Below are 56523 nucleotides of genomic sequence, written 5' to 3'. Positions count from 1 at the left end.
GGGCGGTGAAGCAGGAGGCGACGGCGACCCGGTGCCGGCCGCGGGCGGTGAGCGCGGCGACGGCCTCGGGGACGGTGGGGGCGGCGGCGGAGGCGTACGCGGCGAGGACGGGGACGGGCGCGCCGTCGCCGCCGAGGCGTTCGCCGAGGGCCGTGGCGATCCGGCGGAGGGTGGCGGCGGAGCGGGGGTCTCGGGAGCCGGCGGAGGCGAGGACGACGCCGGTGGCGGGGGAGGCCGCGTCGGCGGGGGTCCAGCCGGCCTCGGCCAGCCGGTCGGCGAGCGCCTCGACGAGGAGGGGGTGCGGGCCGAGGGGCTCCGCGAGGCGGGCGGACAGCTCCGGTACGGCGGCGAGGGCGGCGGGCAGGTCGTGGGTGACGTGGTGGCCGGGGGCCAGGAGGAGCGGTACGAGAACGGCGCCGCCGGCCTGGCGGCCCTCGGCGGCGACGGCGGCCAGCGTCTCGGCGAGGAGCGGCGCGTTCAGCTCGATGTGGGCGAGGCGGACGTCGAGGCCGGGGCGCAGCTCGCGGACCCGGTCGAGGAGGCGGGCGAGGGCGGCACGCGCGCGGGGGTCGCGGCTGCCGTGGCCGACGGCGACGAGGACGGGGGCGGGGGCGGCTGCGGGGGTGCGGGGGTGCTGCACGGTCGGGGTACCTCCTGCTCGGGTTTCCCCGCCGGGCCGTCGTAGGGGCGCACCCGGCGGAGCTGGAGGCCGAGCTGTTCCACGATCCGCCCCAGCAGGGCGGTGGCGTCCGCGAACGCGCTGTCCGGCTCCGTCATGGACCGATCCTGCCGGGGGCACGTTGCCTGCCCGTTGCGCGGCGGTCACGGCTCTTTTCCGTGACCGCACGCGGGTGTTTCCACGGGCTCACGCGCGCGTGGGGGCGGCTGTCAGGCCGTTCCCCGCACGCGCGCGTGGGGGCGGGGCCCGTCGGACCTGGCCGCGCACGCGCGCGTGGGGGTCGGGTCCGTCAGGCGGCGAGCCAGACGCGGAGCGGGCCGAGCTCGTGGAATCCGGCGGCGAGCGCGGGGGCGAGGTCGTCGCCGGACTCGTAGCCGACGACGGGGAGGGCGGGGTCGGCGGCGGCGAGGGCGGCGGTCCAGACGGCGGCGGGGTCGGTGCCGTCGGCGGCGAAGAGGTTGGAGACGCCGGTGACGCCGGCGGCGGTGGAGAGGACGGCGCCGCCGAGGAGCCCGCCGTCGGAGCCCGGGACGGCGAGGACGGTGACGGCCGGGTCGTCGAGGAGGGCCGGGCGGAAGAGGGCCGACTCCTCGGCGTCGCCGCCGCTCCAGGCCAGCGCCCAGGCGGCGAGGGCCTCGGCGGTCTCGACCCGCGTCCCGGTGGCGGGCCCCGCGGGGGCGCCCGCCGGGCGGCCGATCCAGGTGGCGTCGAAGAGCGGCCGGAAGCCCTCGGGGGCGAGGTCGAGGCGGGCGTACGAGTCCTTGACGGAGGCGCCGGGCCCCGTCCGGTCGATGCCGGTGACGACGTCGGCGGCGGTGGCGTCCCCGGTGAGGGAGACGGCGTCCGGGTAGTAGAGGGGGGTGCGGCGGGGGCTGGTCCAGGCCCGGGGGCCGGTGGCGGTGGCGAGGCCGTGGGCCCGGCACATGCCCGCGCACCACTCGGCGTTGTTCCGCACGGCGGCGGTCAGGAGCTCGTTGTCGATCACCGACGGATCGTACGGACTTCCGGCCCCTCCCCTCCCCTCTTTTTTCGTTCCGAATTACGGAATATCTTTTCCGTTATGAGAATGTTCCCCGCGCCGCTCCCCCGGCGCGTCCTCGCCGAGTTCACCGGCACCGCCGCCCTCGTCGCCGTGATCGTCGGCTCCGGCATCCGCGCCGACTCCCTCAGCCAGGACATCGGGGTCCGGCTGCTCGCCAACGCCGCCGCCTCCGCGCTCGGCCTCGGTCTGCTCATCGCCCTCCTCGGGCCGCTCTCCGGCGCCCACTTCAACCCGGTCGTCACCTTCTCCGAGTGGTGGACCCACCGCGAGCAGGACGGCCGCGAGGTCCTCGCCTACGTCACCGCCCAGGTGGCCGGCGCCGTCGCCGGCGCGCTGCTCGCCGAGGCGATGTTCGGCCGCGCCCCCGGCTCCTGGTCCACCGAACCGCGCGCCGCGCTCCACCTGCTGCTCGGCGAGACGGTCGCCACCGCCGGGCTCGTCCTCGTCGTCCGGGGCCTGCGGCACACCGGCCGCCCCCGGCTGGCCCCGGTCGCGGTCGCCGGCTACATCGGCGCGGCGATCTGGTTCACCTCCTCCGGCTCCTTCGCCAACCCGGCGGCCACCGTCGGCCGTTCCCTGACCGACTCGTTCACCGGCATCGCCCCCGCCTCGGTGCCCACCTACGCCGCCGCCCAGCTCCTCGGGATGCTGGGCGGCATGGCCCTGGCGGGTGTGCTCTACGGCACGGATCGGGCCGGCACCGAACCACGGAGCTCCCGAGAGCGTCGGACGGGGTGACAGCCCGTCCCCGAACCCTCCCGGAGGCTCCCCGATGCAGGTCCGGCTCCCCCGCACCGTCCGGGCCCGCCGCCGCGCCGTCCAGGCCGTGATGGCGGCCGCCGTCCTCGCCCTCGCCCCCGCGACCTGGACGCACACCGCGGCCGCCGGGAGGCTGCGGACGACCGCCGACGTGCCCGCCCGGGACGTCGCCGTGGTCTTCGGCGCCGGCCTGCGGAAGGGGCGCCCGACCCCGTACCTGGCGCACCGGCTCGACACCGCCGCCGAGCTGTACCGCACCGGCAAGGTGAAGGTCCTCCTCGTCACCGGCGACAACAGCAGGACCGAGTACGACGAGCCGAGCGCCATGCGCGCCTACCTCGCCGACCGGGGCGTCCCCGACGAGAAGGTCGTCAGCGACTACGCGGGCTTCGACACCTGGGACAGCTGCGTGCGGGCCCGGAAGATCTTCGGCGTCGACCGGGCGGTCCTCGTCACCCAGGACTTCCACGTCAAGCGGGCCGTGGCCCTGTGCGAGCGGGCCGGGGTCTCCTCGTACGGCGTCGGGGTCGCCGAACCGCGGGACGTCACCTGGTACTACGGCACCGTCCGGGAGCTCTTCGCCTCCGGCAAGGCCGCCCTCGACGCGGCCGTCCGCCCCGACCCGCACTTCCTCGGCCCGGAGGAGCCCGGCGTCACCGAGGCGCTGGCGGGCGGAGCACGTACGGCCACCGCCTCACCCGACCCGGCGCCCTGACCTGAGCGGAGAGCACCCCACTCGTAATACGGCGCGCCCCTGCCCGTAACACGTCCGACGCACGCTTGACGGCATGTCCGACGCCACCGCGGTCCCCACCCACTGCCCCTACTGCTCGCTGCAGTGCGGCATGAGGCTCCGCCCGACCGGCACGGCGGAGCTGCCCGCCGAGGTGGTCGAGCGGACCGACTTCCCCGTCAACCGGGGCGCCCTGTGCGGCAAGGGCCGCACCGCCCCCTCCGTGCTCTCCTCCCGGGTCAGGCTCACCGAGCCCCTGGTCCGCAGCCCTGACTCCGGGGCGCTCGAACCGGCCTCCTGGGAGGAGGCGCTCTCCGCCGTCGCCGAGGGGCTGAGCCGGACCCGCGCCGCCCACGGTCCCGATGCCGTGGGGGTCTTCGGCGGCGGCGGACTCACCAACGAGAAGGCGTACACGCTCGGCAAGTTCGCCCGGCTCGTCCTCGCCACCTCGCAGATCGACTACAACGGCCGCTTCTGCATGTCCTCGGCGGCCGCCGCCCACCAGCGGGCCTTCGGCCTCGACCGGGGGCTTCCCTTCCCGCTGGAGGACATCCCGCGGACGGGCTGCGTGATCCTCGTCGGCTCCAACCTGGCCGAGACCATGCCGCCCGCGCTGCGCTACCTCACCGAGCTGAAGGAGAACGGCGGGAAGCTGATCGTCGTCGATCCGCGCCGCACCCGCACCGCCGAGCAGGCCGACCTCCACCTCGCCCCCCGCCCCGGCACCGACCTCGCGCTCGCCCTCGGCCTGCTCCACCTGGTCGTCGCCGAGGGCCGCGTCGACGAGGAGTTCGTCGCGGAGCGCACCACCGGCTGGGAGGCCGCCCGCGCCGGGGCGATGGCCCACTGGCCCGAGCACGTCGAGCGGATCACCGGCGTCCCGGTGCCGCGGCTGCGCGAGGCGGTCGCGATGTTCTGCGACGCCGGGAACTCCATGGTGCTCACCGCCCGCGGCCCGGAGCAGCAGTCCAAGGGCACCGACACCGTCGGCGCCTGGATCAACCTGTGCCTCGCCACCGGCCGGGCGGGCCGGCCGCTCTCCGGCTACGGCTGCCTCACCGGCCAGGGCAACGGCCAGGGCGGCCGCGAGCACGGCCAGAAGGCCGACCAGCTGCCCGGCTACCGCAAGCTCGACGACCCCGCCGCCCGCGCCCACGTCGCCGGCGTGTGGGGGGTCGCTCCCGAGACCCTGCCGGGGCCGGGGCGGAGCGCGTACGAACTCCTCGACGCGCTCGGCGGCGAGGTGCGGTCGCTGCTCCTCATGGGCTCCAACCCGGTGGTCTCCGCCCCGCACGCCGCCCACGTCGAGGAGCGGCTGCGCTCGCTCGACTTCCTCGCCGTCGCCGACGTCGTCCTCTCCGAGACCGCGGCGCTCGCCGACGTCGTCCTGCCGGTGACCCAGTGGGCCGAGGAGACCGGCACGATGACCAACCTGGAGGGGCGGGTGCTGCTGCGCCGCCGCGCCCTCACCCCGCCGCCCGGCGTCCGCACCGACCTGGAGGTGCTGCACGCGCTCGCCGGACTGCTCGGCTGGGAGAAGGGCTTCCCCACCGACCCGGAGGAGGTCTTCGAGGAGCTGCGGCGGGCCTCCGCGGGCGGCCCCGCCGACTACTCCGGCATCAGCTACCGGCGGATCGAGGAGGAGCAGGGCGTCTTCTGGCCGTGCCCCGGGGAGGGCCACGCGGGCACGCCCCGGCTCTTCCTCGACCGGTTCGCGACGGCCGACGGGCGGGCCCGGTTCGTGCCGGTGACGCACCGGCAGGCGGCCGAGGAGACCGACGCCGAGTACCCGGTGGTGCTCACCACCGGGCGGGTCGTCTCGCAGTACCAGTCCGGGGCGCAGACCCGGCGGGTGGCGGAGCTGAACGCCGCCGCGCCCGGCCCGTTCGTGGAGCTGCACCCGCGGCTCGCGGAGCGGCTCGGGGTCGCGGAGGGCGAGCCGGTCGCGGTGGTGTCGCGGCGCGGGCGGGCGGTGGCGCCGGCCCGGATCACCGGCGCGATCCGGCCGGACACGGTCTTCATGCCCTTCCACTGGTACGGGGAGGGCAGAGCGAACACGCTGGTGAACCCGGCGCTCGACCCGGTCTCCCGGATGCCCGAGTTCAAGGTGTGCGCGGTCCGTCTGGAGCCGGTCGCCGACGGGCGGGCTACGGCCGGCTGAACCAGTCGCCGCCCTCGATGACCGGGCCGAGCGGCGCGTCCGGCGCCGCCACGAACACCCAGGCGGACACCTGCGCCCCGTCCGCGACCCGTACGACGTCCATGGCCACCCGCTCGTACCCGACGGGCAGCTCCAGCCGGTCGAGCAGGCCGAACAGTTCGCCGTAGTCGCCGGACGAGGGCGTGAGGAGCGAGCCGATCACCTCGCCCCCGGCCGCGGGGACGGCGTACGGATAGCCGCCGGGTCCGTCGTGCAGGACCGCCCCGGGCAGTACGGCGGCCGTCTCGGTGCCGATCCTCCCGGCGAGGAACCGGTCGTGGTTGTACCCGCCGGGGCGCAGCGTCCCGTACACGAAGAAGGGCCGCTCGTCCGGGGCCGGGGCTTCCGCCCCCGCGCCCTCCGCGGTCTCCTCCTCGACCCAGCGGGCGTAGCCCTCGGCCACCCGGATCGCCCGGACGGCGAGGATCTCGGGCGTCTCGTAGTCGTGGGCGGCGCGAAGGTGCGCCTCAAGGGCCGGGTAGCGGGCCTCGGTGGTCTTGAACTCCACCGTCCACTCCTCGGTGGTCTCGATCGCGCCCCGCCAGTGGTAGACGGAGGTGACGGGCCCCGAGATCTGCGCGCACGCGGCGAGCCGGGCCTCGACGGCGCCGCGCGCCAGGGCGCCGGCCTTGCCGCGCGCGTCGGTGGTGGTGCGGACGGTGACGATCACCCCTTCACCGTACGGGCGAACCGTGCCGCGCGCAGCCGGGCGTACGCCGGGTGGGCGACGACGGAGCCGGTACGGCGCCGGGGGGCGCGAGCCGGGCGGGGTGCGGGGGGCGGCCGCCCGGCGAGGAGCCCGCAGCGGGTTCCTGACGGCGCCTCAGGCGGCGTACGGCCGGACGGCCTTGGCGTCCTTGAGGGCGCGGCCCCACCAGGCGAGCTGGTCGAGCATGAGCTTGGCTCCGTTGTCGGGCCCGGTCGGGTCCTTGAACCGGCCGTCCTCGTCGAACTGTCCGTGGGCGTTGGGCAGGACGACACCGTCGCGGACGGTGACCGCGTGCATCTCGGCGTAGACCTGGCGGAGTTGCTCGACGGCGCGGATGCCGCCGGAGATGCCGCCGTAGGAGACGAAGCCGACGGGCTTGGCGCGCCACTCGGTGTAGTGGCGGTCGATGAGGTTCTTCAGGGAGGCCGGGAAGGAGTGGTTGTACTCGGGAGTGAGGACGACGTAGACGTCGGCGTCCTCCAGGACGGGGGTGACGCGGGCGAGTTCGGCGCGGACGGCGGGGTCGGGGTCGTAGGAGAGGGAGGTGGGGAGCCGGACCTCGGCGAGGTCGAGGACGGTGAGCTCGAAGTCGGTGCGCTCGGCGACCCGGCCGCGGAACCAGTCGGCGATGACGGGGGCGAAGCGGCCGGCGCGGTCGCTGGCGATGACGAGGGCGAGCTTGAGGGGGGCGGCCTGGGCGGCGGCGTTGGTGATGTCCATGCGGATGATCGTGGTACCTCAAGCTTGGTTGAGGTCAAGCGCGGTTCTCCGGGCGATTCGGAGGCCGTCACTCCGACTACCGTGGGCCCATGACGACTTCGCCCGCCCCCGCCGCCGTGCACATCGAGGTCGACGGCGTCCCGGCCGCCGATCCCGGGGCCCTCGCCGCCGCGATGAGCGGCTACGGCCACTTCACCGCGATGCAGGTGCGCGACGGCCGGGTGAAGGGCCTCGGCCTCCACCTCGACCGCCTCGACCGGGCCACCCGCGAGCTGTTCGGCGAGCCGCTGCCCGGGGAGCGGGTCCGGGGCCTCCTCGCGCGGGCCGTCGGGGCGTCGGGGCGGCGGGACTCCTCGGCGCGGGTGTACGTGTACGAGGGCGGGCCCCGGGTCCGGGTGGCGGTCACCGTCCGCGAGGCGGCGCCCGAAGGGCCCGGCGCCCCGCAGCGGCTGACGGCCGTCGGCTATCTGCGCCCGGCGGCCCACCTCAAGCACCTGGGCGGCTTCGGGCAGCGCTACCACGGGGACGCGGCCCGCCGGGCGGGCTTCGACGAGGCGCTGCTCGTCTCCCCTGCGGACGAGGTCGCGGAAGCGGCGGTCTCCAACATCGCCTTCTGGGACGGCGCTTCGCTGGTGTGGCCGGCGGCCCCGCAGCTCGCCGGGGTCACCATGGCGCTCCTGGAGGCCCGGCTGCCGTCGGTCCGCCGACCGGTCCCCCTGGCCGAACTGCCCGGCTTCCGGGCCGCGTTCGTCGCCAACGCGCGCACGATCGCGCCCGTGACGGGCGTCGACGGGGTCGCGTACCCGGTGGACGGGGAGCTGATGGGGCGGGTGCTCGACGCTTACGCGGCCGTGCCGGGCGAGGAGATCACGGCCGTCGGGTAGCCCGGCCGCGGCCCGCCCCTCCGCGCGACGGGGCCCTGCCGGTCCGGGCCCGTACCGGCGCCCGGGGCACCCCCTTCACGGAGCCGGCTCACCCGTTCGGCACGACACGCCGCCTGACACCCCATAACCCGCCCTGACCTGCGTAAACACCCTGATTCCAGTCGACGCGCCGTCTCGAACGGCGCAATCCTGATGGCCCATCAGCAGGCGCGGGGCGCGCCGGGGCCGTTACCTCGGTCGTACGGAAGCACCGAACGACCGCGCAGCCCACGCGCCCCGGAGGAACCCCACCATGCGTCCCACTGCCCGCCTGCTCACCGGAACCGCGCTGACGGTCGTCGCGCTCGGCGCGTTCGCCGCGCCCGCCGCGTACGCGAACAACGACGGCAACCACGGCCCCGAGACGCTGGAGATCTACCCCTCCACCGCCTCCCACGGCACCACCGTCACCGTGAACACCACGGCCTGTGGCAAGGACGGCCACGGCATCGGGGACGCGAACTCGCTCGGCGCCGGGGAGTTCCGGCTGAACCCGAGCACCCACAAGGAGGTCGTGGTCGGGCAGTTCACCGTGCCCCAGCACGCCAAGGCCGGCGTCCACTGGATCAGCGTGGCCTGTGACAACGGCCGGACCGCCCGGGGCGAGCTGACCGTGAAGCACCGGGAGCCCAGCGGTCATGTGAAGACCGGTGTCGGCGGCAGCATCGGCCCCGACACCGCCCAGGTCACGGCGGGCGCGGCGGTGCTGGCCGCGGCCGCCGTCGGCGGTGTGTGGCTCATGCGGCGCCGGGCGAGCGGCGCCCAGGGCCACTGAGCACACCGCCACTCCCCGCCCCCGCCCGGACCCCGCACGGCCGGCCGGGGGCGGGCCCGTCCCCGTCCCCGTGTGGAACCCCCGTCCCCGTGTGGAACCCTCGTCCCCACTCCCCGTGAGGAACCGACGTGAGCAACAGGAGCAAGGGCTGGGGCATCGCGGTGGCCGCCTGCGTCGGCCTCTGGCTCGTCCAGAACGGCTCGCAGGACGTCACCCCGCCCGTCCCGTCCGCCGCCCAGGCCTTCGCCGCCGGTCCCAGCGTGCACACCGACGCCGCCGCCGACCCGCTGCCGTCGTCCCCGCCGGTGCGGCTGCGCATCCCGGAGACGGACGTGGACGCCCCCATGACCCGGCTCGGTCTGGCGCCGAACGGCTCCCTGGAGGTGCCGCCGGCCGAGGACCGCAATCTGGCCGGCTGGTACGCGGACGGCGTCACGCCCGGCGCCAAGGGCACCGCGATCGTCGCCGGGCACGTCGACAACGCGGGCGGCCCGGCCGTCTTCTACACGCTGGGCGCCCTGAAGAAGGGCCATCGGATCGAGATCGACCGCGAGGACGGGAAGACGGCCGTCTTCACCGTCGACGCCGTCGAGGTCTACGACAACGACGCCTTCCCCGACGAGAAGGTGTACGGCGCCACCGACCGCGCCGAGCTCCGGGTGATCACCTGCGGCGGCGGCTTCTCGGCGAAGCGCGGCGGCTACCAGGGGAACGTGGTGGCCTTCGGGCACCTCATCGGGGTGCGCTGAGTCCGCGCCTCAGCTCCACTGGTCCCAGCCCAGCTTCGCCACCATCGAGAACACCACGACCAGCAGCACCCCGCGGACGAACCCCGAGCCCTTGCTCAGCGCCATCCGGGCGCCGACCATCCCGCCGGTCAGGTTGAAGGCGGCCATGAGGGCGGCCAGCTGCCAGTAGACGGTGCCGCTGAGGGCGAAGGTGACGAGCGCGCCCGCGTTGGTGCAGACGTTGACGATCTTCGCGGTGGCGGAGGCCGTCACCAGGTCGAGGTGGAGCACGGCGGTCAGGGCGAGCACCAGGAAGGTGCCGGTGCCGGGCCCGAACAGGCCGTCGTAGAAGCCGATCCCGCCGCCGACGAGGACGATCGCGGTGACGATCCGGGCCCGGGTGAGCGGCGCCCGGTCCTCCTCCGCCCGCGCCCCGAACGAGGGCTTCAGGATCACGAAGGCCGCCACCGCGACGAGCACCACGATGATCAGCGGCCTCAGGACCTCCTCGTCGACGGCGGTCGTGAACAGCGCGCCGGCCGTCGAACCCGCGAGGGCCGCGAGCCCGACCCGTACCGCCGTCCACACCGGCACCCTCGTCCTGCGGACGTAGGTGATCGCCGCACCCGTCGTGCCGACGATCGCGACCGCTTTGTTGGTGCCGGCGACGTAGGGGTAGGCGGCGTTCGGCAGCCCGATGAGCAGCGCCGGCAGGAGCAGCAGCCCGCCTCCCCCGACCACGGCGTCGATCCAGCCCGCGACGAGCGCGGCCAGGCACAGCAGGACGAGGGTGGAGAGGGTGATGTCGGGCATGCCCGCGAGCCTAGGGACGGACTCGTTGGTACAGCCATCGATCATCCGATCGTTGAGCAAGATCTGAGCTTGCGCGGCCCGGCTTCCCGCCGGGTGCGGGCGGCGCGGCCCCGGCGGCCCTCACAGCCGGGCGGGGCGCCGTCGGAGATCAGCGTTCCGTACGGGAAACAGTCGGGATGCCACCGGGAAACACCGGGCCCGCACCCTTCCGGGTATGAGTACACGGATCGTGGTGGTCGGAGGCGGAACGGCGGGCCTCCGCCTCGCCCAGCGCCTGCCGGTCACCCTCCTCGGGGAGGAGCCGCACGCCCCGTACAACCGGGTGCTGCTCGCCGACGTCCTCGCCGGACGGTACGCCCCCGAGGTCATCGCCCTGCCCGAACCCCGCGAGCCGGTGCGCCGCGGAGTGCGGGCGGTGCGGATCGACCGGGCGGCCCGCACGGTGGAGTGCGCCGACGGCTCGCTGGTCGGCTACGACCGGCTGGTCCTCGCCACCGGCTCCAACCCGGTGCTGCCGCCGCTGCGCGGACTGCGCGGGGCCCAGCTCCCGGAGGGCGTGCACCCCTTCCGCACCCTCGACGACTGCCTCGCCCTGCGGGCCGTCGTCCGGCCGGGGGTGCGGGCGGTCGTCATCGGCGGCGGGCTCCTCGGGGTGTCGGCGGCGCGGGCGCTCGCCGCGCTCGGCGCGGAGGTGGTCCTCACCCAGCAGGGCGAGGGCCTGATGGAACGGCACCTGGACCCGCACGCCTCCGCGCTGCTTCGGGAGCACCTGGACGGGCTCGGCGTCGAGACGCACACCGAGTGCCGGGTCAGCGGTCTGCGGCAGCGGGACGGGGCGGTGACGGCGGTGGAACTCGCCGACGGCTTCGTCCTGGACGCCCAGGTCGTGGTCCTGGCCTGCGGGGTACGGCCCCGGGTCGCGCTGGCCCGCGAGGCGGGGCTCGACGTCCGCACCGGGGTCGTCGTCGACGACGAGCTGCGGACCTCGGACCCGTACATCCACGCGATCGGCGACTGCGCCGAGCACGACGGCCGGGTCTACGGCCTGGCGGGCCCGGCCCTGGAACAGGCGGACGTCCTCGCGGACGTGCTGTCCGGTGCCGCCGGGCCCCGCTACACCGGCACCCGGGCGCTGACCCGGCTCACCCTCGGCGGGGCGCGGCCGATGGACCTCGCCGCCTTCGGCGAGGCCACCCCGCGGCCGGGCGACGACGTCGTCCAGCTCACCGACGCGACCCGGGGCGCCTACCGCAAGGTCGTCGTCCGCGGCGACCGGCTCGTCGGGGGCGTCCTCCTCGGCGATCTGGCCGCGGTCGGCACGCTCGCCCGGGCCTGGGAGGGCGACGAGGCCCTGCCGGAGGCCCCCCTGCTGCACCTGCTCACCCACGACGGAGGCTCCTCATGACCACTTCCACCATTCCCACCATCGTCCTGGTCGGCCACGGAATGGTCGGTCAGCGGTTCCTGGAGGCGCTCGCCGACCGGGGCGTCACCGAGCGGGCCCGGATCGTGGTCCTCTGCGAGGAGCCGCGCCCCGCGTACGACCGCGTCCAGCTGACCTCGTACTTCTCCGGGAAGACGCCGGACGACCTGTCGATGGTCGAGGCCGGGTTCATGGAGCGGCACGGCATCGAGCTGTACACGGACGAGCCGGTGGTGGCCGTCGACCGCGCGGCGCGGACGGTCACCGCCCGGTCGGGGCGGGTCGTCGCCTACGACCACCTGGTGCTCGCCACCGGCTCGTACCCCTTCGTGCCGCCGGTGCCCGGCAAGGACGCCCGCGGCTGCTTCGTGTACCGCACGATCGAGGACCTGCTCGCGATCGAGGAGTACGCGAAGACGGCGACGACGGGCGCGGTGGTCGGCGGCGGTCTGCTCGGCCTGGAGGCGGCCGGCGCGCTGAAGGGCCTCGGCCTGGACACCCACATCGTGGAGTTCGCGCCGCGCCTGATGCCGGTGCAGGTGGACGAGGGCGGCGGCGCGGCGCTGCTGCGGACGATCGAGCAGATGGGGCTGACCGTGCACACCGGCACGGGCACCCAGGAGGTCGTGACGGCCGACGGGGCCGTGACGGGCATGCGGCTGTCGGACGGCACCGAACTCGCCACCGACATGGTGGTGTTCTCGGCGGGCGTACGGCCCCGGGACCAGCTGGCGCGCGAGTGCGGACTCGACGTGGGCGAGCGCGGCGGCATCGCCGTCGACGAGCTGTGCCGCACCTCGGACCCCGCGGTCCTCGCGATCGGCGAGTGCGCGCTCGCCTCCGACGGGCGGGTCTACGGCCTGGTGGCGCCGGGGTACGAGATGGCGCAGACGGCGGCCGCGGTGCTCGCCGAGGAGGTGGACGAGGAGACCGGTTTCACCGGCGCCGACCTGTCGACCAAGCTGAAGCTGCTCGGGGTCGACGTGGCCTCCTTCGGCGACGCGCACGGCACCGCCGAGGGCAGCCTCGACGTCGTCTACTCCGACTCCCGGGCGGGCGTCTACAAGAAGCTGGTGGTGGACGCCGAGGGCCGGCTGCTCGGCGGTGTCCTGGTCGGCGACGCCGAGTCGTACGGGCTGCTGCGCCCGCTGACGGGGACGAAGCCGCCTGTCTCCCCCGAGCAGTTGGTGCTTCCGGCGGGGGCGGGCGCGCCGGTGGCGCTGGGTCCGTCCGCGCTGCCGGACGACGCCGTCATCTGCTCCTGCCACAACGTGACCAAGCACGCGATCGGCCAGTGCTCCTCGCTGCCCGAGGTGAAGAAGTGCACCAAGGCCGGTACGGGATGCGGCAGTTGCGTGAAGGTGATCGAGAAGCTGCTGCCGGCGGCGACCGACAAAGGGCTCTGCGGCTGCTTCTCCTACTCCCGCAGCGAGCTCTACGAGATCGCCCGCACCCTGCGGGTGACGTCCTTCGCCGCCCTGCTCGACTCGCACGGGCGGGAGGCGGCGAAGGGCGGCGAGGGCTGCGAGGTGTGCAAGCCGACCGTCGGCTCCATCCTCGCCTCCCTCAACAACGGGTACATCCTGGACGGCGAGCAGGCCGCGCTCCAGGACACCAACGACCACCACCTGGCCAACCTCCAGCGCAACGGCTCCTATTCGGTGGTGCCGCGCATCCCCGGCGGCGAGATCACCCCGGAGAAGCTGATCGTGATCGGCGAGGTGGCCCGGGACTTCGGGCTCTACACGAAGATCACCGGCGGTCAGCGGATCGACCTCTTCGGCGCCCGCGTCGACCAGCTCCCGGCGATCTGGACCCGCCTGGTGGACGCCGGCTTCGAGTCCGGACACGCCTACGGCAAGGCGCTGCGCACGGTGAAGTCCTGCGTGGGACAGACCTGGTGCCGCTACGGCGTGCAGGACTCGGTGAGGATGGCGATCCAGCTGGAGCTGCGCTACCGGGGCCTGCGCGCCCCGCACAAGCTGAAGTCGGCGGTCTCCGGCTGCGCCCGCGAGTGCGCCGAGGCCCAGTCGAAGGACTTCGGCGTGATCGCCACGGCGAACGGCTGGAACCTGTACGTGGGCGGCAACGGCGGCGCGACCCCGCGCCACGCGGACCTGCTGGCCCAGGACCTGTCCGACGCCGAACTGGTGCGGCTCATCGACCGGTTCCTGATGTTCTACATCCGGACGGCGGACCGCCTGGAGCGGACGTCGGTGTGGCTGGAGCGCCTGGAGGGCGGCCTCGACCACCTCCGCGACGTGATCGTGAAGGACTCGCTGGGCCTCTGCGACGAGCTGGAGGCGCTGATGGCGGCGCACGTCGCCGGCTACCAGGACGAATGGGCGCAGACCCTGGACGACCCGGAGCGGCTGCGCCGCTTCGTCTCCTTCGTGAACGCGCCGGAGACGCCGGACCCGACGGTCCGGTTCGTCCCTGAGCGCGACCAGATCAAGCCGGACCTCACGTTCCTCACTCTGGAAGGAGTCACATCCCGATGACGACGCTGCCGACGCTGCCGACGCTGCCGACACCGACGACTCTTGAACTCTCCCCGACCCCCGACTCCTGGATGCCGGTCTGCGAGGAGACCCGCCTGACCCCGGGCCGCGGCCTGGCGGCCCTGCTGCCGGACGGACGGCAGGCGGCGGTCTTCCGGGACCGGGCGGGCCGGGCGTACGCGATCGACAACCGCGACCCGTTCACCGGCGCCCAGGTGCTCTCCCGGGGCCTGATCGGCACGGCGGACGGCCGTCCGTTCGTCGCCTCGCCGCTCCTGAAGCAGCGCTTCGACCTGGTGACGGGGCGGTGCCTGGACGACGACGAGGTGTCGGTGACGGTCTATCCGGTCCGCCTCACGTGAGGTGACTCGCCCGGTCCTGGCGGGCGGCGGGGCTCAGCCCTGGGCGGCGGCCGGGTCCATCCAGAAGACCTCCCAGTGGTGGCCGTCGGGGTCGGCGAAGGAGCGGCCGTACATGAAGCCCAGGTCCATCGGCTCCTTCGCCGGGCTGCCGCCCGCCTCCAGGGCCCGGTCGGCGAGTTCGTCGGCCTTCTCGCGGCTCTCGGCGTTCAGCGAGAGGAGCACCCCGGTGGAGCGCGTGGCGTCGGCGACCGTCTTGCCGGGGGCGGTGAAGTCCCGGAACTTCTCCTCGGTGAGCAGCATGACGAAGATGGCGTCGCTGATCACGACACAGGCGGCCGTCTCGTCGGTGAACTGCGGGTTGATCGTGTAGCCGAGCTTCTCGTAGAAGGCCTTGCTGGTGTCGAGGTCCTTCACGGGCAGGTTCACGAAGATCATCTGCGGGGCCATGGTGTGCTCTCTCTTCTCCGTCGTGGCGGTGCTGTCGAGAGGTAGGACGGGGCTTGCGGCCCGGACTCATCGCTCTCCGGAGAAGTTTTCTCGTTCAGGTCGGCATGCGCAGGGTGAGCGCCGCCGACGGGACGAAGCCGCCGGTCCCGCCGGTGGCCGCCGCCGCCTCCGCGCCGGGGCCGCCGAGCCGCTTCAGCATGGCGACGGCGATCCGCTCCCCCATCGCCTTGGCCCGGTCCGCGACCGGACCCCGGTGGAGGCCGTCGACGGTGGCCTGCCAGAGCTGGACCCAGCGGCCGAAGTGGGCGGCGGCGAGGGGGCGGGCGGCGTGCAGCACCGCGTGCGGGGCGAAGGGGTCCCGCGCGTACTCGACGGTACGGAAGAGGGCGCGCTCCCAGAAGTCGGTGATGCGCGGCAGGTGGACCTCCAGGTCCGTGCCGGCGACCTCGGTGAAGAAGGGGCCGATGAGGGGGTCGGCGAAGGCGGCCGTGTAGAAGCGGCGCAGCACCACGTCGAGGTCGTCGCGGCCGCCGATGTCGGCGGGCTCCCGGGTTTCGCGCATGGCCCCAGTCTCTCCGTACCCTCCCCTGTCTCCCAGTGCCGAAGGTCCCGACCGGGCCCGGTCAGGGGCGCCGCCCGGCCCCGGAACCGGCTCTCCGCCCCACGCCCGCCCCTTCCCCGTCACCGATTGTTGATGCACAGTCAACTCCGGGCTCCTAGGTTCACCAGCGCACGGCCCCGCCGCTGACCGTGCGGCGGGGGGGTCACCACACCCCTGGAGAGAAGACGTGGAGCGACGCAGTTTCCTGCGCGGAGCGGTCATCGGCACGTCGGCGGCCGCCTTCGGCGGCACCCTGATGCGGGGCGCCGCCTACGCGGCCCCCGCCCAGCCCGGCGCCGGCCCCTACGGGGCGCTCGGCGCGGCGGACGCGAACGGCATCATGCTGCCGGCCGGGTTCACCAGCCGGATCATCGCCCGGTCCGGCCAGGCCGTGCCCGGCACCTCGTACACCTGGCACAACGCCCCCGACGGCGGCGCCTGCTTCGCCGACGGCACGGGCTGGATCTACGTGTCCAACTCGGAGATCTCCTCGACCGGCGGCGCGAGCGCCATCAGGTTCAACTCCTCGGGCACGGTCACCTCCGCCTACCGCATCCTGTCCAACACCAACCGCAACTGCGCGGGCGGCGCCACCCCGTGGAACACCTGGCTGTCCTGCGAGGAGGTGGACACCGGCTACGTCTACGAGACCGACCCGCGGGGCGTGAACGCCGCCGTCCGCCGCCCCGCCATGGGCCGCTTCAACCACGAGGCCGCCGCGGCCGACCCGGTCCGCCAGGTCATCTACCTGACCGAGGACAAGTCGGACGGCTGCTTCTACCGCTTCGCCCCCGCCACCTGGGGCGACCTCTCCTCCGGCACCCTCCAGGTCCTCAAGGCCGGCACCGCCACCTCCGGCTCCTTCACCTGGGCGAACGTCCCCGACCCGGACGGCTCCCCGAAGGCCACCCGCGGTCAGGTCTCCGGCGCGAAGAAGTTCAACGGCGGCGAGGGCTGCCACTACGCCGACGGCAAGGTCTGGTTCACCACCAAGGGCGACAACCGCGTCTGGCAGATCAACCTCACCAGCAACACCTACGAGCTCGCCTACGACGACTCCCTGGTGCCCGGCGGCGCCGCCCCGCTCACCGGCGTGGACAACATCACCGGCTCCTCCTCCGGCGACCTCTACATCGCCGAGGACGGCGGCAACATGGAGATCTGCCTGATCACGCCCGACGACACCGTCGCGCCCTTCCTGCGGATCACCGGCCAGTCCGGCTCCGAGATCACCGGACCGGCCTTCTCGCCCGACGGCACGCGGCTGTACTTCTCCAGCCAGCGCGGCACCACGGGCAGCTCCTCGGGCGGCATCACCTACGAGGTGACCGGCCCGTTCCGCGCGTAGCAGCGCTCCTCGCGCCGCTGGGCCCGCCCTCCGCCGAGGAGGGCGGCGCCCAGCGGCGTCAGCGTGTGCAGCACCGCGTTGCCGTGCCGCAGGGTCGCTATCAGGCCGGCCTCCCGCAGCACGCCCGCGTGCTGGCTGGCCGAGGCGAGCGACACCCCGGCCCGGCGGGCCAGCTCGCTGGTCGTCCCGCCGTCCCCGATGGCCCGGAGGACCTCCGCCCGGGTCTGGCCCACCAGCTTCGCCAGCGAGGAGACGCCCGGCGGGCGGACCGTCGGCGCCTCCCCGTGGGTCACCGGGTAGACGAGCACCGGCGGCAGCGCCGGGTCCCGCAGCATCACCGGCGTCCCCCGGCAGAAGTACGAGGGCTGGAGCAGCAGCCCCCGCCCGTCCAGGTGCACGTCGCGGTCGACCGGGTAGGCGGCCTCCAGGACCGGCGCCCGCCAGGTCAGCATCGGCGGCAGCGAGCCGAGCAGCTCCTCCGCGCCGCCGTCCAGGACCGCCCGGCCCCGGCGGGCCCGGTCGGCCTCCACCCGGGCCTGGATGTGCGGCCAGTACGGCTCCACCGCCGCCCGGTGGTAGCTGCGCAGCGCCCCGAGCAGCCGGTCGAAGGGCTCCGGGCCGCCGTCGGCGAGGGCCCGCAGCGAGTGCGGCACGGTACGGCCGCCGCTCCGGTCGGCGGCCAGCAGGGACAGCTCCGAGCGGAGCCGGCCCGGCGCGGTCGCGCGGACCGCCTGGAGCCCGTCGTCGAGGCCCTGGAGGCCCTCCGCCGGGGTCAGGAAGTCGGGGAAATAACCACGACTGGGGACAAGAGCGGCGAGCAGCCGGGTCTCCCCGCCGAGCCGCGCCCTCGTTTCCGTACGCCATCCGCCGAACACCACCGGGCCGCGCCGGTCCCTTAAACGGTGAAAGCTGAGAATCGTTTCCCACAGGACGTCAGGACGGGCGGCGATCCGCACCCCCGCCAGATCGTCCGCGGTGAAATGAATACGAAGCATGAAGTCCCCACCTGTGCACTCGCAACCACCCCGTCGACGAGTATGCACGCCATCACAGCACGTTACCAGGGTGTTTCAGCCACAGTTGAAAAGCATCGCGGCGAACACCACCCAACGGAAATGCTGTGCTGGTCGGGCAGGAAACCTTCAGGACCGAGGTGACGTGGTGGAGACCGTGGGGGGCTTTGCCCGTCCGGCGGCGGTCGGCGAGGGTTGCGGCTCACCTGCCCGACACTGTGAAAAGGTCGCGACCCCCGGGTGGGGATCCGGGGGTCGCGTCCGAAACGCCCGCAAACCGGGGCCGTGACCGAACGCCCGCAAACACAGACGTTCAATTTCCAATAATTCAATGCGGGCGTAATTGCGCATGAATCTGACGTGAAAACGACGGGACGGACACCTCCGCACAAGGTGTCCGTCCCGCCTCTTTCGATCCGGGACCGCCGCCCGCCGGTGAGGGTTCGGAAGGGATGGCGACGGCGGCCCCGGGGGCTGTGCGGGGCCGGAGCCCCTCGGGTCAGCGGCTGTCGCTGCCCTTCGACTCGGCGGCCGCACGACCGGCCTCCAGACGCGCCACCGGGATCCGGAACGGCGAGCAGGAGACGTAGTCGAGGCCGACCTCGTGGAAGAAGTGCACCGACTCCGGGTCGCCGCCGTGCTCGCCGCAGACGCCGAGCTTGATGTCGGGGCGGGTGGCCCGGCCGGCCTGGACCGCGGAGCGGACCAGGGAGCCGACGCCGTCCTTGTCGATGGTCTCGAAGGGGCTGACGCCGAAGATGCCCTTCTCCAGGTACGCGGTGAAGAAGCTGGCCTCCACGTCGTCGCGGGAGAAGCCCCAGACCGTCTGCGTGAGGTCGTTGGTGCCGAAGGAGAAGAACTCGGCGGCCTCGGCGATCTGGCCGGCGGTGACGGCCGCGCGGGGCAGCTCGATCATGGTGCCGAGCGCCAGCTTCAGCTCCACGCCGGTCTCCGCCTGGACCTCGGCGATGACCTTCTCGGCGTCCTCGCGGACGATCTCCAGCTCCTGGACGGTGCCCACGAGCGGGATCATGATCTCGACGCGCGGGTCGCCCTTGGCGTCGATCCGCTGGGCCGCGGCCTCCGCGATCGCCCGGACCTGCATGGTGAACAGGCCGGGGATGACCAGGCCGAGCCTCACGCCGCGCAGACCCAGCATCGGGTTCTGCTCGTGCAGCCGGTGCACGGCCTGGAGCAGGCGCAGGTCGTTCTCGTGCGGTTCCTTGCGGGACTCCGCGAGGGCCACGCGCACCGACAGCTCGGTGATGTCGGGCAGGAACTCGTGGAGCGGCGGGTCGAGCAGGCGGACCGTGACCGGCAGGCCGTCCATCGCCTCGAAGAGCTCGACGAAGTCGTTCTTCTGCAGCGGCAGCAGGGCCTTGAGGGCCTCGTCGCGCTCGGCGTCGGTGTCCGCGAGGATCAGGCGCTCGACGTACTGGCGGCGCTCGCCGAGGAACATGTGCTCGGTGCGGCACAGGCCGATGCCCTGGGCGCCGAAGCGGCGGGCGCGGGAGGCGTCCTCGGCGTTGTCGGCGTTGGCGCGGACCCGCAGGCGGCGGACGCGGTCGGCGTAGGCCATGATCCGGTGGACGGCCTGGACCAGCTCGTCGGCGTCGTCGGCGCCGGCGTGCATGCGGCCCTCGAAGTACTCGACGACCGGGGACGGTACGACCGGTACCTCACCGACGTACACCTTGCCGGTGGAGCCGTCGATGGAGACGACGTCGCCCTCCTCGATGACCACGCCGGAGGCGGTGGTCATCCGGCGGCGCTTGGTGTCGACCTCCAGCTCCTCGGCGCCGCAGACACAGGTCTTGCCCATGCCTCGGGCGACGACGGCGGCGTGCGAGGTCTTGCCGCCGCGCGAGGTGAGGATGCCCTCGGCGGCGATCATGCCGTCCAGGTCGTCCGGGTTGGTCTCGCGGCGGATCAGGATGACCTTCTCGCCGGAGCGGGACCACTTGACGGCCGTGTAGGAGTCGAAGACGGCCTTGCCGACGGCCGCGCCCGGGGAGGCGGCGATGCCGCGGCCGATCTGCTCGACCTTCGCGTTCTCGTCGAACTTGGGGAACATCAGCTGGGCGAGCTGGGCGCCGGTGACGCGCTGGAGCGCCTCGGCCTCGTCGATCAGGCCCTGGTCCACGAGCTGGGTGGCGATGCGGAAGGCGGCACCGGCGGTGCGCTTGCCGACGCGGGTCTGGAGCATCCAGAGCTGGCCGCGCTCGATGGTGAACTCGATGTCGCAGAGATCCTTGTAGTGGGTCTCCAGGGTCTCCATGATCTGCATCAGCTGGTCGTACGACTTCTTGTCGATCGACTCCAGGTCGGCCAGCGGCACCGTGTTGCGGATGCCGGCGACGACGTCCTCGCCCTGCGCGTTCTGGAGGTAGTCGCCGTAGACGCCCTGGTGGCCGGAGGCGGGGTCGCGGGTGAAGGCGACGCCGGTGCCGGAGTCCGGGCCGAGGTTGCCGAAGACCATGGAGCAGACGTTGACGGCGGTGCCGAGGTCGTGCGGGATGCGCTCCTGGCGGCGGTACAGCTTGGCGCGGTCGCCGTTCCAGGAGTCGAAGACGGCCTTGATGGCCAGGTCCATCTGCTCGCGCGGGTCCTGCGGGAAGTCGCGGCCGGTGTCGGCCTTCACGATCTCCTTGAACTTCTCGACGAGCTTCTTGAGGTCGCCGGCGTCCAGGTCGGTGTCGCTGGTGACCTTCTTGGCGGCCTTGGCCTCGTCGAGGGCGTCCTCGAAGTGCTCGCCGTCGACGCCGAGCACGGTCTTGCCGAACATCTGGATGAGGCGGCGGTACGAGTCCCAGGCGAAGCGCTCGTTGTCGGCCTGGCGGGCGAGGCCCTCGACGGAGACGTCGGAGAGGCCGATGTTGAGGACCGTGTCCATCATGCCGGGCATGGAGAACTTGGCGCCCGAGCGGACCGAGACGAGCAGCGGGTCGTCGGCCTGGCCGAGCTTCTTGCCCATCTTCCGCTCAAGGGCGTCGAGGTGGGCCGAGACCTCGTCGCGCAGGGCGACGGGCTCCGAGCCGGACTCGAGGTAGACCTTGCACGCCTCGGTGGTGATCGTGAAGCCCGGAGGGACCGGGAGACCGAGGTTGGTCATCTCGGCGAGGTTGGCCCCCTTGCCACCGAGCAGGTCCTTCAGGTCCCTGTTGCCCTCGGTGAAGTCGTACACGAACTTCTGATCATTGTTTTCCGACACGGGTCTCGACTCCTCGACGACTCGGTTGGCTGCCCTGACGGCGAGGAACATACCCAGATCGAAGGCTTCTGGGGAGGTACGCCTACCGGTCATCCGGTCGTAACCACCCGTCCGCCACCACTTCGAAAGTTACCGAGGCGAAGCTTCCGCTTTCACGCCCCGAAGCCCGCTTGACCCAATCCAGGGACTAGCCGCTCAGGTGAGCGGCATCGGTGAGCATTTGCGTTCAACTCCTGAACACAAAAAGGGTGGCACCCGGTGCCACCCTTCAAGCGGTACAGCCATCCGTAACGCGCTCATCTGAGCGCCACCCCCCTCAGGGGTGGCGAGGATCACTCCCTCGGAAGGCCGAACATCTCAGCCTCCGGACGTGTCCAGCTCGGCGTCCTCACTCACCCCGGCGCAGTCGTACGGATCCTTCAACCAGCCGTCCGGCAGGACGACCCGGTTGTTTCCGGACGTACGCCCCCGGGGGCCGTCCGCCCCCACCGGCCACGGCTGGTCCAGGTCGAGCTCGCTCAACTGAGCGCGCAGCTCCTCCAGGGACGAGGTGATCGCCAGCCGCTTCCGCATCTCCGAACCGACCGAGAAGCCCTTCAGGTACCAGGCCACGTGCTTGCGGAAGTCGATGACACCGCGCGACTCGTCCCCGATCCACTCGCCGAGCAGCGTCGCGTGCCGCACCATCACCTCCGCGACCTCCCGCAGACCCGGCGTCCGGTACTCCCCCGTGCCCTCAAGGCCCGCCACCAGGTCCGCGAAGAGCCACGGCCGGCCCAGGCAGCCACGCCCCACGACCACCCCGTCGCAGCCGGTCTCGCGCATCATCCGCACGGCGTCGTCCGCCGACCAGATGTCGCCGTTGCCGAGCACCGGGATCTCCGGCACGTGCTCCTTGAGCCGCGCGATCGCGTCCCAGTCGGCCGTACCGCCGTAGTGCTGGGCAGCGGTCCGCCCGTGCAGCGCGATGGCGGTCACGCCCTCCTCGACGGCGATCCGCCCCGCGTCGAGATAGGTGATGTGGTCGTCGTCGATGCCCTTGCGCATCTTCATCGTGACCGGCAGGTCGCCCGCGTTCGTCACGGCCTCGTGGAGGATCGCCCGCAGCAGCGGCCGCTTGTACGGCAGCGCCGAGCCGCCGCCCTTGCGGGTCACCTTGGGCACCGGGCAGCCGAAGTTCAGGTCGATGTGGTCGGCGAGGTCCTCGTCGACGATCATCCGCACCGCCTTGCCGACGGTGACCGGGTCCACCCCGTACAGCTGGATCGACCGGGGCGTCTCCGTCTCGTCGAACCGGATGAGCTGCATCGTCTTCTCGTTGCGCTCGACCAGCGCCCGCGTCGTGATCATCTCACTCACGAACAGTCCCTTGCCGCCGGAGAACTCGCGGCAGAGGGTCCGGAAGGGGGCGTTGGTGATGCCGGCCATGGGGGCGAGCACCACCGGGGGCCGCACGACGTGCGGGCCGATGGAGAGGGGGGAGAACGCGGTCATGGCCCCATTGTCCCGTACCGCGGGGAACAGCCGTCTGCCGTACGCCTCCGTCGTCTCCGCCACCACCGTCTGCCGTACGCCTCCGTCGTCTCCGCCTCCCCCGTCTCCGCCGTCTCCGCCGTCTCCGTCGTCTCCGTCGCCCCCCGCGTCCCCGTCAGGCGGCGGCCCGGGGCTCCCGCTCCCCGGTCACCAGCTCAAGGAGCCGGGCGCAGGCCGCCCGCGTCTCCTCGTCGAGCGGTACGTAGGTGACGAGGACGGGTCCCGGCGCGGGCCCGAGCCACAGGTTGGTGTGCTCGAAGCCCAGCGGTCCGACGAGGGTGTTGCGGACGACCTTGGCCAGGCCCTCGGAGGAGACCACGTCGTGCCGGGCCCAGACCTCGCGGAACTCGGGTGAGGCCGCTTCGAGCCGCTGGACCAGCCGCTTCCAGGCGGGGTCGGTCATGCACCCGGCCATCCGGGCGCGCAGCTTGCCCGCGAGACGGGGGACGAGCTCCGGGTCGGCGATGGCGGCCCGGAACTCCGGGTCGGTACAGGCCAGCCAGAGCGTGTTGCGGTCCTCGGGCGGCAGCGCGTCGAGGTCGCGGAAGAGCCGCCCGAAGACCCGGTTGTGGGCGAGGATGTCGAAGCGGCTGTTCTGGACGGCGGCGGGCATGGGCTCCAGCTGGTCGAGCAGCGCGCGTACGGCGGGGGTGACGGCCGGGCTGGGGGTGCCGGGCCGGGGGTCGGTCTGTCCGGCGAGGGCGAAGAGGTGGGCGCGCTCGGTCGGGTCGAGGAGCAGGGCCCCGGCGAGGGCGTCGAGGACCTGCGGTGAGACCTGGATGTCCCGGGCCTGCTCGATCCACGTGTACCAGGTGACGCCGACGGCGGAGAGCTGGGCGACCTCCTCGCGGCGCAGGCCGGGGGTGCGGCGCCGGCGGCCCCGGACCAGGCCGACCTGCTCGGGGGTGAGGCGCTCGCGCCGGCTGCGCAGGAAGGCGGCGAGTTCCCGCCGCCGGGCCTCGGGCCCGGTCGTCACGACGATGCTCATGATCCCAGACTGCCCGCCCGCAGACCCCGGTGCCAGGCAGTCCTGATACCAGGATGAGGAGACTCTGGTACCAGGCGGGCGGGGCGCCGAAGGTCGGAAACGTGACCACGACAACCCGACCGTCCCGTCCCCGTCCCCTCGCCCGCACCGCCCCGGCGCCGGCTCTCGGCTCCCTGGGCCTGTTCACCGTCCTCCTGGGGGCCGCGCTGCCCCTGGTCGACTTCTTCATCGTCAACGTCGCCCTGCCGTCGATCGGCCGTGACCTCGGCGCGGGCGAGGCGCTCCTCGAACTGGTCGTCGCCGGGTACGGCCTGGCGTACGCGGTCCTGCTGGTGCTCGGCGGCCGGCTCGGCGACCTCTTCGGCCGGCGGCGGCTCTTCCTGGCGGGCCTGGTGGCCTTCGGCGTGACGTCCCTGCTCTGCGGCCTCGCCCCGAGCGCCGGGGCGCTGGTGGCGGCCAGGGTGGCACAGGGTGCCGCGGCGGCGCTCCTGCTGCCGCAGGTGCTCGCGACCCTTCACTCCTCGACGGCGGGCGCCCGCCGGGCGAGGGCGATCGGCCTGTACGGGGCGACCAACGGGCTCGCGTTCGTCTCCGGCCAGATCCTGGGCGGCCTGCTGGTCGCCGCCGACGTGGCGGGCCTCGGCTGGCGCGCGGCCTTCCTGGTGAACGTGCCGGTGGTGCTGCTCGCCCTCCCCCTGGTACTCCGCGCGGTCCCGGAGACCCGCGCGGCGGCCCCGGCGCCCCTGGACGTGCGGGGCACGGTCCTCCTGGCCCTCGCCCTGGTCTCGCTCCTTCTCCCGCTGACGGAGGGCAGGGCGGCGGGGTGGCCGCTGTGGACGTGGGGCGCGCTCGCCGCGTTCCCGCTCCTGGCGGCGGCGTTCTGGCGCACGGAGCGGCGCACGGAACTCCGGGGCGGCACCCCCCTCGTCCCGCCGTCCCTCCTCCGCCTGCTCCCCCTCCGCCGGGCCCTCGCCCTCGTCCTGCCCCTCTCGGGCGGCTTCGGCGGCTTCCTCCTGGTGATCGCGGTGGCCCTCCAGCAGGGCCTGGAGCTGGGCCCGATCGCGTCGGGCGCGGCGCTCGTCCCGATGGCCCTGGCCTTCTTCGCGGCCTCCCTCGCGGGCCCCCGGCTCGTGGCCCGCTGGGGCACCCGGGTGATCCCGGCGGGCGCGGTCCTCCAGGCGGCAGGCCTCGGCATGCTGGCGTGGACGGTCCTGCGCTCCTGGCCGGACGTCACCCCGTGGACCCTGGCGCCGGGCATGGCGGCGGCGGGCCTGGGCCAGGGCCTCCAGCTCCCGGTCCTCTTCCGGGTGGTCCTCGCCCACATCCCGGCGGACCGCGCGGGCGTCGGCAGCGGCGTCCTGGTGACGACCCAGCAGTCGGCCCTGGCCCTGGGCGTGGCGACCCTGGGCTCGCTCTTCCTGTCCCTGGCCGCGACGGCCCCCCTGAGCACGGCCCTGGCCACGACCCTCCTGATCCAGCTGACCCTGGCCCTCCTGGCCGGTCTGTACGCCCTCCGGCTGCCGAGGGCGGCGGAGCACACCGGCTGAACGGACACGGCGAAGGGCCCGGACCGCAGGTGCGGTCCGGGCCCTTCCGGTCGGTTACTTCTCCGAGGTGTCGGCGCTCTGGTTGCGCTCGCGCATCTTCTTCAGGAGGTCCTGCTTGCGGGCCTCCGCGGAGGTGCGGTCGGCGGCGCGGCCCTGGCGGGCGCCCTGCTGGTCGGCGCGGGACAGCTTCTTGCGCTGTCCGCCCACGCCGAGGAGGTTGTTACGGCTCTTGGCCACGGGGGTCTCCCCTTCGGTGAGGTGTGCGGTGGTCGTCGGTCCGCCGGAGCGGCGCCGCTCTCACTCGTAAATCGGGAGGTGAGCAAACATGCCCGCACCGTAGCGGGGTGGTTCGGGGCGGTGCACCCGGTTTTTCCAGCCCCCCCACATGACCGATGACAGATATTGAAATCTGTCATCGGTCATGTCATGGTTGTAGGGCCCCCTCCCCTTCCTCCCCTCAGGAGACCGCCATGCTTCCCACCCGCCCCCTCGGCACCACCGGCCCCGCCGTCTCCGCGCTCGGGCTCGGCTGCATGGGCATGTCCGCGCTGTACGGCGAGGCTGACCGGGCCGAGTCGATCGCGACCATCCACGCGGCCCTGGAGGCCGGCGTGACCCTGCTCGACACCGGCGACTTCTACGGGATGGGCCACAACGAGCTGCTCATCAACGAGGCCCTGCGGACCGCACCCGCCGCCCTGCGCGAACAGGCCTTGACCAGCGTGAAGTTCGGTGCGCTGCGAACGGTCGAGGGCGGGTTCACCGGGTATGACGGGCGGCCGGACGCGGTGAAGAACTTCGCCGCGTACTCGCTCCAGCGGCTCGGCACCGACCACATCGACGTCTACCGGATCGCCCGCGTCGACCCGGACGTGCCGGTCGAGGAGACCGTCGGCGCCATCGCCGAGCTGGTCGAGGCCGGGCACGTGCGGCACATCGGCCTCTCCGAGGTCGGTGCGGACACCCTGCGCCGGGCCGCCGCCGTCGCGCCGATCGCGGACCTCCAGATCGAGTACTCGCTGATCTCCCGGGGCATCGAGGAGAAGATCCTGCCGGCCGCCCGCGAGCTGGGCGTCGGCGTCACCGCGTACGGGGTCCTCTCCCGCGGCCTGATCAGCGGCCACTTCACCCGCGACCGCGCTCTGTCGGCCGGTGACTTCCGGGGGATGAGCCCGCGGTTCCAGGGCGAGAACCTGCACCGCAACCTCGACCTGGTGGAGCGGCTGCGGGCCGTCGCCGAGGCCAAGGGCGTCTCGGTCGCGCAGACCGCGATCGCCTGGGTCCTGGCGCAGGGCGAGGACATCGTGCCGCTGGTCGGCGCCCGGACCCGGACCCGGCTCGCCGAGGCGCTGGGCGCCCTGGACGTCGTCCTCGACGCGGCCGACCTGGCCGCGATCGAGGAGGCCGTCCCGGCCGGCGCCGCCGCCGGCGAGCGCTATCCGGCCGCGCAGATGGCACACCTGGACAGCGAGCACTGACAGGTACTGTCAGTGCATGGCCGCCACCGAAACCCTCACCGCCGAGCGCATCCTCGAAGCCACCGAGGAGGTGCTGCGGCGGTACGGCCCCGCGAAGGCGACGGTCGTGGACGTGGCCCGGGCGCTCGGCGTCAGCCACGGCAGCGTCTACCGCCACTTCCGCACCAAGGCGGCGCTGCGCGAGGCGGTCACCGAGCGGTGGCTGGAGCGGAACGTCGTCGAGCTCCGCCCGTACGCCGAGGGTCCGGGCCCCGCCGACGAGCGGCTGTCCGGCTGGCTGGACCGCCTCTTCGCGCTCAAGCGGCAGAAGGCCGGCGGCGACCCGGAGCTGATGGCGACGTTCATGGTCCTCATCGGCGAGAACAGCGCGGTGGTCGACCGGCACGTGGAGCACCTGGTGGAGCAGATCGCCGCCATCCTCGCGGACGGGGTCCGGGACGGGATCTTCGCCTCCCCCGATCCCGATGTCGCCGTCACCGCCCGCGCCGTCTTCGACGCCACCGACCGCTTCCACGACCCGGCCCACGCCGCCGACTGGTCCGCGCCGGGCATCGAGACGGCCTTCCGGGCCGTCGTCTCCCTGGTCCTGCGGGCGCTGCGCCGGCCTTGAAGATCATTTGGCCCGGAGTTTCCCTCTTCCTGTCCTGCACCTGACTAACGTTTCCCCGACCACACACCTCAGGGGGAACGCACCATGTCCGTCACCGAACAGCCCGCCGGACCGCCGGCCCGCTCCGGAAAGGCCGCCGCGCTCGGCTGGTTCCTGACCATCGGCCTCAACGTGGTGGCGCCGATCGTCACGTACAACGTCCTGACCGGGGACCACGGCTGGTCCGAGTTCTCGGCGCTGCTGCTCAGCAGCGCCTGGCCGGTGCTCGACAGCGCGATCATGGTGGCCTGGCGGCGCAAGCTCGACGAGTTCGCGCTCGTCACCCTGGTCTTCCTGGTGATCACCGCCCTCGTCTCGCTGATCGGCGCGCACACCGCCCGCGCACTGCTGATCAAGGACTCCGGCGTGACCGGCCTGTTCGGGCTGCTCTGTCTCGTCACCCTGCTCGCGCCGCGCCCGCTGATGTTCTACTTCGGTCGGAAGTTCGCCACCGACGGCACCCCGGAGTCCACCGCCTGGTGGAACGGGCTGTGGCAGTACGAGGGCTTCCGCTCCACCATGCGCACGATGACGCTGGTGTGGGGCGTGGCGTACGTGGCGGAGGCGGCGGTGCGGATCGCGCTGGCGTACGCCCTGCCGACCGACACCATGGTGGTGGTCAGCCCGGTCATGCTCTACGCCGTGCTCGGCGCGCTCGGCGTCTGGACGGCCTGGTTCGGCAAGCGCCGGGCGGCCGAGGGGGCCCGGCGGCAGGCCGAGGCGGAGGCAGCGGCGGCGGCTGCCGCGGCCTGAGTTCCTCACGTACGGGAGAGCCCCCGGTCCGACGCTCCGGACCGGGGGCTCTGCCGTGGACGACCGTGGAGGTCAGCAGCCGATGAGGCGGGTGGCCAGGTAGCTCTGGATCTGGTCGAGGGAGACGCGCTCCTGCTTCATGGTGTCGCGCTCGCGCACGGTCACCGCGTCGTCCTCAAGGGTGTCGAAGTCGACGGTGACGCAGTACGGCGTGCCGATCTCGTCCTGGCGGCGGTAGCGGCGGCCGATGGCGCCGGCGTCGTCGAAGTCGATGTTCCAGTTCTGGCGCAGGTCCGCCGCGAGGCCCTTGGCCTTCGGGGAGAGCTGCGGGTTGCGGGAGAGCGGCAGGACCGCGGCCTTGACCGGGGCCAGGCGGTGGTCGAGGCGGAGCACGACGCGCTTCTCCATGACGCCCTTGGCGTTGGGGGCCTCGTCCTCGGTGTACGCGTCGAGGAGGAAGGCGAGCATGGTGCGGCCGACACCGGCGGCGGGCTCGATGACGTACGGCGTGTAACGCTCGCCGGACTCCTGGTCCAGGTAGGTCAGGTTGGCGCCGGAGGCCTTGGAGTGGGCGCTCAGGTCGTAGTCGGTGCGGTTGGCGACGCCCTCCAGCTCGCCCCACTCGCTGCCGCCGAAGGAGAAGCGGTACTCGATGTCGGCGGTGCGCTTCGAGTAGTGGGAGAGCTTCTCCTGCGGGTGCTCGTACCAGCGCATGTTCTCCTCGCGCAGGCCGAGGCCGGTGTACCAGTTCCAGCGCTGCTGCATCCAGTACTCCTGCCACTGCTCGTCCTCGCCCGGCTTGACGAAGAACTCCATCTCCATCTGCTCGAACTCGCGGGTCCGGAAGATGAAGTTGCCCGGAGTGATCTCGTTCCGGAAGGACTTGCCCATCTGCGCGATGCCGAACGGGGGCTTCTTGCGCGCGGTCGTCTGGACCTGGGAGAAGTTGGTGAAGATGCCCTGGGCGGTCTCGGGGCGCAGGTAGGCGACGGAGCCGCTGTCCTGGGTCGGGCCGAGGTGGGTGGAGAGCAGGCCGGAGAACTGCTTGGGCTCGGTGAAGGTGCCCTTGTTGCCGCAGTTGGGGCAGTTGAGGTCGGCGAGGCCGTTCTCGGGGAGACGGCCGTGCTTCTCCTCGTACGCCTCCTCCAGGTGGTCGGCGCGGAAGCGCTTGTGGCAGGAGGTGCACTCGGTCAGCGGGTCGGTGAAGGTCGCGACGTGGCCGGAGGCCTCCCAGACCTCGGTGGCCAGGATGACCGACGAGTCGATGCCGACGACGTCCTCGCGCGAGGTGACCATGTAACGCCACCACTGGCGCTTGATGTTCTCCTTGAGCTCGACGCCCAGGTGCCCGTAGTCCCAGGCGGCGCGCTGACCACCGTAGATCTCACTGCAGGGGAAAACGAAGCCACGGCGCTTGCTGAGGCTGACGATGGTGTCGATCTTGTCGGCGGCCACGGTGCTCTCTTCATTACGACGACGAAGTGCGAATGCCTCAGGTTACCGGCGCCCATGGGCGGGTTATCAAATCGGTTCGGCCTCGGGCGGGGGCGGGGTGGAGGGTGGGCAGGGCCACACCCGGGAGCCGTGCAAGGCAATTGACAACCGTTTCCAATTTTGTTGAAAATGAGTGTCATGAACGTACGCCGTCTGATACCCGCCACCGCCGTCGCCGGAGCCGTCGCCCTCGGTCTCGTCACCCTCTCCGCCTGCGGCGGAAGCTCCTCGGCCGCCGACAAGGGCACCGACGGCAAGCTGGACGTCGTCGCGTCGTTCTACCCCATGCAGTACCTGGCCGAGCAGATAGGCGGCGGCCACGTGGCCGTCAACACGCTCACCAAGCCCGGCGTCGAACCCCACGACCTGGAGCTCAAGCCGAAGCAGATCGGCGAGCTCGGCAAGGCCGACGTCATCCTCTACCTCAAGGGCATCCAGCCCGCCGTCGACGAGGCCATCGCCCAGGCCGGCGTGAAGAACACGATCGACGCCGCCACCCTCACCACCCTCGAAGCCCACGGCACCGAAGCCGGCGAAGGCCACGACCACGGCCACGAGGGCGAGGAGTCCCACGAGGGCGAGGAGTCCCACGACGACCACGGCTCCGAGGCCGGCACCGACCCGCACATCTGGCTCGACCCCGTGAAGTACGCCGAGGTCGCCAAGGGCGTCGGCACCGCCCTGGAGAAGGCGGACCCGGCCCACGCCGCCGACTACCAGGCGAACACCGCCGCCCTCGTGGAGAAGCTCGGCGCCCTGGACACCGCCTTCGAGAAGGGCCTCAAGAACACCGAGACCCGCACCTTCATCACCACCCACTCCGCCTTCGGCTACCTCGCCGAGCGCTACCACCTGGAGCAGGAGGGCATCTCCGGCATGGACCCCGAGTCCGAGCCGAGCCCCGCCCGCATCAAGGAACTCCAGGACATCGCGAAGGCCGACAAGGTCACCACCGTCTTCTTCGAGACGCTCGCGAGCGACAAGACCGCGAAGACCCTCGCCGCCGACACCGGACTGAAGACCGACGTGCTCGACCCGCTGGAGGGAATCACGGACCAGTCGAAGGGCGATGACTACATCGAGGTCATGCGCGCGAACCTCGCCGCGCTGCAGAAGGCCCTCGGCGCCAAGTGATCCACCCCCGTACGCAGGAGGCACCCGTGAGCGACGCGCCCGTCATCTCCGTCCGCGGAGCCACCGCCGCCCTCGGCGCCCGCCCCGTCCTCCGGGGCGTCGACCTCACCGTCCACCGCGGTGAGGTCGTCGCCCTGCTCGGCGCCAACGGCTCCGGCAAGTCCACCGCCGTCCGCTCCGTCATCGGCCAGGTGCCGCTGACCGGCGGCACCATCGAGCTGTTCGGCACCGAGCAGAAGCGGTTCCGCGACTGGGCCAGGGTCGGCTACGTACCGCAGCGCACCACCGCCTCCGCCGGCGTGCCCGCCACCGTCCGCGAGGTCGTCGCCTCCGGCCGCCTGGCCCGCCGCCGCTTCGGTCTGCCGTCCAAGGCGGACAGGGCCGCGATCCTCCGGGCCATGGAGCTGGTCGGCCTCGCCGACCGCGCCCAGGACTCCGTCTCCGCGCTCTCCGGCGGCCAGCACCAGCGGGTCCTCATCGCCCGCGCGCTCGCCTCCGAGCCCGAACTCCTGATCATGGACGAGCCGATGGCCGGCGTCGACCTCGCCAGCCAGGAGATCCTCGCCGCGACCCTGCGCGAACAGGTCGCCGGCGGTACGTCGGTCCTCCTCGTCCTACACGAGCTGGGCCCCCTGGAGCCGCTGATCGACCGCGCGGTCGTGCTCCGCGACGGCTGCGTCGTCCACGACGGCCCGCCGCCGCAGGCCGTCGGCCAGCATGCCCTGCCCGGCCACGACCACGTCCACCCCCACGCGGCCGACGAACCGCTGCGCACCGGACTGCTGACCTGAAGGCGCTGAACTGACCATGGACTTCCTCGAACCCGCCTTCATGCAGCGGGCGCTCCTCGCGGCCGTGCTCGTCGGCATCACCGCCCCCGCCGTCGGCGTCTACCTCGTCCAGCGCCGGCAGGCGCTCATGGGCGACGGCATCGGCCACGTCGCCATGACCGGTGTCGGCCTCGGCTTCCTCATGAACACCAACCCGGTGTGGATGGCGACCCTCGTCGCCATCGTCGGCTCCGTCGCCATGGAGCTGATCCGGTCGTACGGCAAGACCCGCGGCGACCTCGCGCTCGCGCTGCTCTTCTACGGCGGCATGGCGGGCGGCGTCCTGCTGATCAACCTCTCGCCGACCGGCTCCAACGCCAACCTCAGCTCGTTCCTCTTCGGCTCGCTGTCGACGGTCTCCACCGAGGACGTCACCACGATCAGCGTCCTGGCCGGGTTCGTGCTCCTGGTGACGGTCGGCCTGCGCCGCCAGCTCTTCGCCGTCAGCCAGGACGAGGAGTTCGCCCGGGTCACCGGCCTGCCGGTGCGCGCCCTGAACCTGCTCATCGCGGTCACCGCCGCGGTCACGGTCACGGTCGCCATGCGCGTCGTCGGCCTGCTCCTGGTCAGCGCGCTCATGGTGGTGCCGGTCGCGGCGGCCCAGCAGCTCTCCCGGTCGTTCAGGACCACGTTCGCCCTGGCCGTGCTGATCGGCACCGGCGTCACCCTGTCCGGCACGATCACCTCGTACTACCAGGACGTGCCGCCCGGCGCGACCATCGTCCTGCTCGCGATCGGCGTCTTCATCGCCCTGGCCCTGCTCGCCACCCCGCTCGCCCGGCGCCGGGCCAAGGCCGCCGAGCAGGCCGCGGCGGACTGCAACGCCCGCTGCGTCCCCGCCACCCGGAAGCCGTCGGACGACGTGAAGGTCTGATCCGGCGCAGGGGGTACTGGCAGAATGGCAGGGGCAACGGAAACATCAAGGAGGCCCCCGTGGTGACGGCAGGACCCCCCGTACGCGGTCGCTCGACCAGGCAGCGCGCCGCCGTGGCGGCGGCACTGAGCGAGGTGGACGAGTTCCGCAGCGCCCAGGAGCTGCACGACATGCTCAAGCACCGCGGCGACTCCGTCGGCCTGACCACCGTCTACCGCACCCTGCAGTCCCTGGCGGACGCGGGCGAGGTGGACGCGCTGCGCACCAGCGACGGCGAGACCGTGTACCGGCGCTGCTCGTCCGACGACCACCACCACCATCTGGTCTGCCGCGCCTGCGGCAAGGCCGTCGAGGTCGAGGGCCCGATGGTGGAGCAGTGGGCCGAGGCCGTCGCGGCGGAGCACGCATTTGTGAACGTGGCGCACACGGTCGAGATCTTCGGCACCTGCGCGGAGTGCGCGGCGAAGTGAGCTGAGACCTGACATGCGGAGGGGCCCGCACCGGACGGATTCCGGTGCGGGCCCACGCGTGTGTCGTGGCTACGCCTTGTCGAGGACGGCCAGGTCGGCCGGGTCGACGCCGCCGAAGCGGCGGTCGCGCTGGGCGTACTCGACACAGGCCCGCCACAGGTCGCGGCGGTCGAAGTCGGGCCACAGCACGTCCTGGAAGACCATCTCGGCGTACGCGCTCTGCCAGATCAGGTAGTTGGAGGTGCGCTGCTCGCCGCTGGGCCGCAGGAAGAGGTCGACATCCGGCATGTCCGGGTAGTAGAGGTACTTCTGGACCGTCTTCTCGGTGATCTTCGCCGGGTCGAGGCGGCCCGCCCTCACGTCCTCCGCGAGCGCCTGCGCCGCGTCCGTGAGCTCGGCGCGGCCGCCGTAGTTCATGCAGAAGTACAGCGTGAGCCTGGTGTTGTCCTTGGTCTGCTCCTGGGCGACCTGGAGCTCCTTGGCGACCGACTTCCACAGCTTGGGCATGCGGCCCACCCAGCGCACCCGGATGCCGAGCTCGTCGAGCTGGTCGCGGGTCTTGCGGATGAAGTCGCGGTTGAAGTTCATCAGGAAGCGCACCTCCTCGGGCGAGCGCTTCCAGTTCTCGGTGGAGAAGGCGTACAGCGAGATCGCCCCCACGCCCATCTCGATGGCGCCCTGGAGGACGTCGAGGACCTGTTCGGCGCCGACCTTGTGGCCCTCGGTGCGCGGCAGCCCCCGCTCCTTGGCCCAGCGCCCGTTGCCGTCCATGACGATCGCGACGTGCTCCGGCACGAGCTCCGGCTGGAGCTTCGGCGGGCGGGCGCCGGACGGGTGCGGCTCGGGGGTCCTGTACTCCCGGCGCTGGCGCCCGAGGAGTCGTGCGATGGCCATGCGATGGATCTCCTAGCTTTTCTCGACGTACCGCAGGGAGCGCAGGCCGCGCTCCAGGTGCCAGTGCAGATAGGCGGACACGAGGCCGCTGCCCTCCCTGACGTGACGCGGCTCGCACGCGTCCGCCGTCGCCCAGTCGCCGGTGAGCAGCGCGCTGAGCAGGCCGATGGCCTCCGCCGAGGGTACGACGCTTCCGGGGACCCGGCAGTCGCCGCATATGACGCCGCCCGCCGCGACCGAGAAGAACCGGTTCGGTCCTTCGAGGCCGCATTTGGCGCAGTCCGAGAAGGAGGGGGCGTAGCCGTTGACGGCGAGGGAGCGGAGGAGGAAGGCGTCCAGGACGAGGTGGGGGGCGTGCTCGCCGCGGGCGAGGGTCCGCAGCCCGCCGACGAGCAGCAGGTACTGCTGCACGGCCGGCTCGCCCTCGTGGTCGGTGAAGCGCTCCGCGGTCTCCAGCATCGCGGTGCCGGCGGTGTAGCGGGCGTAGTCGGTGACGATGCCGCCGCCGTACGGGGCGATGGTCTCGCTCTGGGTGCAGAGCGGAAGGCCGCGGCCGACGAGCTCGCTGCCGCGGGCGAAGAACTGCACGTCCACGTGGGAGAAGGGTTCGAGGCGCGCGCCGAACTTGGACTTGGTGCGGCGCACGCCGCGCGCCACGGCGCGCACGCGGCCGTGACCGCGCGTGAGGAGGGTGATGATGCGGTCCGCTTCACCCAGCTTCTGGGTGCGCAGCACGATGCCGTCGTCGCGGAACAGACTCATGGACCCATTCTCCCGTACGCCGGGCCGGCCCCGGCCGCCGGATGCCGCTCGAACCGCCGGCGGGGGCGTGGACCGGGTCCGGCGGGGCGCGGGGGATCCGGCGGCGGGGCGCGGTGCGGGTGGGGTGCGGGCACGGCGGCGGGTACGGGTACGGGGGGGAGGGCACAAGGGCGGGGGGCGGGCACAAGGGCGGGCCGTGGACCCGGGCCTGGCGGGGCGCGGGGCGTCCGGCGGCGGGCACGGGTGCGCCGGCGAGCCGTTGAGCCGGGCCTGGCGGTTCGCGGGGTGCCCGACGGCAGGGCGCGGGTGCGCCGACGGGGCCGCGGGTCCGGGTCCGGGTCCGGGTCCGGCGATTCGCGGGGCGTCCGGCGGCGGGCGTGGGTGCGCCGGCAGGGGTCGTACGGGGCGGGGGCCGGGTTCAGGGGACCTCGCCGCGGCTGCGGGCGTTGGCGTGGGCGGTGGCGGCGCTGAGGCGCTCCGCGGAGGTGGCCTCGCGGACCTCCTCCGGGGTCACGTCCCATTCCCGTCCGCCGCCGAGCGGGCGGATCTGGACGTAGGGGCCCTCGTGGCCCATCACTCTCGCGACCCGCCCGGTGCGGATCTCCACGACGTACGCCCCGATCGGCAGTGGCATGACCGGCCCTCCTCCCCGGCGGACAGGAGCCCGGTGGCGTGCCGGGCCGGGTCCGCCGTGCGGTGTCCCTCGCGGGGGAGCCGAGGCGGGGCGGGCGGGCCGGTCACAGGTGCCGGGCGCGGATTCCGGGCGGTGGGGGCTCTCCCTTCGCGCCGTCGCCGTGCCGTTCCCGCTGCCGTTCCCGTGTTTCTCCCGCTCCGTGCGCCGCTCCCGCTTCCCCCGCGATCGTTCTCTCTGGTGTCTTCCTTCACCAACGTATGCCTTTCTGAATCCATTTCCCGCTTCCCCACTCCCGGGTGACCCGTGATCCGTAGAATCGTCGGACGCGCCAAGGGAGTTCGCGCCGTTCCCGCACGCCACCCGGCAGGGATGTTCGAGCGGATAATTCGATTCGCGGCCGTCGGGTCGGGCGGGAAAACGATGAACTCCCGTAAATCCGGGGGATTCTCGAACGGCCGTACCGGGCCGCCGCGGAGTTGTTCCCGCGGCGCCCCTCGTTTTCGCTCCGACGTACGCCGGGGCGCGCGCCGGGGGCGCGCGGAACGGCCCCGCCCGTGCCCGCCGCGGGGGCCGGAGATGGTGCGGGGCGTACCGGTCCCCCTACGATCGGTGCGGGAGCGTCACCCCGTCGCCCGGAGACGCCCCGGGACCGACCGACGGCGACGGAGGAACACGGACGGATGACGGCCACCCCTTCTCTCGTCCTCCGCGGTGGAGAATCGGTTCTCCACTTCGCGGGCGGCCCGGTCACCCTGCACCGCCCGGACAAGGAGCACCACATCCCGCTGGCGGCGATCTCCTTCGTCCACGCCGAGGGGCGGTCCGTCGCGATCGTCCTCACGGCCTCGGGCGCGAACGAGCCCACGATCTACCGGGTCACCGAGGTGAGCGAGGCCGCCGCGCTCGCCTTCGCCGAGGCGGTGACCGCCGCCCTGCCCGAGACCCCGGCCCCCGACGGCGCCGAGCTGGTCACGACCAGCGCCCTCCGGACCGCCGCCCCGCACGGGCGCGCGAGGAGCACGACCGGGACCCCGCCGTGGTGGGTCCTGGCGGGCGCCCTCCTCCTCGCGGCCGGCGTGCTGGCCCTCGTCCTGGCGAGGGGCTGAGGGGCCGAGGGGTACATCGACCCCAAGCCCAGACTTTGGGAAGTCATAAGTCGGCCTTATGGGGGCATAGACCGGGGTCGGGTACCACTCCGCTCACATGATTATTTAGGGTGGCCTAAGTGCCGGCGGCTCCGCCGCACCCCGTATGCGAAGGGAACCAGTCATGCCCCGCCCCCTCCGGGTCGCGATCGTCGGCGCCGGCCCCGCCGGCATCTACGCCGCCGACGCGCTGCTGAAGTCCGACACCGCCGCCGAGCCGGGCGTGTCCATCGACATCTTCGAGCGGATGCCGGCCCCCTTCGGCCTGATCCGCTACGGCGTCGCCCCCGACCACCCGCGGATCAAGGGCATCATCACCGCCCTCCACCAGGTCCTCGACAAGCCGCAGGTCCGCCTCTTCGGCAACATCGACTACGGCACCGACGTCCACCTCGACGACCTGCGCGCCTTCTACGACGCGGTGATCTTCTCCACCGGCGCCATGGCCGACCGCGAGCTGAGGATCCCCGGCGTGGAGCTGAAGGGCTCGCTCGGCGCCGCCGACTTCGCCTCCTGGTACGACGGCCACCCGGACGTCCCGCGCACCTGGGACCTGTCCGCCGAGAAGGTCGCCGTCCTCGGCGTCGGCAACGTGGCCCTCGACATCGCCCGCATCCTCGCCAAGACCGCCGACGAGCTGCTGCCGACCGAGATCCCGGCCAACGTCCACGACGGCCTCAAGGCCAACCGGGCCAAGGAGATCCACGTCTTCGGCCGCCGCGGCCCGGCCCAGGCCAAGTTCAGCCCCATGGAGCTGCGCGAGCTGGACCACTCCCCCAACATCGAGGTCATCGTCAACCCCGAGGACATCGACTACGACGAGGGCTCGATCGCCGAGCGGCGCAAGAACAAGCAGACCGACATGGTCGCCAAGACCCTGGAGAACTGGGCGATCCGCGACGTCGGCGACCGCCCGCACAAGCTCTTCCTGCACTTCTTCGAGTCCCCCGTCGAGATCCTCGGCGAGAACGGCGAGGTCGTCGGCCTGCGCACCGAGCGCACCGAGCTCGACGGCACCGGCAACGTGAAGGGCACCGGCGTCACCACCGACTGGGACGTCCAGGCCGTCTACCGCGCCGTCGGCTACCTCTCCGACGAGCTGCCCAAGCTGCCCTGGGACACCGTCAGCGGCACCGTCCCGGACGAGGGCGGCCGGGTGATGGAGGGCACGGAGCCGATGCCCTCCACCTACGTCACCGGCTGGATCCGCCGCGGCCCCGTCGGCCTCATCGGCCACACCAAGGGCGACGCCAACGAGACCGTCGCGAACCTCCTGGAGGACTTCGCCGCCGGCCGGCTCCTCACCCCGGCGAGCCCGGAGACCGACGCGGTCGTCGCCTTCCTGGAGGAGAAGGGCCTCACGTACACGACGTGGGACGGCTGGTACAAGCTCGACGCCGCCGAGAAGGCGCTGGGCGAGCCGCAGGGCCGCGAGCGCGTGAAGATCGTCGAGCGCGAGGACATGCTCCGCGCGAGCGGCGCGATCGACTGACCGCACGGCGGCACACCGTGTGAGGAGGGGGCGCCCATGGGGTGCCCCCTCCCGCCGTACGGTCCTACGCTGGAGGGAGCGAAAGGGGTGAGGACCGTGTCCGCACCCGTGACCGACCGCGCCGGGCAGGCCCGGGCCGCGGTGGCCCGCGAGGCCTGGGCCGAGGCGTACACGCTGCTGCACGCCCGCGACCGGCACCCGGACGAGGCGCTGACCGCCGACGACCTGAGCGCGCTCTCCGACGCGGCCTGGTGGTCCGGGCACGTCGAGGAGTCCGTCACGGCCCGGCTGCGGGCGCACGCCGCCCATGTGGCGGCCGGTGACCACCGGGGCGCGGGGACGGACGCCTGGTGGCTCCACTACGAGTACGCGGGTCTGGGCCGGCCCGCCGTCGCCGCCGGCTGGCTGCACCGCGCCCGCCACCACCTGGACGGGCTGCCGCCCTGTCCCGAGCAGACCTTCCTCGCCTGGACCGACGCCGAGGAGGCCACCGCCCGCGGCGACACGGCCGCCGCGCTGGCCGCGGCCGAGCGGATGACCCGGCTCGCCGAGCGCTCCGGCGACCCCGACCTGCTGGCGCTCAGCCGTCAGGCCACCTGCGCCGTCCTGCTCGCCCAGGGCCGCCGCACGGAAGGGCTCGGGCTCCTCGACGAGGCGATGTGCGCGGCCGAGGCGGGCGAGCTGAGCAGCTTCGCCACGGGCTGGCTGTACTGCCTGGCCCTCACCCAGTGCATGGAGGCCGCCGACCTGGGGCGGGCCGCCGAGTGGACCCGTACCGCGATGGAGTGGTGCGCCACGACGGGCACCGGCGAGAACCCCTTCCGCGGGGTGTGCCGGGCCCACCGGGTCGAGGTCCTGGACCTCCTCGGGGAGTGGCCGACCGCAGAGGAGGAGGCCGCGCGGGCCTGCCGGGAGGTGCCGGTCGACTGCCTGGAGGCGGCGGCCGCCGCGTACTGCGTCGCCGGTGACGTGCAGCGCCGGCAGGGCCGGCTCGACGAGGCCACCCGCTCCTACGCCCACGCCCACGAGCTGGGCCGGCTCCCGCAGCCGGGGCTCGCTCTGCTCCGGCTCGCGCAGGGCCGTGCGGCCGCCGCGGAGGCCGGCCTTCGTCTGGCCCTGGCCTGCCAGGACGGTCGGCAGGACCCGCTGGCCCGGGCCCGTCTCCTCGCCGCCCGTACCGAGGTCGCGCTCGCCGTCGGAGCCGTACGGGAGGCGGCGGACGCGGCGGCGGAGCTCGACGTCCTGGCCGGCGAGGTGCCCCTGCTCCGGGCCTTCGCGGACACGGCGGCGGGCGCGGTGGCGCTGGCCTCGGGCCCCGAGGAGGCGCTGCCGGTGCTGCGGCGGGCGCTCGACGGGTGGCTGCGGCTGCGGGTGCCGTACGAGGCGGCGCAGGTGCGGATGCTGATCGCGGCGGCGGACCGGGCCGCCGGCGACGAGGAGGCCGCCCGGCTCGAACTGGCCTTCGCCCGGGACGGCTTCGGGCGGCTCGGCGCCGGGCCCGACGCCCGCCGGGCCGCCGCACTCCTTTCGGCGGCGTCCCGGCGCCGGCTGCCCGGCGGGCTGACCGCCCGGGAGGCCGAGGTGCTGCGGCTGGTCGCCCAGGGCGCGACGAACAAGGGCGTGGCCCGCACCCTCGTCATCAGCGAGCACACCGTCGCCCGGCACCTCAACAACGTCTTCGCCAAGCTGGGCGTCTCCTCCCGCGCCGCCGCCACCGCCTACGCCTCCGCGCACGGCCTGGTCTGAACGGCCCATCCGGGCCGGCCCGCGGGAATGGGCGATCCTGACGATGCGGCCGCCGCGCCCGCCCGCGTACACCGGAGGCATGACCACAACGACGGACACCCTGGACGCGCTCCGCGGTGCCGTGCGCGGCACCGTCGTCACCCCCGGCGACCCCTCGTACGAGGAGTCCCGGCGGGTCTACAACGCCCTGCACGACCGCCGGCCCGCCGTCGTCGTCCACGCCGTGGACGCCGGGGACGTGATCGCGGCGGTCCGGCACGCGCGGGAGCGGAACCTCCCGCTCGCCGTGCGCGGCGGCTCCCACTCGGTCGCCGGCTTCGGCACGGTCGACGACGGCCTGGTGGTCGACCTCTCCCCGATGCGGGAGGTACGGGTCGACCCAGAGGCCAGGACCGCCCGGTCCGGCGGCGGCGCCACCTGGGGCGACTTCAACCACGCCACCCACGCCTTCGGGCTCGCGACCACCGGCGGGGTGATCTCCACGACCGGGGTCGCGGGCCTCACCCTCGGCGGCGGCATGGGGCACCTCGCCCGCCGCTACGGCCTGAGCTGCGACAACCTGGTCGGCGCGGAGGTCGTCACCGCCGACGGCACCCTCGTCTCCTGCGACGCCGAGCGCCACTCCGACCTGTACTGGGCGCTGCGCGGGGGCGGCGGCAACTTCGGGGTGGTGACCGAGTTCGTGCACCGGCTGCACCCGGTGACGGACGTCTTCGGCGGGCTGACCTGCTACCCGCTGGACGAGGCGGTGATCCGCGCCTGGTACGAGGCGGCCACCGCCGCACCGGAGGAGCTGAACATCATCCTGGTGCTCGCCCTCGGCCCGGAGGTGCCGTTCCTGCCCGAGCGCTGGCACGGCCGTCCGATCTGCGCCGCCTTCACCTGCTTCACCGGCCCCCGCGACCAGGACGGCAAGGTCCTGCCCCTCCTCGACGGGCTGGGTCCCGTGGTGGGCCGCTTCATGGACCGGCTGCCGTACCCGGTGATCAACACGCTCTTCGACGAGGATCTGCCCCCGGGGCTCTACCACTACTGGAAGGGGAACTTCAGCCGCGGCCTGTCCGCCGGGGCGGCCGCCGTGCACGCGGAGTACGGGGCGACCATTCCGACCATGGAGACGGACACGGCGCTCTTCCCGATCGACGGGGCCTGCCACCGGGTCGGGCCGGAGGAGACCGCCTTCGCCTACCGGGACGCGGACCTCTCGCACGCCTTCGGCGCGACCTGGACCGACCCGTCGGGGACGGAGGCGAACGTGGCCTGGAGCCGCGCCTACGACCGGGCGCTGCGCCCGCACACCGAGGCGGGCGGGTACGTGAACTTCATGGACACCGACGACCAGGACCGGGTCCGGGTGAACTACCGGCAGAACTACGACCGGCTGCGGGAGGTGAAGCGCCGCTACGACCCCGACAACGTGTTCCGGCTCAACCAGAACATCGTGCCCTGAGTTCAGGAGACGGTCCGGGCGGTGGCGAGGAGCCGCAGGACGTCCTCGGGCGGGAGGCCGAGCGCGGTGCCGACGGTGCCCAGGACCTCCTGCTCGGCCGGGCTGTAGCCGCCGTCGGCGAGCGCGATCCGGGCCGCCTGGAGCAGGAGCGTCTCCCGGCCCGCGGGCTCCAGGTGCGGGGTGAGCGGTGCGACGGCCTCGTGGATCTCGATGGCGAGGAGGGCGCCCTCGGGGTTGATCTCGGGCATGAACCGTCCGGTGTCGGCCTCCAGGGCCTCGACCAGGTCGACGAGCTGGACGGCCGTGCAGTCGGCGTAGCCGGCGGACCGGACGGCGTGCACGGCCCGGTCCAGGACCTCGCGGGAGCCGGTGCCGCCGGCCGCGAGCACGGCGAGGGCGACGGTGTGGACGGCGTCCCGCAGCATCGCGGAGAAGCGGCCGGTGGTCGGCCGCTGAAGGACCTCGGTGCCGAAGTGGGTGCGGCAGGCGGCGCACTCCACGACGGGGCCGGTGCGGCCGCGGGGCACCAGCGGGACGCCGAGGAGGGCGAAGCGGCGGCGGCCGGTGCGCCGCCGGTAGTTGCGGTCGCCGCCGCACTCCTCGCAGAAGAACTCGCCGTCGCCGATGGTGTTCCAGGAGGTGCGGATTCCGCAGACGGTCAGCTTCCCACCACGTGTTTTCCTGGCAGAACGCACGCGCACCTCCTCAACGGCCCGGCTGCACTGCCGGTGCGTTGGCGTGATGTTAGCCACATCCGTGAGGCGGCGTCAGCACCTCGTCGGGACTTCGCACCGGAGATGGCCGAGACATGACACCGGGGTTCCGGGCCCGGGACGGGCGCGCCGCCGGGTCCGGTGGCCGGACCCGGCGGCGCGGGATCACCCTCGGGAGCGTCGGCGGGCCGAGCGGTTGACCGCCGAGACGACCGCCTTCAGGGAGGCGCGGGTGGTGTTGGCGTCGATGCCGATGCCCCACAGCACCCGTCCGTCGATGGCGCACTCGATGTACGAGGCGGCCTGCGCGGAGGCGCCCTCGCTCATGGTGTGCTCCTGGTAGTCCAGCAGGCGGGCGTCCACGCCGATCGACTGCAGGGCCTCGAAGAAGGCGGAGATCGGACCGTTGCCGGAGCCGGTCAGGACGGTCTCGACACCGTCGACGACCGCCTCGACCTTCAGGGTGTCGGTGCCGTCGGTGTCGGAGGTGGACTGGCCGGAGCGCAGCTGGATGCGGCCCCACGGGTTGGCCGGGTTGGGCAGGTACTCGTCCTGGAAGACGGACCAGATCTGGGTGGGGGTGACCTCGCCGCCCTCGGCGTCGGTCTTGGCCTGGATGATGCGGGAGAACTCGATCTGCATCCGGCGGGGCAGGTCCAGCTTGTGGTCGTTCTTCAGGACGTACGCGATGCCGCCCTTGCCGGACTGCGAGTTGACGCGGATGACGGCCTCGTAGGAGCGGCCGACGTCCTTGGGGTCGATCGGCAGGTACGGCACGGCCCACTCGATCTCGTCGACGGTCTTGCCCTGGGCGGCGGCGTCCGCCTCCATGGCGTCGAAGCCCTTCTTGATGGCGTCCTGGTGGGAGCCGGAGAAGGCGGTGTAGACCAGGTCGCCCGCGTAGGGGTGGCGCGGGTGGACCTCCATCTGGTTGCAGTACTCGCTGGTGCGGCGGATCTCGTCGATCTGCGAGAAGTCGATCTGCGGGTCGACGCCCTGACTGAACAGGTTCATGCCCAGGGTGACCAGGTCGACGTTGCCGGTGCGCTCGCCCTGGCCGAACAGGCAGCCCTCGATGCGGTCGGCGCCGGCCATGATGGCCAGCTCGGCCGCCGCCACGGCCGTGCCGCGGTCGTTGTGCGGGTGGACCGACAGGCAGACGTACTCGCGGCGGGTCAGGTTGCGGGACATCCACTCGAAGCGGTCCGCGTGCGTGGAGGGGGTCGAACGCTCCACGGTGGCGGGCAGGTTGAGGATGATCTCCCGGCCGGGGCCGGGCTGCCAGACGTCGCAGACGGCCTCGCAGACCTCCAGGGCGAAGTCCAGCTCGGTGTCGGTGAAGATCTCGGGGCTGTACTGGTAGCCGAAGGTCGTCTCGGGGCCCAGCAGCTTCTCGGCGTACTCCATCACCAGGCGGGTGCCGTCGACGGCGATCTGCTTGATGTCGCCCTTGGAGCCGCGGAAGACGACCCGGCGGAAGGTCGGCGCGGTGGCGTTGTACAGGTGGACGGTGGCGCGCTTGGCGCCGATCAGGGACTCCACGGTCCGCTCGATCAGGTCCTCGCGGGCCTGGGTCAGGACGGAGATGGTGACGTCGTCCGGGATCGCGCCCTCTTCGATGATGGAGCGGACGAAGGCGAAGTCGGTCTCGCCGGAGGACGGGAAGCCGACCTCGATCTCCTTGTAGCCCAGGCGGACAAGCAGATCGAACATCTCGCGCTTGCGGGCCGGGGACATCGGGTCGATCAGGGCCTGGTTGCCGTCGCGCAGGTCGGTCGACAGCCAGCGGGGCGCCTTGGTGATCCGCTTCTCGGGCCAGGTCCGGTCGGGGATCTCGACGGCCTCGTACCGGCCGTACTTGTGGATCGGCATCCCGGACGGCCTCTGCGTGTGCGTCGCGTTGGTGACGGGCGTGGGCCGGCTGACGAAGGGAGACTGGGACATGGCGTAGGGCTCCTCGGAAGTCCTGCTGAATGGACGGCCGACTGTCGAACGCAACACCTGAACCCGCGGGGAGGGGGTCGGCCTACGACTACAGGCCCTCGCCGCGGCAGCTAAGGAGAAGCAGCCCGAAACGCATGATGTGCGTCACCATAGCCGAGGTCCGGGGAAGTCGGACGTCCTGTTCCAGTATGCGGGACGGCCGGAGCGTCAAGCCCAAAAGGTGACCCATCACTCCATTTCGCCAATCCCCGTCGCCGGTCGTGACTTCTCCCTCACCCAATGCCACATTGCCGGGTATGACCTCCCCCTTCTGCGCGATCGTGCCGCCCCACCTCCTGGAGCACCTGGCGGCGTCCGAGAACCCCTCCGTCGCGGCCGCCGCCCGCCGCACCCTGATCGCCGACGCCTCGACCCGCACCGCCCGGCTCCTCCCCCGCGCCGAGGCCCGCGCCGCGGCCACCCCGACCGACGAGCCGGCGGAGCCCGCGGCCCCCCGCCGGACCGTCCACGACGCGGAGCACCGCACCCGCCTGCCCGGGGTGAAGGTCCGCGGCGAGGGCGAGGAGGCGACGGCCGACGCCACCGTCAACCGGGCCTACGCGGGCCTGGGCGCCACCTTCGCCCTCTTCCGGGACGCCTTCGGCCGCGACTCGATGGACGGCGCCGGGCTGCCGCTGATCGCGACCGTCCACTACGACGAGAAGTACGGCAACGCCTTCTGGAACGGCGAGCAGATGGTGTTCGGCGACGGGGACGGCGAGATCTTCCTCGACTTCACCCTGCCGGTGGACGTCATCGGGCACGAGCTGGCGCACGGCTTCACACAGCACACGGCCGACCTGGAGTACTACGGCCAGTCCGGGGCGCTCAACGAGTCCGTCTCCGACGTCTTCGGCTCGCTGGTGAAGCAGTACACGCTCGGCCAGACCGCCGAGCAGGCCGACTGGCTGATCGGCGAGGGCCTCTTCCACCCGGACGTGGAGGGCGCCGCGCTGCGCTCGATGAAGGCGCCGGGGACCGCGTACGACGACGACGTCCTCGGCAGGGACCCGCAGCCCGCCCACATGGACGACTACGTGCGCACCGGCCGGGACAACGGCGGGGTGCACATCAACTCGGGCATCCCGAACCGCGCCTTCCACCTGGTGGCGACCGAGCTCGGCGGCCACGCCTGGGAGCGGGCCGGGCGGATCTGGTACGACGTCATGACGAGTGGGGCGCTCGCCCCCGACACCCGTTTCTCCGAGTTCGCGGCGGCCACGGTGGCGGCGGCGAGGGCGCGCTACGGCGACGGGGCGGAGATCCAGGCCGTCCTGAAGGCGTGGTCGGCCGTGGGCGTGCCCGCCGACCGAGCCGGCTGGTAGACAGGGGCCATGCGGATTCGAGTGCGGCGCACCGGTGGTTTCGCGGGCATCGAGCGGTCGGCGGAGGTGGAGGTCTCGGGACCCGAGTGGGAGTCCCTGACCGCCACGGTCCTCACGGAGGACCCCCCTGCCGCCCGGGGCGTCCCGGACGGCTTCTCGTACGAGATCACCGTCGACGGCCGGACGGTGCGGTGCGCCGACCCGCACCTGACGGACGCCCAGCGGACCCTGGTGAGCCGGGTCCTGAAGGAAGGCGCCTGAGAACGGCTAGAAGCCGAGGCGGCGGAGCTGCTTGGGATCCCGCTGCCAGTCCTTCGCGACCTTCACGTGGAGGTCGAGGAAGACCGGGGTCCCGAGCAGCGCCTCGATGTGCTTGCGGGACTTCATCCCGACCTCCTTCAGGCGGCTGCCCTTGGGGCCGATGATGATGCCCTTCTGGCTGGGGCGCTCGATGTACACGTTGGCGTGGATGTCGAGCAGCGGCCGGTCCGCGGGGCGGCCCTCGCGGGGGATCATCTCCTCGACGACGACCGCGATGGAGTGCGGCAGCTCGTCCCGTACGCCTTCGAGCGCGGCCTCGCGGATCAGCTCGGCGACCATGACCTGCTCCGGCTCGTCCGTGAGGTCGCCCTCCGGGTAGAGCGGCGGGGACTTCGGCAGGAGCGGGATCAGCAGGTCGGCGACGAGCTGCACCTGCTTGTCGCCGACGGCCGAGACCGGGACGATCTCCGCCCACTCGATGCCGAGCTCCTTGCCGAGCTGGTCGATGGCGATCAGCTGCTCGGCGAGGGTCTTGGAGTCCACCAGGTCGGTCTTGGTGACGATGGCGACCTTGGGGGTCTTGCGGATCTCGGCGAGCTCCTTGGCGATGAAGCGGTCGCCGGGGCCGAGCTTCTGGTCGGCGGGCAGGCAGAAGCCGATCACGTCGACCTCGGCCCAGGTGGTGCGGACGACGTCGTTGAGCCGCTCCCCGAGGAGGGTGCGCGGCTTGTGGAGGCCGGGGGTGTCGACCAGGATCAGCTGGGCGTCCGGGCGGTGCACGATGCCGCGCACGGTGTGCCGGGTGGTCTGGGGCCGGTTGGAGGTGATCGCCACCTTCTGGCCGACCAGCGCGTTGGTGAGGGTGGACTTGCCCGCGTTGGGGCGCCCGACGAAGCAGGCGAAGCCCGCCCGGTGGGGGGCGGTGTTCTTCTCATCGGTCTCATCACTGCGCACGCTCATGGGGGCCATTGTCCCCGATGAGCGGCCTACCCACGTACATCAGTGCCCCCGCCGGGCCCGGCGGCCCCGGATCCGCCACCCGGCGAGCCCTCCGGCGGCGGCCAGGAGCAGCACCCCGGCGGCCTGCCAGGGGAGGGCGAGGAAGGAGACGGCGGCGCTCTCGCGGACGCCTTCGGCGGTGGCGGTGAGGGTCACCTCGCCCCGGTCGAGCTGCGGCGAGCCGGTCCACCGCTCGGTCAGCCGGATCCGCTGCCGGGGCAGCAGCTCGGACGGCAGCCGGTCGAGCTCGCGGTCGAGCAGGGTCCGGCCGAAGAGCCCTTCGGCGGCGAGGACCACCTTGGGGCTGAGGGTGACGTTGCCCCGGTTGTGGAGGGTGTACGTGACGAGGGTGGTGGCGTCCCGGGTGCCGGGGACGAGCGGCCGGTCCTGCTCCAGGGTGACGTCCTCGACGGCGAGCGCGGGCACGGCCGGGCCGCTGACCTTGAGGTAGACGCGGGCGGCGACGGCCCGCTGGACGCCCATGGCGACGGCGCCCCCGCCGCCGGGGGTGATCCGCTCGTCGAGGGCGACGAGGGCACCGGGGTGGTCGCCGGGGTCGGCGTCGGCGGGGACGGTGAGGGTGAAGGGGACGGTGACGGCGGAGCGCGGCGGGACGGTGACGGTGGTGCGGGCGGGCGTGATCCAGGCGCCGGCGCCGGTCTGCTCCTCCTTGAGGGTGCGGACGGCGAAGCCGCCGTCGCGTTCGGTGTTGTAGGCGTCGGCGCCGTAGAGCCGGAAGGTGAGCGGGGCGGCCGTCTTGTTGGCGACGGTGACCTCGTCACGGAGGGTGGCGCCGGGGTCGGCGGTGAGGAAGTAGTAGGGGCGTTCGCCGAGGCGGGCGGCGGCCGGGTAGACGGCCCACTCGCCGTTCTCGGCGGCCTGGGCGGCCGGGGCCCCGAGGAGCAGCAGGGCGGCGCTCAGGAGGAGGACGTACAGCTCGCGTCGCACGGTGCGGAACCCCCGGGTGCGGTAGGGAGGAGTGAACGCGGGGGGCCGGCCGGGGGTGCGCCCGGCCGGCCCGTCGCCGTCAGGACAGGGTCAGCGTGAGCACGCCCGTGTAGCCGCCGGGGGCGGTGAACTCCGGGACGTCCAGCGAGAGCTGGGCGTCGACGGTGAACTCGCCGCCGGTGACCGTGCCGTTCGCCGTGGAGGCGAGGGTCGCTCCGGTGCCGACGGGTCCGGCGGAGCCGGCCGTGCAGGCGCTGGGGCTGCCCTCCTTGGCGACGCAGGCCGGGGTCCAGCTCAACCTGTCGGCGCCGATGGCGGCGCCGCCGGGGCCGGTGAAGTCGGTGACCTTGCCGGTCACGGACCAGCCCGCGGGGCCGCCGCGGAAGTCCTTGACCGTCACCGTCCGGAGGGCTCCGGTGGCCGCGCCGCCCTGGCCGAAGTCGACCGCCGAGAGCTCGACGGCGTCACCGGCCTGGGTCATGGACAGCTGGCCCGCCTTGACCGAGGCGGTGATCCGCTGGCTGTTCGGCGGGGTCGGGGTGTCGTCGACGACCTGGTACGGGACCGGTCCCGCGCCCTTCTCGGCGTTCCAGGAGCCGCCCTCGTACGCCACGATCCCGGTGGTGGCCGGGTCGTTCACCCTGAGCCGGGCGACGAAGCCGCCCTCGCTGTCGGTGGTGACGGTCATCCGGTCGGCTGTCTCCGCGGCTCCGGCCCTGGCGGCCACGGTGACCTCGGTGAGCGGGGTGAACTTGGCGCCGGTGACGGTGACCCGGACGCCGGGCGCGCCGGAGTTCGCGCCGAGCGCGAGGGTCCGCTCGTTGGGCACGGGCTGGTCGTCGCCGGCCTGGACCGTCTCGGAGACGGGCGCGGGCGGGTTGAGGACCGTGCAGGGGGTGTCCAGCTCCATGAGGTAGCTGGTGTGGATGTTGTAGTCGCCGGGCGAGAGGGTGATCGCTCCGGCCTTGGTGACCGTGAAGCTGCCGGTCATCGAGAAGCCGGGGAAGGCGCCCTTGCCGGGGACCGGCGGGTTCTTCTTGGGGCCGGCGACGCTGACGGTGCCGGTCTGCGCGCCGCCGAGGACGACCTTGCCGCTCGGGGTGAGGATGTCGGCCGGGAGCGCGAGGTCGACCGGGTTCGACGCGGCGGGCTTGGTGACCGCGTAGGTCACCTGGACCGTGTCGCCGACCTTGGGGGTCGCGTTGTCGACCGAGATCACGGCGGTGGTGGTGCCCTCGATGGGCGGGATGCCGGCGATGGGCGGCGGGACGCAGCGGGTGGGGAAGTCCACCGACTGCCCTGCGCCGAGGGCGGTCGCCGGGGCGGCGAGCGCGCCGCCGGCCGCGAACGCGAGGGCGGTGGCGCCGAGGACGGCGGTCCAGCGCCGTCTTCGGGCCGCCGCCCGGGTTCGGGTGAATGCCATAGGGAGTGCCCCCTCCTGAGGGTCGAGTGGGCGCCATTGACGGGCGGGAGGCAAGAGAAGTCAAGGGAGACGGAACCCATCGACTGATGGCCCATCAGATCATGTCAAGATCGGTGCATATGGCGACTTCCCGGGTATGCCGGGGCACGACGGGAACCGGTGCCGCCCTCGGCGGCACCGGTCAGGGATGGGTCGGTGGTACGGCGGGTCAGCTGATGACGAACGGCCCCGGCGACTGCGAGGTGAGCGCGTCGCAGTTCACTGTGATGCCGAAGATCACCAGCTTGAGGGCGACGCCCGCGAAGTACGAGTTGAGCGAGTCGCCGGCCACCACGTTCGTGGCGGTCAGCGGGCCCAGCTTCGCGGTGCCGCCGGCCGGGATGGCCGGGTTCTTCCTGCCGGTGAAGACCCGGTCGGCGCCCGTGGTGTTGTCCAGGACCAGCGTGGAGCTGATGGTGTCCGCGCCGACCGCGATGGGCGTACTGACGGGGGCGGTGATCCAGACCTGGGCCGTGCTCCCCGAGTGGGTCATGGTGAGCGTGGCGGTGCCGCCGCCCCAGGAGCCGCAGTCGTACGTGGCCGTCGCCGAGCCCGGCGAGACGGCGGCGGAAGCCGTGGGGGCGAAGGCGAGCGACGCGGCGGCGAGCCCTGCGGCGAGTGCCCCGGACACCCCCAGAATGCTTCTTCTCATAGCGTGTTCGTACCCCTTCCGATGACGAACGCAGGGGTGCGGGCACTGCGTGGAATGACGGAGATCTGACGGTCCGTCGGACCCTCCGCCGCCTATTGAGGCGCAGAGCGCGGGGGAAGGCAAGAGAAGTCGCGGAGATCCTTCACAAACGCGCAAGGGTCCGGCCGTGGCCGGACCCCGCGCTTCCCGTGTACGGCGCTCAGCCCGCGGTGACGGCCGAACGCAGCTGTCCGTCCGGCCCCGCGAGCAGCACCGGCGTCTCCGGTCCGCCCAGGTCCCGTACGGCCGCCCGGTCCTCGGCGGACGCGGCCTCCGCGGCCGACACCACGGCCGCCGCCTCCAGGGACCGCGCGCCGCTCGCCACGGCCATCGCCACGGCCGTCTGCAGGGCGCTCAGCTTCAGCGACTCCAGCTCGACCGTGCCCGCCACGTAGGTGCGGCCGGTCTCGTCGCGTACGGCCGCGCCCTCGGGCACGCCGTTGCGGGCGCGGGCGCTGCGCGCCAGCGTGATGATCTTCAGGTCCTCGGCGCCGAGGTCGCCGTGCTCACTGCTGAGTGTCATGGACCGAGCATAGGTCGGCGCGCCGCGGCGACCCGTCGTCGGGTACGCCGCCGGCTCAGCCCGCCAGCGGGTACATCGCGCCCCGGCGGCCCTCCGGCGAGACCAGCCGCTCCAGCTTCTCCCAGTCGAGTCCCGGCACCCGGCGCCGCCGGTCTCGCTGCCGATGCTGCGCCGGCGCACGGTCGCCTTCGGCAACCTCGGCGGGCTCGTCACCTTCTCGATGATGTCGGCGATCGTCTTCGTGCTGACCCTGTACCTCCAGAGACGCTGGGCCTGTCGGCCCTCGCCACCGGCGTCGTCTTCGGCGTCCAGGGCGTCTTCTCGGCCCTCGCCGGACAGAGGCTCCTCACGGCGGCGCTGCTCGGCGTCGGCGAGCACGCGGGCGCGGTCGTGGCGACCGTCGCCGTCACCCTCGCCTCGATGTTCCACCTCGGCGCGATCATCTCGTACGGCCTGACGGTCACCTCGGGCGTCCGCAACGAGGAGCAGGGGCTCGCGACCGGCCTCGTCACCACCACCCAGCAGGCCGGGCTCACCGTCGGCATCCCGCTCCTCGGCGTGCTCGCCACCACGGGCACCGACCTCTACGCGGGGGTGCGCACGGTGATCGCCCTGGACGCGGCGATCGTCCTGGGCGCGGCCGTCCTGGTGGCCGTGGGCCTGGGCCTGCGGCGGGCCCGCTGAGCTACGGCCGCGCTGGGCTACGGCCGGTCGAGCCGGAGCCGTACCGCCTTCGGCAGACCGGCGACGACCAGGTCGTACGAGTCCTCGATCAGCTCCCGGACCATCCGGTCCGGGAGCCCGGGCACCTCGACCGTGTTCCAGTGCCGTTTGTTCATGTGGTAGCCGGGGGTGATCGCCGGGTGCTCCTCGCGGAGCCGTACCGCGTCCTCCGGATCGCACTTGAGGTTGCCCCGCAGCGGCTCGCCGTCGATCCAGAAGAGCGCGAACATCTTCCCCGCCACCTTGAAGACCGCGAGGCCGGGGCCGAAGGGGAACTCCTCGGCGGAGCCGTTGAATTCCAGGCAGAAGGCGCGCAGTTCGTCCGGGGTCACTCGGTCTCCTCCTCCGCTCCGGCCGGTGCGACCGGCTCGACGAGCACGGTGACGATCTTGTTCCGGCGGCCGGCCGGGGCCTCGGCGGTGAGCCGCAGCTCCCGTCCGTCCGGCAGCGCGACGAGGGCCGAGGCGCCGGAGATCGGGACGCGGCCGAGGGCCTTGGCGAGCAGACCGCCGACGGTCTCCACGTCCTCGTCGTCGAACTCGTCGGGGCCGAAGCCGTAGAGCTCGCCGAGGTCGCCGATGTCGAGGCGGGCGGTGACCCGGTGGCGGTCGTCGCCGAGCTCCTGGACGGGCGGCAGCTCCCGGTCGTACTCGTCGGTGATCTCGCCGACGATCTCCTCCAGGATGTCCTCGATGGTGACGATGCCGGCCGTGCCGCCGTACTCGTCGATGACGACGGCGACGTGGTTGCGCTCCTGCTGCATCTCGCGCAGCAGGTCGCCCGCGTTCTTGGTGTCGGGCACGAAGGCCGCCGCGCGCATGGCCGTCGACACCAGGTCGGCCTCGGCGTCGCGGTTGATGTGCGTCTTGCGGACCAGGTCCTTCAGGTACACGATGCCGACGATGTCGTCCTCGTTCTCCCCCGTCACCGGAATGCGGGAGAAACCGGAGCGCAGGGCGAGGGTGAGGGCCTGCCGGACGGTCTTGTACCGCTCGATGCAGACGAGGTCGGTGCGCGGCACCATCACCTCGCGGACCAGGGTGTCGCCCAGCTCGAAGACCGAGTGCACCATCCGGCGCTCCTCGTCCTCGATCAGCGACTCCCGCTCGGCGAGGTCGACCATCGCCCGCAGCTCGGCCTCGGAGGCGAAGGGGCCCTTGCGGAAGCCCTTGCCGGGGGTGAGCGCGTTGCCGATGAGGATCAGCAGCTGCGGGATCGGGCCCATGACCCGGGCCAGCGGGACGAGGACGTACGCGGCGGCCGTCGCCGTGTTCAGCGGGTGCTGGCGGCCGATGGTGCGCGGCGAGACGCCGACGGCCACATAGCTGACCAGGACCATCACGGCGATGGCGACGAGCAGCGCCTCCCAGGTCTCGGGGAAGTACTCCAGGCAGGCGTAGGTGACGAGGACGCCGGCCGCCATCTCGCAGGCGACGCGGACGAGCAGCGCCACGTTGAGGTAGCGGGTGGGGTCGGCGGCGACCTGGGAGAGCTTCGCCGCGCCGCGCCGCCCGGCGCGGACGGCCTCGGCGGCGCGGAAGCCGGAGACGCGGGCGAGCCCGGCCTCGGCGCAGGCGGCGAGCCAGGCGACGACGATCAGGGCGACCGCGCCCAGGATCAGCTGGATGCTCATCGGGCGTGCGGGGTCAGTTGACGGTGGGGGCCGGGGACGGGCCCGTGAGCCCCTTCTCCGCACGCCAGCCGTCGACGATCGCCGCCTGGAGGCCGAACATCTCGGCCTTCTCGTCGGCCTCCTCGTGGTCGTAGCCGAGGAGGTGGAGGACGCCGTGGACGGTGAGCAGCTGGAGCTCCTCGTCCATGGAGTGCTTCGTCGGCGCGTCCTCGCCCTGCTTCTTCGCGACCTCGGGGCAGAGCACGATGTCGCCGAGGAGCCCCTGCGGGGGCTCCTCGTCGTCCTTGGCCGGCGGGCGCAGCTCGTCCATCGGGAAGGACATGACGTCGGTCGGGCCCGGCAGGTCCATCCACTGGATGTGGAGCTGCTCCATCGCCTCCGCGTCCACCACGATCACCGAGAGCTCGGAGAGCGGGTGGATGCGCATCCGCCCGAGGGCGTAGCGGGCGATGTCGAGGATCGCCTGCTCGTCGACCTCGGTGCCGGACTCGTTGTTGACGTCGATCGACATGTGCGGTGCTTCTACTTCCCGTTGCGGCCGGTGCGCTGCTCGTTGGCGCTGTCGTACTTCTCGTACGCGTCGACGATACGGCCGACGAGCTTGTGCCGGACGACATCCTGCGACGTGAGCGCCGAGAAGTGCACATCGGGGACCCCGTCGAGGATCTCCCGGACCTGCCGCAGACCGCTCTTCGTACCGCCCGGGAGGTCGACCTGCGTGATGTCACCGGTGATGACGATCTTCGAGTCGAAGCCGAGGCGGGTGAGGAACATCTTCATCTGCTCGGGGTTCGTGTTCTGCGCCTCGTCGAGGATGATGAACGCGTCGTTCAGCGTGTTGTGCGTCAGCAGGTAGTCCTGCGTGACGTACAGCGAGTCCTCCGCCGCGACCTGGATGCAGACGGTCTCCTCGCGCCCGGCGGGCTCGATGGAGTCGATGAACCGCATCGGGCGCCCGTTGCCGCCTGCCGCGTGGTAGGCGTCCCGCTTGCGGGCGAGCCGGAAGGGTTCGATGCCTTCGGGGAGGCGGATGTCGACGATGTGGGCGTCGCGACGGTGGACGACCGGGCGTCCGTTCGCCTTGCCCGGGGCCCTGCCTTCGGCCTTGCGCCGCCGGGTGTAGGCGACGCCGCCGAGCGACTGGACCAGGGCGATCACGTCGTCGCGGAGCAGGATCGAGGTGGTCGCGTACTGAATCCGGCAGGTGCGGTCCTTCTGCGTGACCGGGCCACCGTCGGAGTCGAGGAGTCCCTGGAGCACGGCGAGACGGACCTCGGCCGAGTTGTACAGGTAGTCGTCCGGTACGAACTTGGAGTGGGACCGGGTGCCGATGAGATCGAGCGAACGAAGCGCGGTCGTCACCGGGTTCGGCACCCTGCTGCCGGGCTCGCCAGGAGCCGGTACGCGGTTCAGGAAGTAGTTGTAGGCATTGTGATGCCGCACCTTTACGCCAGGCAGGGCAGCTTCCAGCGAGGTGACCAGTTCCGCGTCGGCCGTAGCGAACATGGGCGTGATGTTTCCGGTGATGCAGCCGTCCCCGAGCAGCAGTCCCAGCGCGTACGGGTCCATCGGGACTTCGCGCTCGGGCATCGCCACCGGGGCGGTGAGCAGCGGCAGCTCGTACCGGCGGGCGTGCGCGGCCCGCAGGTTGCCGATCATGTCCTGGGTCTCCAGGACCCGCCACGGCTTGTTCCGCCGCTTGTCGGAGGCCGTACGGACCGTCCACAGGTGCTCGCCGCAGCACAGCGTCCAGGAGCCGTCCTGGGCGGAGACCCGGTAGATGTCCCGCTCGCCCTGCGGGTAGACGCCGAGGACGGGCGTGGGCTCGCCGTTGGAGCCGATGACGAGGTCACCGACCCCAAGGGACCCGATGGGGCGCCAGCCGTCCGGTGTCAACACATTCGCGAACACAGGTTGCGACCTGCCCCTCATATATGCTAGGGGCGCGACCTCGATCGTCCCGTTCGCCATCAGCTTGGGGATGGAGTCGGGGTCGAGCATGTCGTGCAGGGCGTCGTACAGCGGGCGCAGGTACGGGTCGATCTTCTCGTAGAGCGTGCCCGGCAGGAAGCCGAGGCGCTCGCCGGCCTCGACGGCCGGGCGGGTCAGGATGATGCGGGTGACCTGCTTGGACTGGAGGGCCTGGACCGCCTTGGCCATGGCCAGGTAGGTCTTGCCGGTGCCCGCGGGGCCGATGCCGAAGACGATCGTGTGCTTGTCGATCGCGTCGACGTACCGCTTCTGGTTGAGCGTCTTGGGGCGGATGGTGCGGCCCCGGCTGGAGAGGATGTTCTGGGTGAGCACCTCGGACGGCGTCTCGGCGGTCTCCTCCCCGGTCTCCTCCCGCAGCATGGCGATCGAGCGTTCCACCGCGTCCTCCGTCATCGGCTGTCCGGTGCGGAGCACCAGCATCATCTCGTCGAACAAGCGCTGTATGAGGGCGACTTCCGAAGCGTCGCCGACCGCGCTGACCTGGTTGCCCCGGACGTGGATGTCCGTCCCGGGGAAGGCCCGCTCGATCACGCGGAGCAGGGAGTCGCCGGAGCCGAGGACGGTCACCATGGGGTGCTTGGCGGGCACGGTGAAGAAGGCGCGGGCCTCGCCCGGCGCTCCGTTGGGGGCTGTGGGTGTCTGCGTCATGGGCCGGCACTCTGGCCTGCGCATACCTCCTGCTGCGGGGTTCTCGCCGCTCGACAACCTCTGGCTCCCAGCCTACGACCTGGGGCCGGTCCGTCCGAAGCGGTTTACGGGACGGCCGCCCGGAAGCCGATGGTGGGCACCGCGCGGCGGGGCGGCCAGGGGCGGGCCGGGGCGGGGAGGAGGGCTTCGAGGAAGGCGTAGCGGGCGCGCAGCGCCTCGGGGTCCTGCCGGTCGTCGTGCTGGACGTGCTGCCACCAGGCGGCGATCTCGGCCCAGGTGGGGGCGGAGAGGGAGCCGCCGAACTCCTGGACGGACAGGGCGGCGGTGAGCCCGGCGAAGGCGAGCCGGTCGGCGAGCGGCCAGTCGGCGAGGGTGCCGGTGAGGAAGCCGGCGACGAAGACGTCCCCGGCGCCGGTGGGGTCGAGGGCCTCGACCCGGATGGCGGGGACCTCGGCGGTCTCGCCGGTGGCGGCGTCGACGGCGTAGGCGCCCTCGGCACCGAGCGTGACCACGGCGCAACGGACCTTGTCGGCGAGGGCGCGGGCGGCGGCGCGGGGGCATTCGGTGCGGGTGTAGCGCATCGCCTCGGCGGCGTTGGGCAGGAAGGCCTCGCAGTGCTCCAGATCGGTCAGGCCCGCCAGGTCCCAGCGGCCGGTGTCGTCCCAGCCGACGTCCGCGAAGACCTTGGTCCCCGAACGGGCGGCGCGGGCGACCCACTCCTCGGCGCGCCCGGGGACGAGGGAGGCGACGGCGGCGCGGGCGCGCGGCGGCCGGACGGGGGCCCCGTCGGGCCGGGGCGCCTCGTGGCCGTGGGAGACCATCGTGCGCTCGCCCTCGTAGGCCATGGAGACGGTGACCGGGGAGTGCCAGCCGGGGACGGTGCGGGAGAGCGAGAGGTCGATGCCCTCGCCCTGTTCGAGGGCGTCCCAGCAGTACTCGCCGTAGTGGTCGTCGCCGAAGGCGGCGGCGAGGGAGGTGCGCAGGCCGAGCCGGGCGAGGGCGGTGGCCATGTTGGCGACCCCGCCGGGGCTGGAGCCCATGCCGCGGGCCCAGGACTCGGTGCCGCGGACGGGGGCGCTGTCGAGGCCGGTGAAGATGATGTCGAGGAAGACGGTGCCGGTGAGGAAGACGTCACAGGCCGGATCGGCGGGCTCACGGACGGTCTCCAGCGGATCGATCCCGGTCTCCGGCCGCGGCCGGCCGCCGGGCGCCGCTCCGCGCTGGTCGCGGTGACCGTCGACGGACGGCTCCGCGTCGTGCGCTCCGCGCTGGTCTCCGCTGGTTGTGCTCACGGCGAACTCCCCGGTCATGGTGCGGCGGGACCGGCACCGGGTGCCGGTCCGGACAGTGTGCCCGATACGGCGGGGCCGCCGGGAGCAACGCGACGCCCCGCCCCCTCCGCCCCTTCGATCCCTCGCTACACATGGTGCCGCGCCGCGCCCGCACCCGCCGGGCGCTGTCTCATCCACCCGCTCACTCCCTGGACACCGCCGCCCCGTGTGGGCTGCGCCCCCGCCCCCGTGTGGGCTGCGCCCACAACGGAACGGCGGTGGCTCAGAAGGTGTGCGCCTCGACCTCCGCCAGGTACCGCGCCCGGCGCGGCTCGTCGTCGTCCAGGAAGGCCGCTTCGAAGGAGTGGCGCGCCAGGGTGCGGAGCTGGGCGTCCGTGAGGGCGAGGGCGTCGCGGACGCCGTCGTAGTTGTCGCCGGCGTAGCCGCCGAAGTACGCGGGGTCGTCGGAGTTGACGGTGACCAGGAGGCCC

53 protein-coding genes and 1 pseudogene (2 of these 54 running past the window's edge) are annotated in these 56523 nt (G+C 72.8%); 25 read left to right on the top strand and 29 right to left on the bottom strand.

Translation table 11 applies throughout. The features are described 5' to 3' along the window. On the bottom strand, positions 1-640 hold the 5' portion of the coding sequence (locus QK442_RS19070; protein WP_282695168.1) for a sirohydrochlorin chelatase. Its footprint begins 158 nt before the window's first position; the window shows 640 of its 798 coding nt (coding positions 1-640); it begins with the start codon at positions 638-640; its stop codon lies off the left edge, out of view. 328 nt (positions 641-968) lie between these two features. Next, entirely contained in the window at positions 969-1664 is a 696-nt protein-coding gene (locus tag QK442_RS19065; RefSeq protein ID WP_349239662.1) for a hypothetical protein, read from the bottom strand. A gap of 75 nt (positions 1665-1739) precedes the next feature. On the opposite strand from QK442_RS19065, the gene QK442_RS19060 reads away from it, so the two are divergent. The 3 genes from QK442_RS19060 (at position 1740) to QK442_RS19050 (ending at position 5374) form a co-directional block, all read left to right on the top strand. Next, complete coding sequence (locus tag QK442_RS19060) at positions 1740-2459, top strand: aquaporin (protein ID WP_282695167.1); 720 nt, start codon at positions 1740-1742, stop codon at positions 2457-2459. A 34-nt stretch (positions 2460-2493) separates the two neighbouring features. After that, positions 2494-3195: an ElyC/SanA/YdcF family protein gene (locus QK442_RS19055; RefSeq protein WP_282695166.1), complete on the top strand. Its 702-nt coding sequence runs from the start codon at positions 2494-2496 to the stop codon at positions 3193-3195. 73 nt (positions 3196-3268) lie between these two features. Continuing rightward, positions 3269-5374: a molybdopterin oxidoreductase family protein gene (locus QK442_RS19050; protein ID WP_282695165.1), complete on the top strand. Its 2106-nt coding sequence runs from the start codon at positions 3269-3271 to the stop codon at positions 5372-5374. On the opposite strand, the gene cutA is transcribed toward QK442_RS19050, so the two are convergent. Continuing rightward, the gene (gene cutA, locus QK442_RS36360) at positions 5361-6083 is read right to left on the bottom strand and encodes a divalent cation tolerance protein CutA (RefSeq protein ID WP_349239661.1); all 723 of its coding nucleotides are present in this window, start codon (positions 6081-6083) and stop codon (positions 5361-5363) included. The genes QK442_RS19050 and cutA overlap by 14 nt on opposite strands. A gap of 153 nt (positions 6084-6236) precedes the next feature. Continuing rightward, on the bottom strand, positions 6237-6842 hold the full coding sequence (locus QK442_RS19035; protein WP_282695164.1) for an NAD(P)H-dependent oxidoreductase: 606 nt from the start codon (positions 6840-6842) through the stop codon (positions 6237-6239). Between the two features lie 89 nt (positions 6843-6931). Here QK442_RS19035 and QK442_RS19030 point away from each other — a divergent pair, with 89 nt between their 5' ends. The 3 genes from QK442_RS19030 to QK442_RS19020 all read left to right on the top strand — a co-directional run bounded on the left by QK442_RS19030 (position 6932) and on the right by QK442_RS19020 (position 9289). After that, positions 6932-7726 (top strand): aminotransferase class IV, encoded by a 795-nt coding sequence (locus QK442_RS19030; protein ID WP_282695163.1) that lies wholly within the window; start codon positions 6932-6934, stop codon positions 7724-7726. 292 nt (positions 7727-8018) lie between these two features. After that, positions 8019-8540 carry a hypothetical protein gene (locus QK442_RS19025; protein ID WP_282695162.1) on the top strand — a complete coding sequence of 174 codons (522 nt, stop codon included), beginning with the start codon at positions 8019-8021 and terminating at the stop codon, positions 8538-8540. A gap of 128 nt (positions 8541-8668) precedes the next feature. After that, positions 8669-9289, top strand: coding sequence for a class F sortase (locus tag QK442_RS19020; RefSeq protein ID WP_282695161.1), 621 nt, complete (start codon positions 8669-8671; stop codon positions 9287-9289). A gap of 9 nt (positions 9290-9298) precedes the next feature. Here the strand turns inward: QK442_RS19020 and QK442_RS19015 are convergent, their stop codons facing one another. Next, a complete protein-coding gene (locus QK442_RS19015) occupies positions 9299-10081 on the bottom strand; it encodes a TSUP family transporter (RefSeq protein WP_282695160.1) in 783 nt (260 codons plus the stop codon). A 214-nt stretch (positions 10082-10295) separates the two neighbouring features. Here QK442_RS19015 and QK442_RS19010 point away from each other — a divergent pair, with 214 nt between their 5' ends. The 3 genes from QK442_RS19010 to nirD are packed head-to-tail and all read left to right on the top strand — an operon-like array spanning position 10296 to position 14367. Beyond that, a complete protein-coding gene (locus QK442_RS19010; protein WP_282695159.1) occupies positions 10296-11486 on the top strand; it encodes an FAD-dependent oxidoreductase in 1191 nt (396 codons plus the stop codon). Then, positions 11483-14005: a nitrite reductase large subunit NirB gene (gene nirB, locus QK442_RS19005; RefSeq protein WP_282695158.1), complete on the top strand. Its 2523-nt coding sequence runs from the start codon at positions 11483-11485 to the stop codon at positions 14003-14005. Before QK442_RS19010 ends, nirB begins: the two co-directional genes overlap by 4 nt. Further along, a complete protein-coding gene (gene nirD, locus QK442_RS19000; protein WP_282695157.1) occupies positions 14002-14367 on the top strand; it encodes a nitrite reductase small subunit NirD in 366 nt (121 codons plus the stop codon). The genes nirB and nirD overlap by 4 nt, the downstream gene beginning before the upstream one ends. A 33-nt stretch (positions 14368-14400) precedes the next feature. Here nirD and QK442_RS18995 read toward each other — a convergent pair whose 3' ends face one another. Both QK442_RS18995 and QK442_RS18990 read right to left on the bottom strand, forming a co-directional pair. After that, on the bottom strand, positions 14401-14814 hold the full coding sequence (locus QK442_RS18995) for a VOC family protein (RefSeq protein ID WP_282695156.1): 414 nt from the start codon (positions 14812-14814) through the stop codon (positions 14401-14403). 94 nt (positions 14815-14908) lie between these two features. After that, positions 14909-15376: a group III truncated hemoglobin gene (locus QK442_RS18990; RefSeq protein WP_282695155.1), complete on the bottom strand. Its 468-nt coding sequence runs from the start codon at positions 15374-15376 to the stop codon at positions 14909-14911. A 226-nt stretch (positions 15377-15602) separates the two neighbouring features. On the opposite strand from QK442_RS18990, the gene QK442_RS18985 reads away from it, so the two are divergent. Next, positions 15603-16763: an alkaline phosphatase PhoX gene (locus tag QK442_RS18985; protein WP_282695154.1), complete on the top strand. Its 1161-nt coding sequence runs from the start codon at positions 15603-15605 to the stop codon at positions 16761-16763. Here QK442_RS18985 and QK442_RS18980 read toward each other — a convergent pair. The 4 genes from QK442_RS18980 to QK442_RS18965 form a co-directional block, all read right to left on the bottom strand. Beyond that, a complete protein-coding gene (locus QK442_RS18980; protein ID WP_282695153.1) occupies positions 16733-17758 on the bottom strand; it encodes a winged helix-turn-helix domain-containing protein in 1026 nt (341 codons plus the stop codon). The two genes, QK442_RS18985 and QK442_RS18980, sit on opposite strands and share 31 nt — an antisense overlap. Positions 17759-18275: 517 nt before the next feature. Next, on the bottom strand, positions 18276-20987 hold the full coding sequence (gene ppdK / locus QK442_RS18975; RefSeq protein ID WP_282695152.1) for a pyruvate, phosphate dikinase: 2712 nt from the start codon (positions 20985-20987) through the stop codon (positions 18276-18278). Positions 20988-21344: 357 nt separating this feature from the next. Beyond that, a complete protein-coding gene (gene dusB / locus QK442_RS18970) occupies positions 21345-22481 on the bottom strand; it encodes a tRNA dihydrouridine synthase DusB (RefSeq protein ID WP_282695151.1) in 1137 nt (378 codons plus the stop codon). Between the two features lie 154 nt (positions 22482-22635). Then, a complete protein-coding gene (locus QK442_RS18965) occupies positions 22636-23508 on the bottom strand; it encodes a helix-turn-helix domain-containing protein (RefSeq protein WP_282695150.1) in 873 nt (290 codons plus the stop codon). A gap of 53 nt (positions 23509-23561) precedes the next feature. Between QK442_RS18965 and QK442_RS18960 the strand changes: the two genes are divergently transcribed. Beyond that, complete coding sequence (locus QK442_RS18960; RefSeq protein WP_282695149.1) at positions 23562-25055, top strand: MFS transporter; 1494 nt, start codon at positions 23562-23564, stop codon at positions 25053-25055. A gap of 54 nt (positions 25056-25109) precedes the next feature. On the opposite strand, the gene QK442_RS18955 is transcribed toward QK442_RS18960, so the two are convergent. Next, the gene (locus tag QK442_RS18955; protein ID WP_282695148.1) at positions 25110-25292 is read right to left on the bottom strand and encodes a DUF6243 family protein; all 183 of its coding nucleotides are present in this window, start codon (positions 25290-25292) and stop codon (positions 25110-25112) included. Positions 25293-25525: 233 nt separating this feature from the next. Here QK442_RS18955 and QK442_RS18950 point away from each other — a divergent pair, with 233 nt between their 5' ends. The 3 genes from QK442_RS18950 to QK442_RS18940 all read left to right on the top strand — a co-directional run bounded on the left by QK442_RS18950 (position 25526) and on the right by QK442_RS18940 (position 27935). Beyond that, positions 25526-26533 carry an aldo/keto reductase gene (locus tag QK442_RS18950; protein ID WP_282695147.1) on the top strand — a complete coding sequence of 336 codons (1008 nt, stop codon included), beginning with the start codon at positions 25526-25528 and terminating at the stop codon, positions 26531-26533. 16 nt (positions 26534-26549) lie between these two features. Next, the gene (locus QK442_RS18945; RefSeq protein WP_282695146.1) at positions 26550-27143 is read left to right on the top strand and encodes a TetR family transcriptional regulator; all 594 of its coding nucleotides are present in this window, start codon (positions 26550-26552) and stop codon (positions 27141-27143) included. A gap of 84 nt (positions 27144-27227) precedes the next feature. Further along, on the top strand, positions 27228-27935 hold the full coding sequence (locus tag QK442_RS18940; protein ID WP_282695145.1) for a VC0807 family protein: 708 nt from the start codon (positions 27228-27230) through the stop codon (positions 27933-27935). Between the two features lie 72 nt (positions 27936-28007). Here the strand turns inward: QK442_RS18940 and QK442_RS18935 are convergent, their stop codons facing one another. After that, a complete protein-coding gene (locus QK442_RS18935; protein ID WP_282695144.1) occupies positions 28008-29390 on the bottom strand; it encodes a glycine--tRNA ligase in 1383 nt (460 codons plus the stop codon). A gap of 177 nt (positions 29391-29567) precedes the next feature. Between QK442_RS18935 and QK442_RS18930 the strand changes: the two genes are divergently transcribed. The 4 genes from QK442_RS18930 to QK442_RS18915 are packed head-to-tail and all read left to right on the top strand — an operon-like array spanning position 29568 to position 32737. After that, entirely contained in the window at positions 29568-30563 is a 996-nt protein-coding gene (locus QK442_RS18930; RefSeq protein ID WP_282695143.1) for a metal ABC transporter substrate-binding protein, read from the top strand. Between the two features lie 26 nt (positions 30564-30589). Next, a complete protein-coding gene (locus QK442_RS18925; RefSeq protein WP_282695142.1) occupies positions 30590-31354 on the top strand; it encodes a metal ABC transporter ATP-binding protein in 765 nt (254 codons plus the stop codon). 16 nt (positions 31355-31370) lie between these two features. Beyond that, complete coding sequence (locus QK442_RS18920; protein ID WP_282695141.1) at positions 31371-32267, top strand: metal ABC transporter permease; 897 nt, start codon at positions 31371-31373, stop codon at positions 32265-32267. A 59-nt stretch (positions 32268-32326) separates the two neighbouring features. After that, positions 32327-32737 carry a Fur family transcriptional regulator gene (locus QK442_RS18915; protein WP_282695140.1) on the top strand — a complete coding sequence of 137 codons (411 nt, stop codon included), beginning with the start codon at positions 32327-32329 and terminating at the stop codon, positions 32735-32737. A gap of 69 nt (positions 32738-32806) precedes the next feature. Here the strand turns inward: QK442_RS18915 and QK442_RS18910 are convergent, their stop codons facing one another. From QK442_RS18910 to QK442_RS18900, 3 genes are all read right to left on the bottom strand, one after another. Then, complete coding sequence (locus QK442_RS18910; RefSeq protein ID WP_282695139.1) at positions 32807-33631, bottom strand: isoprenyl transferase; 825 nt, start codon at positions 33629-33631, stop codon at positions 32807-32809. A gap of 12 nt (positions 33632-33643) precedes the next feature. After that, on the bottom strand, positions 33644-34393 hold the full coding sequence (recO, locus tag QK442_RS18905; RefSeq protein WP_282695138.1) for a DNA repair protein RecO: 750 nt from the start codon (positions 34391-34393) through the stop codon (positions 33644-33646). A gap of 418 nt (positions 34394-34811) precedes the next feature. Then, the gene (locus tag QK442_RS18900) at positions 34812-35027 is read right to left on the bottom strand and encodes a hypothetical protein (protein ID WP_282695137.1); all 216 of its coding nucleotides are present in this window, start codon (positions 35025-35027) and stop codon (positions 34812-34814) included. Between the two features lie 680 nt (positions 35028-35707). Here QK442_RS18900 and QK442_RS18895 point away from each other — a divergent pair. The 4 genes from QK442_RS18895 to QK442_RS18880 all read left to right on the top strand — a co-directional run bounded on the left by QK442_RS18895 (position 35708) and on the right by QK442_RS18880 (position 40860). Further along, a complete protein-coding gene (locus tag QK442_RS18895; protein ID WP_282695136.1) occupies positions 35708-36133 on the top strand; it encodes a hypothetical protein in 426 nt (141 codons plus the stop codon). Positions 36134-36296: 163 nt separating this feature from the next. Then, a complete protein-coding gene (locus tag QK442_RS18890) occupies positions 36297-37664 on the top strand; it encodes an FAD-dependent oxidoreductase (RefSeq protein ID WP_282695135.1) in 1368 nt (455 codons plus the stop codon). 96 nt (positions 37665-37760) lie between these two features. Continuing rightward, positions 37761-39410, top strand: coding sequence for a helix-turn-helix transcriptional regulator (locus QK442_RS18885; protein WP_282695134.1), 1650 nt, complete (start codon positions 37761-37763; stop codon positions 39408-39410). Between the two features lie 79 nt (positions 39411-39489). Then, a complete protein-coding gene (locus QK442_RS18880) occupies positions 39490-40860 on the top strand; it encodes an FAD-binding oxidoreductase (protein ID WP_282695133.1) in 1371 nt (456 codons plus the stop codon). Between the two features lie 2 nt (positions 40861-40862). On the opposite strand, the gene QK442_RS18875 is transcribed toward QK442_RS18880, so the two are convergent. Both QK442_RS18875 and leuA read right to left on the bottom strand, forming a co-directional pair. Beyond that, the gene (locus QK442_RS18875) at positions 40863-41555 is read right to left on the bottom strand and encodes a TerB family tellurite resistance protein (protein WP_282695132.1); all 693 of its coding nucleotides are present in this window, start codon (positions 41553-41555) and stop codon (positions 40863-40865) included. 183 nt (positions 41556-41738) lie between these two features. Continuing rightward, positions 41739-43517: a 2-isopropylmalate synthase gene (gene leuA, locus QK442_RS18870; RefSeq protein WP_282695131.1), complete on the bottom strand. Its 1779-nt coding sequence runs from the start codon at positions 43515-43517 to the stop codon at positions 41739-41741. 296 nt (positions 43518-43813) lie between these two features. Here leuA and QK442_RS18865 point away from each other — a divergent pair, with 296 nt between their 5' ends. Both QK442_RS18865 and QK442_RS18860 read left to right on the top strand, forming a co-directional pair. Then, positions 43814-44881 (top strand): M4 family metallopeptidase, encoded by a 1068-nt coding sequence (locus tag QK442_RS18865; RefSeq protein WP_282695130.1) that lies wholly within the window; start codon positions 43814-43816, stop codon positions 44879-44881. Positions 44882-44890: 9 nt separating this feature from the next. Beyond that, on the top strand, positions 44891-45142 hold the full coding sequence (locus tag QK442_RS18860; RefSeq protein WP_282695129.1) for a protealysin inhibitor emfourin: 252 nt from the start codon (positions 44891-44893) through the stop codon (positions 45140-45142). A gap of 6 nt (positions 45143-45148) precedes the next feature. Here the strand turns inward: QK442_RS18860 and era are convergent, their stop codons facing one another. The 5 genes from era to QK442_RS18835 all read right to left on the bottom strand — a co-directional run bounded on the left by era (position 45149) and on the right by QK442_RS18835 (position 49765). Continuing rightward, entirely contained in the window at positions 45149-46102 is a 954-nt protein-coding gene (gene era / locus QK442_RS18855) for a GTPase Era (RefSeq protein WP_282695128.1), read from the bottom strand. A gap of 39 nt (positions 46103-46141) precedes the next feature. Continuing rightward, on the bottom strand, positions 46142-47089 hold the full coding sequence (locus QK442_RS18850) for a DUF916 domain-containing protein (protein ID WP_282695127.1): 948 nt from the start codon (positions 47087-47089) through the stop codon (positions 46142-46144). A gap of 79 nt (positions 47090-47168) precedes the next feature. Then, on the bottom strand, positions 47169-48512 hold the full coding sequence (locus QK442_RS18845) for a beta-xylosidase (RefSeq protein ID WP_282695126.1): 1344 nt from the start codon (positions 48510-48512) through the stop codon (positions 47169-47171). Between the two features lie 208 nt (positions 48513-48720). Beyond that, positions 48721-49203, bottom strand: coding sequence for a hypothetical protein (locus QK442_RS18840; protein WP_282695125.1), 483 nt, complete (start codon positions 49201-49203; stop codon positions 48721-48723). A gap of 199 nt (positions 49204-49402) precedes the next feature. Then, the gene (locus QK442_RS18835; RefSeq protein WP_282695124.1) at positions 49403-49765 is read right to left on the bottom strand and encodes a cytidine deaminase; all 363 of its coding nucleotides are present in this window, start codon (positions 49763-49765) and stop codon (positions 49403-49405) included. 124 nt (positions 49766-49889) lie between these two features. On the opposite strand from QK442_RS18835, the pseudogene QK442_RS18830 reads away from it, so the two are divergent. Continuing rightward, positions 49890-50449: pseudogene (locus tag QK442_RS18830) on the top strand (MFS transporter); the annotation flags it as partial. A 17-nt stretch (positions 50450-50466) separates the two neighbouring features. Here QK442_RS18830 and QK442_RS18825 read toward each other — a convergent pair. From QK442_RS18825 to QK442_RS18800, 6 genes are all read right to left on the bottom strand, one after another. Then, on the bottom strand, positions 50467-50820 hold the full coding sequence (locus tag QK442_RS18825) for an MmcQ/YjbR family DNA-binding protein (protein ID WP_282695123.1): 354 nt from the start codon (positions 50818-50820) through the stop codon (positions 50467-50469). Further along, positions 50817-52121 (bottom strand): hemolysin family protein, encoded by a 1305-nt coding sequence (locus tag QK442_RS18820; protein WP_282695122.1) that lies wholly within the window; start codon positions 52119-52121, stop codon positions 50817-50819. The genes QK442_RS18825 and QK442_RS18820 overlap by 4 nt, the downstream gene beginning before the upstream one ends. Before the next feature lie 13 nt (positions 52122-52134). After that, a complete protein-coding gene (gene ybeY / locus QK442_RS18815; protein WP_282695121.1) occupies positions 52135-52632 on the bottom strand; it encodes an rRNA maturation RNase YbeY in 498 nt (165 codons plus the stop codon). Positions 52633-52643: 11 nt separating this feature from the next. Continuing rightward, positions 52644-54761 (bottom strand): PhoH family protein, encoded by a 2118-nt coding sequence (locus QK442_RS18810; protein ID WP_282695120.1) that lies wholly within the window; start codon positions 54759-54761, stop codon positions 52644-52646. A gap of 104 nt (positions 54762-54865) precedes the next feature. After that, a complete protein-coding gene (locus QK442_RS18805) occupies positions 54866-55939 on the bottom strand; it encodes a PfkB family carbohydrate kinase (RefSeq protein ID WP_282695193.1) in 1074 nt (357 codons plus the stop codon). Between the two features lie 376 nt (positions 55940-56315). Next, positions 56316-56523 carry the end of an adenosine deaminase gene (locus tag QK442_RS18800; RefSeq protein ID WP_282695119.1) on the bottom strand. Its footprint extends 797 nt past the window's final position, so only the last 208 of its 1005 coding nucleotides appear in the window; its start codon lies off the right edge, out of view; it ends in the stop codon at positions 56316-56318.

This window comes from Streptomyces sp. CC208A, from assembly GCF_030010625.1.
Classification (GTDB): Bacteria; Actinomycetota; Actinomycetes; order Streptomycetales; family Streptomycetaceae; genus Streptomyces.
This window is presented reverse-complemented; position numbering and strand designations above follow the sequence as displayed.

Coding starts and splice junctions, on each gene's coding strand:
- QK442_RS19025 (WP_282695162.1), top strand. CDS start 8,019: ATGCGTCCCACTGCCCGCCTGCTCACCGGAACCGCGCTGACGGTCGTC.
- era (WP_282695128.1), bottom strand. CDS start 46,102: ATGAGCGTGCGCAGTGATGAGACCGATGAGAAGAACACCGCCCCCCAC.
- nirB (WP_282695158.1), top strand. CDS start 11,483: ATGACCACTTCCACCATTCCCACCATCGTCCTGGTCGGCCACGGAATG.
- QK442_RS18880 (WP_282695133.1), top strand. CDS start 39,490: ATGACCACAACGACGGACACCCTGGACGCGCTCCGCGGTGCCGTGCGC.
- QK442_RS18920 (WP_282695141.1), top strand. CDS start 31,371: ATGGACTTCCTCGAACCCGCCTTCATGCAGCGGGCGCTCCTCGCGGCC.
- QK442_RS18930 (WP_282695143.1), top strand. CDS start 29,568: ATGAACGTACGCCGTCTGATACCCGCCACCGCCGTCGCCGGAGCCGTC.
- QK442_RS19035 (WP_282695164.1), bottom strand. CDS start 6,842: ATGGACATCACCAACGCCGCCGCCCAGGCCGCCCCCCTCAAGCTCGCC.
- QK442_RS18860 (WP_282695129.1), top strand. CDS start 44,891: ATGCGGATTCGAGTGCGGCGCACCGGTGGTTTCGCGGGCATCGAGCGG.
- QK442_RS18865 (WP_282695130.1), top strand. CDS start 43,814: ATGACCTCCCCCTTCTGCGCGATCGTGCCGCCCCACCTCCTGGAGCAC.
- QK442_RS18835 (WP_282695124.1), bottom strand. CDS start 49,765: ATGACACTCAGCAGTGAGCACGGCGACCTCGGCGCCGAGGACCTGAAG.
- QK442_RS18820 (WP_282695122.1), bottom strand. CDS start 52,121: ATGAGCATCCAGCTGATCCTGGGCGCGGTCGCCCTGATCGTCGTCGCC.
- QK442_RS18845 (WP_282695126.1), bottom strand. CDS start 48,512: ATGGCATTCACCCGAACCCGGGCGGCGGCCCGAAGACGGCGCTGGACC.
- QK442_RS19015 (WP_282695160.1), bottom strand. CDS start 10,081: ATGCCCGACATCACCCTCTCCACCCTCGTCCTGCTGTGCCTGGCCGCG.
- leuA (WP_282695131.1), bottom strand. CDS start 43,517: ATGTCCCAGTCTCCCTTCGTCAGCCGGCCCACGCCCGTCACCAACGCG.
- QK442_RS18980 (WP_282695153.1), bottom strand. CDS start 17,758: ATGCTTCGTATTCATTTCACCGCGGACGATCTGGCGGGGGTGCGGATC.
- QK442_RS18940 (WP_282695145.1), top strand. CDS start 27,228: ATGTCCGTCACCGAACAGCCCGCCGGACCGCCGGCCCGCTCCGGAAAG.
- QK442_RS18890 (WP_282695135.1), top strand. CDS start 36,297: ATGCCCCGCCCCCTCCGGGTCGCGATCGTCGGCGCCGGCCCCGCCGGC.
- QK442_RS18965 (WP_282695150.1), bottom strand. CDS start 23,508: ATGAGCATCGTCGTGACGACCGGGCCCGAGGCCCGGCGGCGGGAACTC.
- QK442_RS18950 (WP_282695147.1), top strand. CDS start 25,526: ATGCTTCCCACCCGCCCCCTCGGCACCACCGGCCCCGCCGTCTCCGCG.
- QK442_RS18840 (WP_282695125.1), bottom strand. CDS start 49,203: ATGAGAAGAAGCATTCTGGGGGTGTCCGGGGCACTCGCCGCAGGGCTC.
- QK442_RS19050 (WP_282695165.1), top strand. CDS start 3,269: ATGTCCGACGCCACCGCGGTCCCCACCCACTGCCCCTACTGCTCGCTG.
- QK442_RS18960 (WP_282695149.1), top strand. CDS start 23,562: ATGAGGAGACTCTGGTACCAGGCGGGCGGGGCGCCGAAGGTCGGAAAC.
- QK442_RS19060 (WP_282695167.1), top strand. CDS start 1,740: ATGAGAATGTTCCCCGCGCCGCTCCCCCGGCGCGTCCTCGCCGAGTTC.
- nirD (WP_282695157.1), top strand. CDS start 14,002: ATGACGACGCTGCCGACGCTGCCGACGCTGCCGACACCGACGACTCTT.
- QK442_RS19055 (WP_282695166.1), top strand. CDS start 2,494: ATGCAGGTCCGGCTCCCCCGCACCGTCCGGGCCCGCCGCCGCGCCGTC.
- dusB (WP_282695151.1), bottom strand. CDS start 22,481: ATGACCGCGTTCTCCCCCCTCTCCATCGGCCCGCACGTCGTGCGGCCC.
- recO (WP_282695138.1), bottom strand. CDS start 34,393: ATGAGTCTGTTCCGCGACGACGGCATCGTGCTGCGCACCCAGAAGCTG.
- QK442_RS18945 (WP_282695146.1), top strand. CDS start 26,550: ATGGCCGCCACCGAAACCCTCACCGCCGAGCGCATCCTCGAAGCCACC.
- QK442_RS19010 (WP_282695159.1), top strand. CDS start 10,296: ATGAGTACACGGATCGTGGTGGTCGGAGGCGGAACGGCGGGCCTCCGC.
- QK442_RS18995 (WP_282695156.1), bottom strand. CDS start 14,814: ATGGCCCCGCAGATGATCTTCGTGAACCTGCCCGTGAAGGACCTCGAC.
- ybeY (WP_282695121.1), bottom strand. CDS start 52,632: ATGTCGATCGACGTCAACAACGAGTCCGGCACCGAGGTCGACGAGCAG.
- QK442_RS18895 (WP_282695136.1), top strand. CDS start 35,708: ATGACGGCCACCCCTTCTCTCGTCCTCCGCGGTGGAGAATCGGTTCTC.
- QK442_RS18990 (WP_282695155.1), bottom strand. CDS start 15,376: ATGCGCGAAACCCGGGAGCCCGCCGACATCGGCGGCCGCGACGACCTC.
- QK442_RS18900 (WP_282695137.1), bottom strand. CDS start 35,027: ATGCCACTGCCGATCGGGGCGTACGTCGTGGAGATCCGCACCGGGCGG.
- QK442_RS18910 (WP_282695139.1), bottom strand. CDS start 33,631: ATGGCCATCGCACGACTCCTCGGGCGCCAGCGCCGGGAGTACAGGACC.
- QK442_RS18810 (WP_282695120.1), bottom strand. CDS start 54,761: ATGACGCAGACACCCACAGCCCCCAACGGAGCGCCGGGCGAGGCCCGC.
- QK442_RS19030 (WP_282695163.1), top strand. CDS start 6,932: ATGACGACTTCGCCCGCCCCCGCCGCCGTGCACATCGAGGTCGACGGC.